The following is a 57,214-nucleotide window of genomic DNA, read 5'->3' on the forward strand; positions in this document are numbered from 1 at the left end:
TGGTTTGGTGTTCTTTGTTTGTTTTTTCAAACCTTCTTTTTTTTGTTGTTTTTGTTGTTTTTTTTTTTCGTCTCTCCCCCCCCCCCCCCCCCACGACTCAGTTCCAGCCGAAGTCTCGACGCAATCGAGCTGCGACGGAGTCGAATTGGGGTTTGCTCAGAATCGCGCCCTCGCGGCGGATGCCGTCCTCGGGCACGTCGAGAACGCGATCCAGACGAATCCAGCTCGGTCGGCCCTCGGCGTCCCAGGAACCGGATCCGATCGACTGCCAGTCGCGGTCGCCGTCGCGACTGCTCTGGCTCGACAGCATCAGACCGAGTAGATCGTTGCCCTCGCGCCCGATGACCAACACCGGGCGATCCTTGCCCTGACTGGCGTCTTCTTCGTAGGTCACCCAGGTCCAGACGATCTCACCCGGATCGGCCTTGCCGTCCAGATCGGGGGAGTACTCGATGGTGCGGGCGCGCTGGGCGGTCGGCCTCGTCTGTGACGCGACCGGGCGGCCGGGACGCGGAGCCGGAGCGGACGTGTTCGCTGTCGTGCCACTGATTGCGTCCTTGCCCTTCTGCAGGGCGCCGGACTTCTGCAGTTGACGCAGCAGTCGCGGGCCTTCACGCATCGCGATCTTGCCCAGTTCTTTGCCGAATCTGCTCCAATTGCCAGCCATGCGGCGAGTGTAGCCACCCTGACGTTGCTGCTCACAGCCCAGACTGTGGCGACGTCGAAGCCGGAGTCGGACAGCCGGGGGCGGCGCATCGTTCTCGGCGTGGGACGATGGACACACCCGTTCGCTCATTTCGAACACGCCAGCCGAAGGATACGAGTGCCCAGCTTCGCCGACACGACGTTCACCGATCCGTCCAGGATCAGGAACTTCTGCATCATTGCCCACATCGACCACGGTAAGTCGACGTTGGCGGACCGGATGTTGCAGCTCACGGGCGTCGTCGACGACCGGTCGATGCGCGCGCAGTACCTGGACCGGATGGATATCGAGCGCGAGCGCGGGATCACCATCAAGGCGCAGAACGTACGGCTGCCGTGGGTCGTCGACGGCGAAGAATTCGTGCTGCACCTCATCGACACTCCCGGCCACGTCGACTTCACCTACGAGGTCTCCCGTGCCCTCGAAGCCTGCGAAGGGGCAGTGCTGCTCGTCGACGCCGCTCAGGGCATCGAGGCGCAGACGCTGGCCAACCTGTATCTGGCTCTCGACAAAGAGCTCACCATCATTCCGGTGCTCAACAAGATAGACCTTCCCGCTGCCGACCCGGATCGCTACGCCGCCGAGATCGCACACATCATCGGGTGCGAGGCCGACGACGTACTGCGCGTATCCGGTAAGACCGGTGTGGGTGTGGAAGAACTGCTCAACGAGGTCGTCAAACTGGTCCCGGCTCCGGTCGGCAACCCGGACGGCCCGGCCCGCGCGATGATCTTCGACTCGGTCTACGACACCTACCGCGGCGTCGTCACCTACGTGCGAGTGGTCGACGGCGCGCTCAACCCGCGCGAGAAGGTCACGATGATGTCGACCGGCTCGACGCACGAGTTGCTCGAGGTCGGCATCGTCTCGCCCGATCCCAAGGCCACCAAGGGCTTGGGCGTCGGCGAGGTCGGTTACCTCATCACCGGAGTCAAGGACGTCCGTCAGTCGAAGGTGGGCGATACCGTCACCACCTTCCGGAAGGGCGCAACCGAGCCGCTGACCGGCTACCGCGAGCCTCGGCCGATGGTGTACTCCGGTCTCTACCCGCTCGACGGGTCGGACTACCCGGACCTGCGTGATGCTCTCGAGAAGCTGCAACTGAACGACGCGGCCCTGACCTACGAGCCGGAGACCTCCGTTGCTCTCGGCTTCGGCTTCCGCTGCGGATTCCTCGGGCTGCTGCACATGGAGATCACCCGCGAGCGGCTCGAGCGGGAGTTCAACCTGGACCTGATCTCGACCTCGCCCAACGTGGTCTACCGCGTCGAAATGGAAGACGGTGCCGAGCACATCGTCACCAATCCGTCGTACTGGCCCGAGGGCAAGGCACGGGAAGTGTTCGAGCCGATGGTCAAGTGCACCATAATCTCGCCCAGCGAATTCATCGGCTCCATCATGGAGCTGTGCCAGGGACGACGTGGCGAGCTCGGCGGCATGGACTACCTGTCCGAGACCCGCGTGGAGCTGCGCTACACGATTCCGATGGCCGAGATCATCTTCGACTTCTTCGACATCCTCAAGTCCCGTACCCGCGGATACGCGAGCCTCGATTACGAGGAGATCGGCGAGCAGGCCGGTGCGCTGGTCAAGGTCGACATCCTGCTGCAGGGGGAGGCCGTGGACGCGTTCTCGGCGATCGTGCACAAGGACAATGCCGCGGCCTACGGCAACAAGATGACGACCAAGCTCAAAGAACTGATTCCGCGTCAGCAGTTCGAGGTGCCGATCCAGGCCGCCATCGGATCGCGCATCATCGCGCGCGAGAACATCCGTGCGATCCGAAAGGACGTGCTGGCCAAGTGCTACGGCGGCGACATCAGCCGTAAGCGCAAGCTGCTCGAGAAGCAGAAAGAGGGCAAGAAGCGCATGAAGACGATCGGTCGCGTCGAGGTACCGCAGGAAGCCTTCGTCGCCGCACTGTCCTCGGAATCTTCGTCGGACAAGCCCAAGAAGTAGCGCAGGCACGCGCTCTGGCAACTTCGAGGTGCCTTCGCTCATATCGAAGTAGCTGTGAAACAACCTTTTCCAGCCCCGCACCGTGTTCTCGGTGCGGGGCTGGTCTCGTTGTCGGTGGTTATGTGATGTGGGGGCCGGCTCGGGCGTGGGATTGTCGGGGTTGTCGGTAGGGGTCGACGGTCGCCGGTGGTACGAACCAGGGGTGGTTGTCGGCGGCGATGAACACTTCCCAGTCACTGTGGTGGATCAGTCGGTGGTGGAATCCGCAGAGCAGGACGAGATTGTTCATGTCGGTGGGTCCGCCGTCGGTCCAGTGCCAGATGTGGTGGCCCTCTGTCCAGGCGGCGGGTTTGCCGCAGCCTGGGAAGGCGCACCCGTGGTCGCGGGCGGTGAGGGCGCGTTTCTGTTTCGCGTTCACGGTGCGGGCGGTGCGTGCGAGGTTGATCGGGGAACCGTTCTCATCCATGACGATGGCGGTGAGGAGGCAGTCGCAGGCCAGTTGCCCGGACGTATTGCGGGAGAGTGGCCCCATCCACGGCAGCCACCCGACGGTGGTGCCGTCGCCGAACAAGTCGCGATACGCGCCGCGATCGGCGGTGGCTGGCCGGCTGTCGTTGTCGGATTCGGTTGCGATGCTGCCATTCTCAGAGTCAGAGTCGCTGTCGGCGTTCATGGTGCTGCGGAGGTCGGTGAGATCGCGGAGGCTGATGTGTAGGTTGAGGTGCGGTTTTTCGCCGCCTTCGGTGGGTCGGTTGCTGGAGGCGAGGTAGCGGTCGAGGATGTGTCCGAAGGCGTCGGCGCGGCGTTTGGCGGGGCCGCGTTCGTCTTGAGTGCCGTCGGCGGCGGGCTGGGGTTCGGTGAGCTGTGAGAGTGCGGTGAGCAGTTTTTCTCCGGTGACAGCGTCGAAGTCGGCCTTGAGCACCAGCCGCCCGTTGAGGGTTGTGGAGGCGAAGAGTTCGTTGCGGTCGGTGGCCTCGGGGGGTGGTTTCTTGCTGCCGTAGGTGTCCTCGAGTTTGGTGATCGCTTCGCGGATGCGGCCGGTACGTGCGCCGGGTCCGCTCGCAGCCTTGATCATGGCGGCGCGGGCGATGTCCTGGCCTTCTTGCGGGAGGTTCTTCGGTGGTGTTTCGGCGAAGGCGAGGATCAGAGCGGCATGGTCGACGGACATGACGCCCGTGTTCACGGCGTCGGCGATGTCGGGGAAGTTCTTCAGTCCGCGGGCGAGGGCGACGATCTTGGTCGCTTTACTGGGGGTGAGCAGGGTGGTGGAGGTGAGCCAACCGGCGGGCCCGGGGAATCCGAGCTTCTCGCGGGAGACGCGAGTATCGATCTCGGCGACGAGGGCGATACGTCGGGCTTCGAGCAACTGGATTCGGTGGGAGACATCAGCAGAGTCGGCGAGGAGTTCTGCCTCGCTCAGTTGCCAGATCTCCGTTGTCATGGATCAAGTATATCGAACATGCGTTCGACTGACAATGATAGTCGAATCGAAAACTATTGCCCTGCAGAAGGATTCGATATCGCGATTCTGTCGGTGGCGTGTGGTAGCGGACGCATGTCGGGTGCGACAGACGAGGCCGTGGCCGGCGAGTACATTTCGAACCTGTGACTACGCCGATCTTGAAGCAGCTCCGTGTGCCCGTCGTCGGTGCGCCCATGGCGGGTGGCCCGAGTACTCCCGAACTCGCTCGCGCGGTCTCGGAGGCGGGTGGGCTCGGCATGATCGCGGGCGCATTACTGACACTTGAGGCCTTTGCAGCGCAGATCGATTCGGTTCGAGGACTGCCGTTCGGCGTCAACCTCTTTCTGCCGGAGGAACCGTCCGGTGCCGACGTGGCGTCCTATGCCGAACACCTGGCGTCCTGGTTCGAGCGGTTCGATGCCGAACCGGGGGAGCTGCTGCGACGAGACGACTTCTACGCCGAGAAGTTCGCATGGCTGCTCGAGCACCCGGTACCGCTGGTCTCGAGCACGTTCGCGACGTTCGACGCGGACGAGGTAGCCCAGCTGCACGCAGTCGGAACCGAGGTGTGGGCCACCGTCGCCACCGCGTCCGACGCGTCGGTGGCCACCGCCAACGGCGTCGACGCTCTCGTTGTGCAGGGACCCGAAGCCGGTGGGCATCGAGGTACGTTCGACGGGTCGGCCCCGGAGGAGCCGTTGGCCGAGCTGCTCGTTGCGGTCCGCGAGATCTCGGAACTCCCTCGCATCGCAGCGGGTGGTTTGATGGACGGCAACGACATTGCGCCACTGTTGGATTCGGGTGCAGCCCATGCCGCGCAGCTCGGGACTGCCTTCCTGAACACGCCTGAGGCCGGCACCAAACCAGTCCACCGCGAACAGCTGACACTGGCTCCGAACACCGCAGTGACGAGGGCCTTCTCCGGCCGTCCTGCGCGGGGTCTGGTGAACGAGTTCATGCACGCGAACTCGGACGCTGCACCGCTGGCGTATCCCGATCTGCATTACCTGACCGCGCCGATGCGCGCGAAGGCCGCAGCAGCGGGTGACCCGTCGGGACTGTCGATGTGGGCCGGGACCGGCCATCGCCGCGCTCAGGCCGAGCCCGCCGCCGAGCTGATCGCCGAATGGGCGAGACAACTCGGCCGCTGAAACCACACGCAGCGACTACCGAACTTCCCGGTCAGGGGTTGGCGTGGGCGGGCTGGAAGTGTCCGGACGCCTGGGCTTCTTCGGCCCGGATGACGTGCACCACTGCGTTGATGAGGGCAAGGTGGGTGAACGCCTGCGGGAAGTTGCCGAGGTGACGGCCGGTGCGGTGGTCGATCTCCTCGGCGTAGAGCTTGAGCGGGCTCGCGTAGCCGAGTAGACGTTCGCAGAGGTGCTTCGCTCGGGGCAGTTCGCCGATTTCCACCAGGGCAGAGACCAGCCAGAACGAGCAGATCGTGAACGTTCCTTCCTCGCCGGCCAAGCCGTCGTCGGTGGTGTCGGTTCGGTAGCGCAGAACCAATCCGTCCTCGGTCAACTCGTCGGCGATGGCGAGCACCGTGGCACGGATTCGCTCGTCGTCGGCCGGCAGGAATCGCAGCAGCGGTGCCAGCAGCAACGACGCGTCCAGCGACGGGTCGCCGTAGCGCTGCGTCAGCACTCCGCGTGAGTCGGTGCCGTTTTCGAGAATGTCGGCCTTGATCTCGTCCGCGATCTCGTTCCACTGGTCCGAGTAGTCCTGCTCGCCATGGATGTCGGCGAGCTTGGCACCGCGATCGAGCGCGACCCAACACATGAGCTTCGAGGACGTGAAGTGCTGCGGTTCGCCGCGCACCTCCCAGATGCCACGGTCCGGTTTGCGCCAGTTGGCGATCGCTTCCTCGACCTGACGTTTGAGTAGCGGCCACAGGAATTCCGGGACGTGCTCACGTGACTTCACGTGCAGGTACACCGAGTCGAGCATGGTGCCCCAGATGTCGTGCTGCTCTTGGTCGTAGGCCCCGTTGCCGATGCGTACCGGCCGCGCGCCGTCGTATCCGGACAGGTGCGGTAGCTCGCTCTCGTCGAGGGTCTTCTCGCCGCCGATGCCGTACATCACCTGCAGCGGATTGACCTCGCCGTTCGCCGTCGTCGCCACGTCCGACATGAACGCGAAGAAGTCGTTGGCTTCACGGTCCAGTCCGAGCGTGTAGAGGCCCCACAGTGCGAATGTCGAATCGCGGACCCAGGTGTAGCGGTAGTCCCAGTTGCGTTCTCCGCCCGGTGTTTCCGGGAGCGACGTGGTCGATGCCGCCAGCAGGGCACCGGTGGGCGCGTAGGTCAGGCCCTTGAGCGTCAACGCGCTGCGCTGCAGGTATCCCCGCCACGGGTGGTCGGGGAACCGGCCGATGGTGATCCACTGCCGCCAACACTCGGAGGTGCGCCACATCTTCTCCGCGGCTTCCTCGAAGGTTTGCGGCGAAGGAAGATCGGACCAGGACAGAGCGACGAACACATTGTCGCCCTCCGTCATTCGCGTTCGGGCCCGAGCCTCACGGCCCTCGATGCCGATCCGAAGATTGGTGGTCAACTTCAGCGTGGGCTGGTCACCGTCCGCGCTCGCCTCGCAGGTTGCGGTGGTCTCCTCGTACACCTTGCCGGTGTACTCCCAGTTCGCGGGTGCCCGGTGGTAGTCGAAGGCGGGCTCGCAGCTCATCTCCAATTCGACTGTGCCGCTCACGCATTTGATGGTGCGCAGCAGTATGTGTTCGGCATCCCAGTCGCTCGGTGCGCGCTTGTGGGTGCGAGAGCGTTGATCTGTGTTGTGCCACGGCCCCATGACGAGGGCGTCGCGCACGATCAACCAGCCGGTCTCGGTCTGCCACGTGGTTTCGACGATCAGACCGCCGGGCAGGTAGCGCCGCGCCGCGGGGACCGACTGGCCGTAGGGGCCGACGCGAAAGTGACCGGCGCTGCGATCGAGAATCGCTCCGAAGATGCTGGGGGAGTCCGGCCGGGGCACGCACATCCACTCGACGGATCCGTTCCGCGCGATCAGACAGGTGGTCTCGCAGTCCGAGAGGAACGCGTAGTCGTCGATCGGCGGAAAGGCGCTGCGGTAGGACGTCAGGGTGGACACCGGTGCGTCGGTACTGCCCAATGCTCCCTGAACTTCGATCCCGCCCAACTCTGGGTGCCCAGATCCCATCGCGGGCTCGTCGGCCACCGGAGGCACGGGCGAAACATCTTCGAATGCCGTCATGGCGTAATCATCGACGTAACGGTGGCAGTCGTCCACTGCTGGTCGTCGATCGGCGTGGCGTGGGCACCGGACGCGCTGGTTTAAGCTGCGAGGGTGGAACCGGTTGCGCGATGGTGGGACGGCGTCGAACTGTGGGTGACGGGCCTGCCGTTCGTACCGCAGGCGATCGTCGTGCTGCTGTTCATCGTGCCGACGGCGTTCCTGCTGGCACGGGTGTTCGATCGCCTCCTCGCGGTGGTCCTGCGCCTGCTCGGTCGCGACGCCCGCGCTGCTCGCGAGGCGGAGTCGACGGCTGCCGCCTCCACCACGACGAAGGATGGACAGTAATGCCACGGTCTCGGGTAACGCTGGCGCTGATCGCGCTGCTGGTGCTGGTTGTCATCGCCTGGCTGCTCACTCGGTAGGGCCTCGTCGCCACGGCTCGGCCGACGGCTGCGCCGTCGAGTCACCGGGCGCGTCCGCTGAATTAGAGTCCGTCCGAAACCTCTGCTAGATTTCTGACCGTGTCTTCTGCCGCCGAGTACCGCGTCCGCCATCAGTTGGCGTTGATTGCTGTCGGCATGTTGGCAGTCGCCGATATCGACTGTTGTTGATTCTTTCCTCAGTCGAATCGATTCCTCGGGTCGCCTAGGTCCTAGCGTGCTGTGCGCCTGCTCGGGGCCCAGCTCTCCCCGGCCCTGGGCTGGGGAGGATCTCTTGAATCTTCGTTGCGGGTTTCGGTCTCGCCTCGGTTCGACTGTCCTCCTGTCCGTTCTTCCCAGTCTCTTCTTCGTCACATCACGAAAGGCCACTCCACAATGAGGCATAGTTCTCGTAACCTCCTGACCACGTTCGCGGCTGTGGGAACTCTGCTACTGACCGCCTGCGGTGGCGGCTCGAGCGATGCTGTCGGTGGCGGATCGGACACCGCCAGCGGTCCTGCCTTGACTCTCGTGGGATACGCCGTCCCCAAGAACGGTTGGGACGCAATCGGTCCCGCTTTCGCAGCGACCGAGGACGGCGAAGGAACCGCCATCAACGCCGACTACGGCGCATCGGGAAACCAGTCTCGCAAGGTGGCCGACGGTGCACCCGCCGACATCGTCAACTTCTCGGTCGAACCCGATGTCACCCGACTCGTCAAGGCCGGCAAGGTCGATGAGGACTGGAACCAGAACGCTTACGGCGGAGTGCCGTTCGGCTCCGTGGTGACCATCGTCGTGCGCGAGGGCAACCCGAAGAACATTCGTACCTGGGACGACCTGATCAAGCCCGACGTACAGGTCATCAGTCCGAGTCCGCTCAGCTCCGGCTCGGCCAAGTGGAATCTCCTTGCTCCGTATGCGGCGAAGAGCAACGGCGGCCAGGACAAGCAGGCCGGTCTCGACTTCGTCCGTACCCTCGTCTCCGACCATTTCCCGGTTCAGCCCGAATCCGGCCGCGCGGCAACCGAAGCCTTTCTGCAGGGCCAGGGTGACGCACTGCTGAGCTACGAGAACGAGGCGCTGCTGATCGAGGAACAGGGACAGAAGGTGGAGCACGTCGACGTTCCCGTCACGTTCCGCATCGACAATCCCGTGGCAGTGATCAACAGCAGTGCCAACCTCGATCGAGCCAATGCTCTGAACGATTTCGTCTACACCGACGAGGGGCAGAAGATCTGGGCCGAGGCAGGCTTCCGGCCGACGAACCCGGACATCGCCTCGGAGTACTCCGACAAGTTCTTCACCCCCGAAAAGCTCTACACCATCGACGATCTCGGTGGCTGGACGCAGGTCGACGCCGACCTGTTCGGCGACAACGGCGCAATCACGACGATCTATCAGGAAAGTACTCGGTAGAGATCGATGCCATCTTCGACCACCGAAACCGCAACTGCGGGTTCGCCAGTCCCGCCCGGTACGAGACCTCGGTTTCGTGCCGGGCGGGAAGGCCGAAAGTTCAGGGGCCCTGGGTCGGTGGGGCCGCTCGGTCTCGGGGTCGCCGTGTTGTGGCTCAGCGTCATCGTGCTGCTTCCGTTGGCCGCGTTGACGGTTCAGTCGTTCGACGACGGTCTGGCCGGCTTCTGGGATGCGATAACCGTGCCGCGTGCCCTGGCCACATTCAAGGTCACCCTCTTGGTGTCCGTCGCGGCCGCAGTGATCAATCTGTTCCTGGGCACCCTCATCGCGTGGGTCCTCGTGCGGGACGAGTTTCCGGGTAAACGATTCGTCAACGCCTTGATCGATCTGCCGTTCGCATTGCCGACCATCGTCGCCAGTTTGGTGTTGCTGTCTCTTTACGGACCGGCGAGTCCGATCGGGCTGGTGTTCAACGCAACCAAGCCCGCGGTCATTGTCGCTCTGCTGTTCGTCACGTTGCCGTTCGTGGTGCGTGCGGTGCAACCGGTGCTGATCGAGTTGGACAAAGACGTCGAGGAGGCGGCCGCGTCGCTCGGAGCCAACAACTGGACCATCTTCCGACGCATCGTTCTGCCGGTGTTGTTGCCGGCAGTGCTGTCGGGCGGGGGCCTGGCGTTCGCCCGCGCGATCGGGGAGTTCGGCTCGGTGGTGCTCATCGGCGGCAACATCCCCAACGACACTCAGGTGGCGTCGCAGTACATTCGCGAGCTGATCGAGTACGACCGCCCGATCGACGCCGCAGCTATCTCGGTGGTGCTGTTGGCTATTGCGTTTGCAGTGCTTTTCGTGCTTCGCATCATCGGAAACCGGCTGGCCAGACGAGAGGAGCAGCTCTCGTGAAGATCAGCCTCCCGGTCAAACTGTCCCTGCGCACGATTGCGTTGATCTATCTCGCCGTACTCGTGCTCTTTCCGCTCGCCGCCATCCTGTATCGAACCTTCGAGGACGGCGTCGTGTCGTTCTTCGAGCAGATCACCACTCCTGCGGCGCAATCGGCCCTGCAACTGTCACTGCTGATCGTTGCCATCGTGGTACCGATCAACGTCGTCTTCGGTGTGGTCACCGCGTTGGCGTTGGTACGAGGGCGGTTCCGCGGTAAAGGCGTACTCGAGGCGATCGTCGATCTGCCTTTCGCGGTGTCGCCGATCATCACCGGTGTCGCGCTGATTCTGCTGTGGGGTGCCAACGGGTGGTTCGGAGGAGTGGAAAGTCTCGGCTTCAAGGTGATTTTCGCACTTCCCGGCATGGTGATAGCGACCATCTTCGTGACGCTGCCGTTCGTCGTGCGCGAAGTCGAACCGGTTCTGTACGAGATCGGCGAAGAGCAGGAAGAAGCAGCATCGACCTTGGGTGCAAGCTCCTGGCAGACGTTCTGGCGCATCACCCTTCCGGCGATCCGATGGGGCCTGACCTACGGTGTCGTACTCACAGTCGCTCGGTCGCTCGGCGAGTTCGGTGCCGTCATCATGGTCTCGACCAACCTCCCCGGCATTTCGCAAACACTGACGTTGCTGGTCAATTCACGCTACGAGGACTTCAATCAACAGGGCGCATACGCCGCGTCCACACTGCTGATGGCGATCGCCGTCATCGTGCTGTTGCTGATGACGGTTCTCGACAAGAAGAGGACGAAGTAATGACCGAGAAATCCTCCGAGATCGAGATCTCCGTTGTCGGTGCCAACAAGCACTACGGCGATTTCGCAGCTCTCGACAACGTCAGCATCGACATCCCCAAGGGATCGTTGACGGCGCTGCTCGGCCCCAGTGGCTCGGGCAAGTCCACTCTGCTGCGCTCGATCGCCGGCCTCGAACAACTCGACTCGGGTCGGGTGGTGCTCGCCGGCGAGGACGTGACGTGGGTCAGTCCGCAGCGACGCGAGATCGGCTTCGTCTTCCAGCACTATGCGGCGTTCAAACACCTCACGGTGCGAGACAACGTCGCGTTCGGTCTGCAGATCCGGAAACGGCCCAAGGCCGAGATCGCCAAGAAGGTCGACGAGCTGCTCGAGATCGTCGGGCTGGCCGGCTTCCAGACTCGCTACCCGGCGCAGCTCTCCGGTGGACAGCGCCAGCGCATGGCGCTGGCTCGCGCCCTCGCGGTCGACCCACAGGTGCTCCTGCTCGACGAGCCCTTCGGCGCGCTCGACGCCAAGGTCCGCGCCGATCTACGGACGTGGCTGCGCCGCCTGCACGACGAGGTGCACGTCACCACTGTTCTGGTGACTCACGACCAGGAGGAGGCCCTCGACGTCGCGGATCGGATCGCGGTGCTCAACAAGGGCCGGATAGAGCAGGTCGGCACCCCGGAGGATCTGTACGACCGTCCGGCCAACAACTTCGTGATGTCGTTCCTGGGCCAGGTCGCGAAGCTGAACGGACTTCTCGTGCGGCCGCACGATATTCGCGTCGGGCGTGATCCTTCGTTGGCGCAGGCCCAGGCCAGTGGTACCGCAGAATCGGCCGGTGTGACGCGTGCCGTCGTCAAGCGCGTGGTGCATCTCGGCTTCGAGGTGAAGGTCGAGCTCGAGAACGCGGCCACGGGTGAACTGTTCGCCGCGCAGATCACTCGCGGTGACAGTGAGGCCCTCGGTCTTCGTGAGGGCGAGACCGTCTACGTGCGAGCGACTCGGGTGCCGACGATCGCCGACGCCACCGATGCGGCGCGGGCAACTGCCGAGTCGTAGCGCCGCGATACCAGTTCGGCCAGACCCGGGTGAGCTCCGATCACGTCGGCGTGCATCACATCCGGTCGGTCAGACAGTGATGCTTCGATCCGATCGGTGAGCAGTCCCGGGGCCAGGAACCACGGTGCCACGACGATTCGAGTGGCACCCATCGTGTGCAGGTGCGCGACGGCGTCCTCGGGGGACGGCTCGACGGACGTGGCAAAACAGGTCACGGCACCGGCCCAGCCAGTCCCGGCGAGCAATTTCTGGGCGATCACTCGGGTGCGCTGATTCGCCGGTGAAGCAGAGGATCCGACCGCAGCCAGTGCGATGCCCACAGTCGGATCGTCCAGTACGACACCGGTATCGAGGATGCGGTCACGCACTGCTTCGATCAGCAGGCGGTCGTCGCCCAGCACGTCGGCCTGCACGATCGACACGTGCCGATGCCGGGTGCGTGCGTCGGCCAGCAGCTCCGGCAGGTCGACCTTGGCGTGAAAGGCCTTGCCCAGCAACAACGGGACGCTGACGATGCGGGTGTGTCCAGCGTCGACCACGGCGTCCACGACGTGCCCGACGCCGGGCTCGGTGAGGTCCAGGAACGCGACGCGTACGTCCAGATCCGGTCGCCGCCGACGTAGGACGTCGACGGCGCGATGGATCGCTGCGCCGGAGCGCGGGTCACGACTGCCGTGGGCAACCGCGATCAGTGCGGTCACGCCGGAACTGCCGACCCCAGCTCGACTGCAGCCAGAGCGTTGCCGACAAGCCCGGCGGCCAGTGTGTTGCCGCCTGCAGGATCGATGAGCAGGAAGCTGCCGGTGTGCCGATTGACGGCGTAGTCGTCCGCCACGATGGGTTCTGCGACCCGCACCGAGATGCGGCCGATCTCGTTGAGCTCCAACGATTCCGGGCTTTCCTGTGCGGTGAGCTGCTGTTCGTCGAACCGCTCGATCAAAGTGCCGACGATGGCCTGGGTGGTGCGAGTGCCGTGCTTGAGCAACAGGCGAGCGCCTGGGCGAAGGGGCTTCTCTGCCAGCCAACACACGGTGGCCTCGAAATCACCGATCGGCTCCGGTGCGTCCTGCGGGGAGGCGATGGTGTCGCCGCGCGAGACGTCGACGTCGTCGGCGAGGACGAGGGTGACACTGCGTCCAGCGTGAGCCGTGCGCAATTCGCCGTCCGCAGTATCGATGCGCTCGACCGTGGTTCTGGTACCGGAGGGCAGAATGACGACCTCGTCGCCGACGTCCACGGTGCCGGCCGCCACCTGCCCGGCGTACCCGCGATAGTCGGGGAAGTCGGCTGTGCGAGGCCGGATCACGTACTGCACTGGGAAACGAAGACCGACGCGGTGCGGTTCGGCGTCGACCGGAACCGACTCGAGGTGTTCGATGAGGGTGGGTCCGTCGTAGTACGGGGTCTTGTCGGACTTCACCGCGACGTTGTCGCCGTGCAGTGCGGACACCGGAATTTCGATGACGTCCTCGGTGGACCAGCCGAGTGAGGAGGTCAGCGAATTGAACTCGGCCGAGATCTCGGCGAAGACGGTCGCGGGGTCCTCGACCAGATCGATCTTGTTGACGGCCAGCACCAGGCGCGGAACGCCCAGGAGGGCCAGAACCGCTGCATGCCTGCGGGTCTGAGTGATCACGCCTTTGCGGGCGTCGACGAGCAGGATGACCAACTGCGCCGTCGACGCGCCCGAGACGGTGTTGCGGGTGTACTGCACGTGGCCCGGAGTATCGGCCAGTACGAAGGAGCGATTGGGCGTCGCGAAGTAGCGGTAGGCAACGTCGATCGTGATGCCCTGCTCTCTCTCGGCGCGCAGACCGTCGACGAGGAGAGACAGATCCGGCGTGGCGAGTCCTTTGTCCACCGAAGCCCGCGTGACGGCATCGATCTGGTCTGCCAGAACGGATTTCGTGTCGTACAACAGCCGTCCGACGAGGGTCGACTTACCGTCGTCGACGCTACCTGCGGTGGCGAGGCGAAGAAGCTGCGTTCCTGTGCTGCTCATCAGAAGTATCCTTCTCGTTTGCGATCTTCCATGGCAGCCTCGGAGACGCGGTCGTCGCCGCGAGTGGCTCCGCGTTCGGTCAGTCGAGATGCGGCGACCTCGGCGAGGATCGCTTGGTTGTCGGCGGCTTCGGACAGCACGGCACCGGTGGTGGATCCGTCGCCGACGGTGCGGTAGCGCACCGAGAGGGTCTGCAGCTCCTCGTTCTCGGCCGGCCCGCCCCATACACCGGGCGTCATCCACATGCCGTCGCGCTGGTACACGGGGCGCTGATGCGCGTAGTAGATGCTCGCCAGTTCCACGTCGTCACGCGCGATGTAGCGCCAGATGTCGAGCTCGGTGAAGTTGCTGAGCGGGAACACGCGCACCTGCTCGCCGGGGGAATGCCTGCCGTTGTACAGATTCCACAGTTCGGGGCGCTGCTTCTTCGGCTCCCACTGACCGAATGCGTTGCGCAGCGAGAAGATTCGCTCCTTGGCGCGGGCTCGTTCCTCGTCGCGTCGCGCACCGCCGAAGACTGCGTCGAATCTGTTCTCGGAGATCGCGTCGAGAAGAGGCACGGTCTGCAGCGGGTTGCGGATGCCGTCGGGACGCTCGGTGAGGCGGCCGTCGGCGAGGTACTCCTCGACGCTGGCCACGTGCAGGCGCAGATTGTACTTGGCGACCACGTGATCGCGGAAGTCCAGCACCTCCTGCAGGTTGTGCCCGGTGTCGACGTGCAGCAGCGCGAACGGCAGGGGAGCGGGCCAGAACGCCTTGATCGCCAGGTGCAGCAGGACGGTCGAGTCCTTGCCGCCGGAGAACAGGATGACGGGGCGCTCGAACTCGCCCGCCACCTCACGGAATATGTGGATGGCTTCGGATTCGAGTGCGTCGAGGGTGTCGAACCGATCTGCATCGAGATGGGTTCGGCCGACGGTGGCCGAGGTGAGGTCGAGTGTCATGAGGCGTGCAACCCGCATTCGGTCTTGGCCTTGCCGGCCCAACGACCGCTACGTGGGTCGGCGCCGGGGGCTGGTTTGACGGTGCACGGTGCGCACCCGATGGACGGATACCCCTCGTCGACGAGGGGATTGACCAGTATCGAATGTTCGTCGATGTAGGCCTGCATCTGCTCGTCCGACCACGGTGCGATCGGGTTGATCTTCACCAGGCCGAAGGCGTCGTCGAAAGAGATGAGTGGGGCGTTGGCCCGGGTGGGGGCCTCGACCCGACGGATGCCGGTGACCCACGCGCTGTAGTTCGCCAGCTCCTTCTTCAAGGGCGCGACCTTGCGCATAGCGCAGCAGCGATTGGGCTCGCGGGCGAACAGGTCCTTGCCCTCGATCGAATCCTGTTCTGCGACAGTCTTCTCGGCGCGGGCGTTGACGACGTGAACACCGTAGACGGCCTCGACGGCGTCGCGCGTTCCGATGGTCTCGGCGAAGTGGTAGCCGGTGTCGAGGAACAGCACGTCCACACCCGGGTGAACCTGTGCAGCGAGGTGAACGAGAACCCCGTCCTGCATGTTGGAGGCAACGATGAAGTCGTTACCGAAGTTGTCCTCGGTCCACTGCAGCAGCTCCAGTGGGCTGGCACCGTCGAGTTCACGGGCACCGCGCTCGGCGATGTCCTTCAGTTCCTCTACCGTCAAATTCAGCCTGGTACTCATCGCAAATCCGCCTCGTCTGCTCGCACGGCCCACTGAGCGAACCGTTCGCCGTCCTCGCGGTGCTTGTCGAAATTGCGCACCACTCTGTCGATGTAATCTCCCAGCTCGGAGCTGTTGACCTTGTGCTGGCGCAACTTCCGGCCGAACGCACTGTCCAGACCGAGGCTGCCTCCGAGATGAACCTGGAAACCCTCGATCTGATTCCCGGCTCCGTCGTCGACCAACTGACCCTTGAAGCCGATGTCTGCGATCTGAGACCGCGCGCACGAGTTGGGGCAGCCGTTGATGTTGATCGTGATCGGAACGTCGAGTCGACTGTTGATGTCGGACAAGCGCTCTTCGAGCTCGGGGACGAGAACCTGTGAGCGCTTGCGGGTTTCGGCGAACGAGAGCTTGCAGAATTCGATGCCGCTGCACGCCATCAGGTTCTTGCGCCAGTGCGAGGGCCGGGCAGGCAGGCCCAGCGCATCGAGGTCGGAGATGAGCTGCTCGAGCGTCTCGTCCGGAACATCGAGGACGATCAGCTTCTGGTACGGCGTGAACCGGACGCGATCCGACCCTGCCTTCTCCGCAGCGTCGGCGACGGCGGCGAGGATGGTGCCGGACACGCGGCCCGCGATGGGTGCAACACCGACGGCGTTGAGCCCGTTCTTGAGCTTCTGGATCCCGACGTGATCACGGGGCCGAGCGGGCTTCTCGGGCGCCGGGCCGTCGATGAGCTTGCGGTGCAGGTACTCGTCCTCGAGGACCTGGCGGAACTTCTCGATGCCCCAGTCCTTGATGAGGAACTTCAGGCGCGCCTTGGTGCGAAGCCGGCGGTAGCCGTAGTCACGGAAGATCGAGACGACGCCTTCCCAGACGTCGGGAACGTCCGCGAGCGGAACCCAGACGCCGACTCGCTGCGCGAGCATGGGGTTGGTGGACAGTCCGCCGCCGACCCACAGGTCGAGGCCTGGTCCGTGTTCGGGATGTACGACGCCGACGAATGCGCAGTCGTTGATCTCGTGCACCACGTCCTGCAATCCCGAGATCGCCGTCTTGAACTTGCGCGGCAGGTTCGAGTACTCGGGCTTGCCGATGTAGCGCTCGACGATCTCGTCGATGGCCGAGGTGGGGTCGAGGATCTCGTCGACGGCCTCACCCGCGAGCGGGGAACCGAGCACCACGCGTGGGCAATCGCCGCACGCCTCGGTGGTCTTCAACCCGACGGCTTCGATCCGACGCCAGATCTCGGGGACGTTCTCGACCTCGACCCAGTGGAATTGCACGTTCTCACGGTCGGACAGGTCGGCGGTGTCTCGACCGAACTCCTTCGAGATCTGCGCCAGAGTGCGCAGCTGCTCGAGATTCAGTGCGCCCGCGTCGCAGCGGATGCGCATCATGAAGTACTTGGCCTCGAGCAGGTCGATGTTGTCGTCACCGGTGAAGGTGCCGTCGTACCCCTGCTCACGCTGGGTGTATAGACCCCACCAGCGGAAGCGGCCGCGAAGGTCGCCCTTGTCGATGCTGTCGAAGCCTTGCTTGGAATAGATGTTCTCGATGCGGGCACGCACGTTGAGCGGGTTGTCGTCCTTCTTGGACTGCTCGTTGGCGTTCAGTGGCTCCCGGTAACCCAGTGCCCACTGGCCCTCGGCTCGACGCTTGGTCGGCCGCGGCGTGCGCTCCCGTGGTGTGGCGGAGGCAGCGTCGGTGGTCGCGTCGCTGGTCGACGACATGCATTGCTCCTGCATCTTCTGTGCTGGCCGGCTTCCGTGCTGGCATTCTTCGGGTCGTCGCGCGAGGCGCTCGCGACACGAGTGGGAAGCCGGTGGATCGAATGGACGTGCTCGAAGGAGGCTGGGTCAGCAGCCGGTCGTGTGTCGACACGACGCGCTGCAGACACGGCCGAGATCGACATGGCGGCGCGCCACGAGTCGAATTCCTGAGTCGGTCACGGGTGCCATTGTGCCACGTCATCGGGGCGACGGAAGACCGCGGCGGCTATTTACCCCGATTTCGGGGTAAATAGGCTGGCAGGGCTGCTGCGATTGCTCTCGGCGGCGGGTGGGGAGAAGGGCCTGCACTCTCTGGGAGACTGGAGACCGTGAATACCGTCGTACCCGTCCCGTCCACCTTCGAGTTGCCGATCGAGGCGTTCGACGGCGTGGGGGACCGGGCATTCGGGATCTACGTGCACGTTCCGTTCTGCGCCACGCGATGCGGCTACTGCGACTTCAATACCTACACGGCTGGGGAACTCGGTACGTCGGCGTCGCCGCAGTCGTGGTTGGAGGGTCTGCGCCGGGAACTCGACATCGCCGCGGGTCTCATCGAGGCGGGAACGGGTCGCGTTCCGACGGCCGACACCGTCTTTGTCGGCGGTGGCACACCGTCGCTGCTCGGGGGCGACGGGTTGGCCGACGTACTCGGCGCGGTCCGGTCGAGTTTCGGCGTCACCGACGGCGGCGAGGTGACCACCGAATCGAACCCGGAATCGACGTCTCCGGAGTTCTTCGACCGACTCCGCACCGCGGGCTTCACCCGGGTCTCGCTCGGAATGCAGTCCGCTGCACCGCATGTGCTCGCAGTTCTCGATCGCACCCACACGCCAGGTCGAGCGGTCGCTGCGGCGAAGGAGGCTCGCGCGGCCGGGTTCGAGCACGTCAACCTCGATCTCATCTACGGCACTCCGGGCGAGCGAGACAGCGACCTCGATCAATCTCTTGCCGCCGTGCTCGAGGCCGGCGTCGACCACGTCTCGGCGTACGCGCTGATCGTCGAGGACGGCACGGCCATGGCCCGCAAAGTGCGCCGCGGTGAGCTGCCCGCCCCGGACGACGACGTGCTGGCGAGCCGATACGAACGCATAGACAGGGCTCTGAACGCAGCAGGCCTTTCCTGGTACGAGGTGTCGAACTGGGCCACCGATGCCGACGCGCAGTGCCGCCACAACATCGGCTACTGGGACGGCGGCGACTGGTGGGGCGCGGGCCCGGGCGCACACAGCCACATCGGCGGCACCCGGTTCTGGAACGTCAAACACCCGGCGGCATACGCCGATCGCCTGGCCACCGGGGCGCTGCCGGTGCACGGCAGCGAATTACTCAGCGCCGAGGATCGACACCTGGAGGAGCTGATGTTGACCGTCCGACTCCGCACGGGAGTGCCGGTGAGCGTGCTCGGGCCGGCCGAGCGCACCGCTGCCGAACAGGCGGTCGTAGACGGGTTGATGTCGGCGCAGGGTGACCGTCTCGTGCTGACCGACCGAGGACGATTGCTCGCCGACGCGGTAGTGCGCAGCATCGCAGCGGCCTGAGCTGACAGGCACTCGGACTGTCAGACACCGGGACTATCAGGCACTGAGGGCGTCGTAATCGAACACTCTGGCGTGCAACACCGTTCGGTTCCGCAGTGCTGCACGCACGGCTCGGTGCAGACCGTCTTCGAGATAGATGACGCCGCGGAACTGCACGGCGTGGGGGAAGAGATCGCCGTAGAAGGTGGAGTCCTCGGACAGCAATCGGTCGAGTTCGAGCACCTTTGTCGTGGTGACGATCTCGTCCAATCGGAGCTGGCGTGGCGGGATTCTCGACCAGTCGCGGATGGACAGGCCGTGCTCGGGGTACGGCTTACCGTCACGAACACCCTTGAAGATCATCGCGAGCCCCGAGCCGTTGGACCGAATCGAAAGAACGTTTCCACCCGGACCACAGTAAGGCCTTGCACGAGCATGCGTACCTCGGCTACTAGACTCGAGCGACGATTGGAAACGAGAACGGAGGTGGGCACCGATGTCGAGCACCGACGACAGGCGGTTCGAGGTTCTACGAGCGATCGTGGCGGACTACGTGTCCACCCAGGAACCCGTCGGTTCACGGGCGTTGGTCGAGCGACACAACCTCGGCGTGTCGAGTGCCACCGTGCGCAACGACATGGCTGTTCTCGAGGCCGAGGGGTACATCGGTCAACCGCACACCAGCTCCGGTCGGGTACCGACCGACAAGGGGTATCGCCAGTTCGTCGATCGCATCGCCGACGTCAAGCCGCTGTCGGCGGCCGAACGCCGGGCCATTCTGGAATTCCTCGAGAACGGCGTCGACCTGGACGATGTACTGCGGCGCGGCGTCCGACTGCTGGCTCAGTTGACCCGGCAGGTTGCCGTGGTGCAGTACCCCACACTGTCGGCGTCATCGGTTCGGCACCTCGAGGTGGTGGCGCTCACCCCGGCTCGGTTGCTGTTGGTGCTCATCACCGACTCGGGGCGGGTCGATCAGCGCATCGTCGAGCTCGGTGACGTCCTCGACGACGAGAATCTGTCGCAGCTGCGTCGCCTGCTCGGCAGCGCGCTGGAAGGAAAGCGACTGGCAGCCGCGTCCGTCGCGGTGGCCGAACTCGCCGAGAACGCTCCGGCCGGGCTACGGGACGCCATGATCCGTTCGGCCACGGTGCTGGTGGAATCGCTGGTCGAGCACCCCGAAGAACGCCTGGTACTCGGCGGAACGGCGAACCTGACGCGCAACGCCGCGGACTTCGCCGGCGACGCGGGGTTTCCCGGATCGCTCCGAGCGGTACTCGAGGCGTTGGAAGAGCAAGTCGTGGTGCTCAAACTGCTCGCAGTGACGCAGGACACCCGCACCGTGACCGTGCGGATCGGCGAGGAAACGCAGGTCGAGGAGATGCGTGGAACGTCGGTGATTTCCACCGGCTACGGGTCGGCTGGCATGGTCCTCGGAGGAATGGGTGTTCTGGGGCCGACCCGGATGGACTACCCAGGAACAATTGCGTCGGTCGCCGCGGTTGCCAGGTACATCGGCGAGGTCCTGGCCGAACGCTGAGACGAGCGAGAACCGATCGAAGACCGGCAGCGGGGGCACGGGCCGCCGGCACGCAGCATCAACGAACGAGATTCATCTTCTAGGACGAAAGAGACGACGTGGTACGGGATTATTACGGGACTTTGGGCGTCGGCCAGCAGGCGACTGACCAGGAGATCAAGCGCGCCTACCGAAAGCTGGCGCGAGAACTGCACCCGGACGTCAACCCGGACGAGGCCGCACAGGCCCGGTTCAAGGACATCTCCACCGCCTACGAGGTGCTCTCCGATCCGGAGAAGCGTCGCATCGTCGACCTCGGCGGCGACCCGCTGCAGCAGGGCGGCGGAGGCGGCGGCGGTGGGTTCGGTGGAGCCGGATTCGGCGGTGGCCTGGGGGATGTGTTCGAGGCATTCTTCGGCGGCGGTGCCGGTGGGGCCCAGCGCGGGCCCAAGGGGCGTGTGCAGCCGGGAGCGGATTCGCTGCTGCGGACCAAGCTGACCCTCGACGAGTGCGCCACCGGTGTGACCAAGCACATTACCGTCGACACCGCGATCCTCTGCGACCTGTGCACCGGCTCGGGCACCAACGGCGACTCCAAGCCGGTTCGGTGCGAAACCTGCGGCGGTGCCGGTGAGGTGCAGTCGGTGCAGCGCTCGTTCCTCGGCCAGGTCATGACCAGCCGTCCGTGCCCCACCTGCCGCGGTGCAGGCGAGACCATTCCCGATCCTTGCCGCAAGTGTGGCGGCGACGGGCGGGTGCGCTCGCGTCGCGACATCTCGGTCAAGGTTCCCGTCGGCGTGAGCAACGGCATGCGGATCCGTCTTGCTTCGCAGGGTGAGGTCGGCCCGGGCGGTGGCCCCGCGGGAGATCTGTACGTGGAAATCGTCGAACAGCAGCACGAGGTGTTCGTCCGCGACGGCGACGATCTGCACTGCACCGTCCGCGTTCCGATGGTCGACGCCGCACTCGGCACCTCGGTGAACATCGATGCGATCATCGATGGGCCTACCGAGATTTCGATAGAACAAGGCACACAACCGAATTCGACGACCGTGTTGCGCGGGCACGGTATGCCCAAGCTACGTTCCGGTATTCGCGGTGACCTGCATGCCCACCTCGAGGTCATCGTGCCGACCAAGCTGGACAGCAAGCAGACCCAACTGCTCGAACAGCTCAAGTCGATGCGAGATCGCGACTCGGCCGAGGTCGTCACCACCGGTTCCGCACACAGCGGTGGACTGTTCTCGCGGTTGCGGGAAGCGTTCAGCGGTCGTTGATCCATGGCCCCCACGGTCTTCTATCTCTCGCCGCTGCCGAAGGTCGGCGACATCGCCGTCCTCGACGGTAAGGAGGGGCATCACGCCGCGACGGTGCGACGCATTCGCGTCGGAGAGCGAGTGCTGCTCGGTGACGGAGCGGGCGGCTTGGCCGATACGGTCGTCGCCGCAGCGGAGAAGAACCGACTGGAACTGACCGTGCAGTCGCGCAGCGAGATGCCGCGTCCCACTCCGGTGGTGACGCTCGTGCAGGCATTGCCGAAGGCGGACCGATCGGAACTGGCCGTCGAACTGGCCACCGAGGCAGGCGTCGACGCTGTTGTGCCCTGGCAGTCAGCGCGCTGCGTCGCACGGTGGGAGGGCCCGAAGGCGACGAAAGGCGTCGCAAAATGGCGGAGCACCGCAGCGGAGGCAGCCAAGCAGTCGCGTCGGGCATTCATCCCCGAGGTCGCCGACCTGCACGATTCGCGTGCCGTGTATGCCCTGGTCGGCTCGATCGTCGCCCGCGGCGGGGTTGTTGCTGTGCTGCACGAGGGTGCCACCTCGGCGTTTCGGGACCTGCCGTTCGATTCGGTTCCCGAGGTCGCGCTCGTGGTCGGCCCCGAAGGTGGCCTCGACGACCGGGAAGTTGCTGCTCTCACCGAAGCCGGGGCAACCCCGGTGGTGCTGGGACCCACGGTGCTGAGGACGTCGACGGCAGGAGCCGTGGCACTCGGCGCGCTGGGGGTGCTCACCTCTCGCTGGACGCAACTTCCCCCGGATTTTCGGAACGCATGAGCGCACGGATCAAGATTGCCTACGGCGATCATGCCGAGCAATTCGGCCATCTCTATCTGCCGCCCGAGCCGGTCGATGCGTCGACGCCGGTCGTCGTGGTGATACACGGCGGATTCTGGAGTGGGCAGTACGGATCGAACCTCGGCACCCAATTCGCGCGCGCTGTCGCGGGAGCCGGCGCGGTGGCGTGGAACATCGAGTACCGACGTGTCGGCGCGGGCGGGCACTGGCCGGAGATGCAGTCCGACGTCCTCGCAGCTCTCGACGTCGTCGCCGGTGCGGTGCAGCACCACGCTCCGGCCGGCATCGACGACGTTCGCGTCATCGGACACTCCGCAGGCGGGCACCTGGCAGTGTGGCTCGGCGGCGAAACGAGTACGACAGTGCGGCCGTCGCGCATCGTCTCGCAGGCCGGTGTCCTCGACCTGGAGCCGCGTGGTGCGTCGGGTCGAACGAATCCGGCGGTCGAGGCGTTGCTGCAGGCTCGATACGAGGACGACCCAGCGCTGTACCGATCGGCCTCGCCTGCTGCCCGCGCACCCATCGGGATCCCGACGATCTGCCTGCACGGGTCCGAGGACGTCCAGGTCCCGGCGGTGCAGAGCGAGCGGTACGTCGAGACGGCGAGGGCAGCCGGAGACGACGCGCGGCTGACGATGGTCCCGGGCGAGGACCACTTCGCGTTCCTGAACCCGGATTCGCGGTGTTGGGCACTCTCGCTCGACGCCGTGCTGGGCGGAAGCGGCGAGTAATAGGAATGCGCATCGATGCTGCGGCGTTAAACTTCATTCGAACACCGATCCATGTCTCCACAACCGAAACAAGAGAGCAGGCCATAGCCACCACGTGAGTGAACACAGCGAATTTCCCGCCGAGCGTGATGTTCGGTCCACCTTGGAGCTCGCCCCCGAAGCAGTGATGCCACTGCTGGGACAGTCCGACGAGAACCTGCGGGCGCTCGAGCAGATGCTGACGGCAGACATCCACGTACGAGGAAACGCCGTGACGCTCACCGGGAAAGTGGCCGACGTGGCGCTGGCCGAACGGGTGATCTCCGAGTTGGCCGCGCTCGCCAAGCGCGCCCAGCCGCTGACTCCCGACGCCGTCCGCCGCTCGATCGCCATGCTCACCGAGGGCGTGTCGGATTCGCCGGCCGAGGTCCTGAGCTTGGACATCCTCTCGCGTCGCGGCAAGACGATCCGGCCCAAAACGCTGAACCAGAAGCGGTACGTGGACGCGATCGACGCCAACACCATCGTGTTCGGCATCGGACCTGCCGGTACCGGCAAGACGTACCTCGCGATGGCCAAGGCCGTTCAGGCATTGCAGACCAAGCAGGTCAGCCGCATCATCCTGACGCGTCCGGCAGTGGAAGCGGGCGAGCGCCTCGGCTTTCTGCCCGGTACCTTGCACGAGAAGATCGACCCGTACCTGCGCCCACTGCACGACGCGTTGCACGACATGATGGACGACGAAGCGATCCCCAAGCTGATGCAAGCAGGAGTCATCGAGGTCGCCCCGCTCGCGTACATGCGCGGTCGTACGCTCAACGACGCGTTCATCATTCTCGACGAGGCACAGAACACCACGGCCGAGCAGATGAAGATGTTTCTGACGCGTCTGGGGTTCGGTTCGAAGATCGTGGTCACCGGCGACGTCACCCAGGTCGACCTTCCGGGTGGCGCAAAATCGGGATTGCGTGCCGCATCCGAGATTCTCACCGACCTCGACGACATCCACTTCGCGCAGCTCACCAGCAGCGACGTGGTGCGGCATCGACTGGTGTCGGAAATCGTCGACGCATACGAGCGCTTCGAGTCGGCATCGGAAGGTGTGATTCCCAACCGCGAGCAACGCCGCAGCGGTGGACCGCGTTCGGCGAGAAGATGATTCAGGTGTACGAAACGACAGGCAACGAGAGCGTGGGTAGTGGCTAGATGAGTATCGAAGTGTCCAACGAGTCGGGGATGGACATCTCCGAACCCGAGCTGGTCTCGGTCGCACGGTTCGCGATCGCCGGCATGGACGTGCATCCCGCCGCGGAACTGTCGATGGTGCTGGTGGATTCGGCCACGATGGCGGACCTGCACATGCGGTGGATGGATCTGCCCGGCCCCACCGACGTGATGTCGTTTCCGATGGACGAGCTCGAGCCGGGCGGTCGTCCCGATGCGCCCGAACCCGGACCGGCGATGCTCGGCGACATCGTGCTGTGCCCGTCGTTCGCTGCGGATCAGGCTGCCGCTGCGGGCCATTCGCTCGAGCACGAGCTCGCATTGCTGACGGTGCACGGAGTGTTGCATCTGCTCGGCTACGACCACGCCGAGCCGGACGAAGAAAAAGAAATGTTCGAGCTGCAGAACCGTCTGCTCGCCGAATGGTACGAGGATGCCAGGCGGGCCGAGCAGGCCGCAGAACAGGCTGCCCGCGATGCACGGTTGCTCGGCAAAGCCGGTTTCGTCGACGGTGTCGATCGGTGATGTGTGTGGTCGGACCGCCGGTCGAAGTGCGAGGTTCTAGCGCGTGAGCAGTGCTGTTGCACTCATCGTTTTCGCTGTCCTTCTGGTGCCTCTCGGTGGGCTGTTCGCCGCCGTCGATTCCGCGCTGAACACGGTGTCGCGTGCGCGGATCGACGACATGGTCAAGGACGAGCGACCGGGTGCCACCGGCCTCGTCGTCGTGGTCGCCGACCGCCCGCGCTACGTCAACTTGATGGTGCTGCTGCGCATCCTGTGCGAAATCGGCGGCACCGTTCTGCTCGCGGGTGGACTGACCCAACTGATCGATTCCACGACGGCCCTGGTCATCACCGCAGTGGTCATGGTGCTGGTCAGCTACGTCGTGATCGGTGTCGGACCGCGAACCCTCGGCCGGCAGAACGCGTACTCGATCGCTCTTGCGGCAGCGTTTCCGCTGCGCGCGCTCGGGTGGCTCCTCGGACCGATCAGCAGGCTGCTCATTCTCATCGGTAACGCGATCACCCCGGGCAAGGGATTTCGCAACGGCCCGTTCGCATCCGAGATCGAACTGCGCGAGTTGGTGGACATGGCCCGCGAGCGCGGCGTCGTGGCCGACGACGAGCGGCGGATGATTCAATCCGTGTTCGAGTTGGGGGACACCTCCGCCCGTGAGGTCATGGTCCCGCGGCCCGAGATGGTGTGGATCGAGTCGGACAAGTCGGCCGGCCAGGCAACGTCGTTGGCCGTCCGCAGTGGACACTCGCGCATCCCGGTGATCGGCGAGAACGTGGACGACGTGGTCGGCGTCGTCTACCTCAAAGACCTTGTGCAGCAAACGTATTACTCCACCGATGGTGGCCGCGGGGTGCAGGTGTCCGAGCTGATGCGTCCGGCCGTGTTCGTTCCCGACTCCAAGGCACTCGACAGTCTGCTCGCCGAGATGCAGCGCGATCGAAACCACATGGCCCTGCTGGTCGACGAATACGGAGGCATCGCAGGCCTGGTGACCATCGAGGACGTCATCGAGGAAATCGTCGGTGAGATCGCCGACGAATACGACTCCGACGAGGTTGCGCCCATCGAGGAGCTCGACGACGGACGTTATCGGGTGTCCTCCAGAGTGCCGCTCGAAGACCTCGGCGAGATCTTCGGGATCGAGATCGAATCCGAGGAGGTCGACACCGTCGGCGGACTGCTCGGACACGAGCTGGGCCGCGTACCGCTGCCCGGTGCTCAGGTGATGACCCACGGACTGCTGCTGCGCGGCGAAGGTGGGGCCGATCCCAAGGGGCGCGTCCGCATCACCACCGTGCTGGTCGAAAAGATCGAACCCGACGAAGAATCCACCGAGGACGACGACTCGTCGGACGTCACTCACCAACACTGAAATCTGGAGGTGCTCTTTTGTCCGAGCAGAACAACGGTGAGTTCCAATCCGGATTCGTCTGTTTCGTAGGCCGACCCAACACCGGCAAGTCCACCCTGACCAATGCGTTGGTGGGGTCGAAGATCGCCATCACGTCCTCGCGTCCGCAGACGACGCGGCACACCATCCGCGGCATCGTGCACCGCGAGCACGCGCAGTTGATCCTTGTCGACACCCCTGGATTGCACCGCCCCAGAACGCTTCTGGGGCAACGACTCAACGATCTGGTGCAGGACACGTACTCCGAGGTCGACGTCATCGGCCTGTGCATCCCGGCCGACGAGAAGATCGGACCGGGGGACCGATGGATCCTCGAGCAGGTTCGCCACATAGCCCCGAAGACCACCTTGATCGGCATCGTCACCAAGATCGACAAGGTCAAGAAGGAACGTGTCGTGCAGCAGTTGATGGCGCTGTCGAAGCTCCTCGGCGACTCCAGCCACGTGATTCCGGTATCGGCCGAATCCGGTGAGCAGGTGGAGAAGCTGGTCGATCTGCTGGCGTCGGAACTGCCACCGGGACCGGCGTTCTACCCCGACGGTGAGCTGACCGACGAGCCGGAGGAAATCCTCATGGCCGAGCTCATTCGGGAGGCCGCGCTCGAAGGCGTCCGCGATGAGCTACCCCACTCGTTGGCCGTCGTCATCGAAGAAGTCGTGCCCCGCGAGGGTCATGACAACATGCTCGACGTGCACGCGATTCTCTACGTCGAGCGGTCGAGTCAGAAGGCCATCATCATCGGCAAGGGCGGCTCGCGACTGAAAGAGGTCGGCACGGCGTCGCGATTGCAGATCGAGAAGTTGCTCGGTACGAGGATCTATCTGGACCTGCACGTGAAAATCGCCAAGGATTGGCAAACCGACCCCAAGCAGATGGGCAAGCTCGGCTTCTGACCTTCCCAGGTGAGCAGACTACGAAGTTTCACTCACCTGGGTCCACCACGGTTCGGGGCGCTTGCGGTGCCACTGCAGCACGTTCTCGAGTTGAGCCGCAACCGACACCAACAGTGGCTCCGATGATTCGTGTCCCATCAACTGCAGTCCGATGGGAAGGCCGCTCTTCGTCAGACCCGCAGGGACGTTCACGCTCGGCCAGCCCAGGACGTTCCACGGCCACGTGTAGGGGCAGTGCTCGGTGATGACCCGATCGGTGTCGGCGTTGGAGATGCCGTCGATGGCGTCGACCCGCGGCGGGGGAGTTGCCGTGGTCGGGGCGAGCACGATGTCGTAGTCGTCGAAGAACCGGCCGATGCGGCGTCCGATGCGAGGTTCGGCCGCGCGGGCTGCGCGCAACGGGGCTCCGGCGAGGGCCCGGCCGCTCTTGGCGTTGGCTCGGGTGCGCGGGTCGGCGAGGGTCGGATCGGGAAGGCGATCGAGCCACGTGGCAACGCCTGCCAGTGATCGCGGTAAGAAGTTGAGCCCCAGCAACATTCCGTATGCGGGATCGTCGACGACCACCTGGTGTCCGAGCAATCGCAGCACCGCGGCCATCTCGTACGCCGCAGCCGCAATCTCCGGATCCAGCGGGGCAGGAGTCGGGATGAACGGCTTGCGCAGGCTCAGCGCTATCCGAAGCGAGCCGGGGTTTCGTCCCACAGCGTCCGAGACGGTCAACGGAGCCGGGCGGTGCAGATCGCCGTCGTGGCCACCGGAGACCACGTCGAGGAGAAGTGCGGCGTCGGCCACCGTGCGTGCGAGCGGGCCGATGACGGTGATGCCGTTGAAGGCCTCGGCGTCCGGCCACGTCGATATCCGTCCCCGTTGCGGCTTGATGCCCACGAGATTGGTCCACGATGCCGGGATCCGGACCGAGCCGGCACCGTCGGAACCCAGTGCAGCCGAGACCAATTCGGCAGCCACCGCTGCAGAACTGCCACCGGAGGATCCACCGGGGGTGCGCTCGCGGTCCCACGGATTGCGGGTGTGTCCGAAGGTGCCGCCGGTGAACGGCCATTGGCCCAGCTCGGGGCTGTTGGTCTTGCCCACGATCACAGCTCCGGCCGCGCGCAGCCTGCGCACCACCTCCGAGTCTGCGGTGGCAGGCGGAAAGTGCCCGGCGCAGCCGAAGGCGGTGGGCTCGCCGGTGACATCCACATCGTCCTTGACGGCGATCGGAACGCCGAGCAGGGGCGCGGTTCCACCGGCGGCGCGCAGTCGATCCGCCTCGGCGGCCTCGGTGAGTGCGGCGTCGCGACGCACGATTCGGAAGGCGTTGAGAGTGGGTTGGCTCTTCTCGATCCGGTCGAGTGATTCGGTGACCGCCTGTACCGAGGTGATGCGACCCGACGCGAGTGCAGCGGCCTGGGCAACGAGAGTCGACCGATGAAAATCCACGTTGGCACAGTATCGACTTCTCTCCAGCGCGGGAAGCGGCCACCGATGCGGCACCCGTGGGAGACTGGAAGCCGTGAGGCCATACCGTGACAACGCAGTCGTCCTGCGCCAGCACAAGCTGGGTGAGGCCGACCGCATCGTCACGTTGTTGACCAGGGAGAACGGTATCGTTCGGGCCGTCGCCAAAGGGGTGCGTCGTACCAAGTCCAAGTTCGGCGCACGGCTGGAACCGTTCGCGCACATCGACGTACTGCTCTATCCGGGACGCAACCTCGACATCGTCACCCAAGTGCACACCGTCGACGCGTTCGGCAGAGACATCGTCGCCGATTACGGCCGCTACACCACCGGTTGTGCCGTTCTCGAGACCGCCGAACGGCTGGCGGGCGAGGAGCATGCACCGGCGCAGCGACTGCATCAGCTGACCGTCGGTGCGCTTCGAGCACTTGCCCAGCACGTCCGCCCTCCCGAGCTGGTGCTCGACGCTTATCTGCTGCGCGCCATGGGCTTCGCCGGATGGGCGCCCGCACTGACCGATTGTGCGCGCTGCGCCGCAGTCGGGCCACATCGCGCATTTCATGTCGCCGCCGGTGGAGCGGTGTGTGTGCACTGCCGCCCGCCGGGATCGGCGACGCCGTCGACCGGGGTCCTGGATCTGATGGTCGCGCTCGAACGAGGCGAGTGGGACTACACCGTCACCACCTCCGATGCGGTTCGCAAGCAGGCCAGTGGACTGGTGGCGGCGCATCTGCAATGGCATCTGGAACGGCAATTGCGCACACTTCCACTCATCGAACGCTCGCACCCGCATCAGGTGCCGCTGGCGCAACCTGACTCCGTGTTCGCCGATACCGTCGGGCAGGATGGGGACCGTGATTCGACGACGAGAGCCGCAACCCCGGCCTGACGGACAGTCGGCAGTGCGCCCTCCCGATCCGCACCCGTCGGGCGCTCGGCCGCCGATTCTGCAGCCGGAACTGATACCTCGCCACGTCGCATTGGTGATGGACGGCAACGGTCGGTGGGCGCAGGATCGCGGTCTACCGCGCACCGCGGGGCACGAGCAGGGCGAAGCGGTGCTCATGGACACCGTCTGCGGATGTATCGAGATCGGTGTGCAGTGGTTGTCCGCGTACGCCTTCTCGACGGAGAACTGGAAGCGCAGTCCCGACGAGGTCAAGTTTCTGATGGGCTTCAACCGTGACGTCATTCGTCGTCGACGCGACGAGATGAACGAGATGGGCGTCCGGGTCCGCTGGGCCGGTCGGCGACCCAGGTTGTGGGGCAGCGTCATCAAGGAACTCGAAGTGGCCGAGGAGCTGACGAAGCACAACACCGTGATGACGTTGACGATGTGCGTCAATTACGGTGGGCGTGCCGAGATTGCCGATGCGACAAGGGAAATTGCCCGACAGGTCGCCGCAGGCAAGCTGAACCCCGAGAAGATCACCGAGGCAACCGTCGCGAAGTACCTCGACGAAGCGGATATGCCGGACGTGGACTTGTTCCTGCGACCGTCGGGGGAGCAGCGAACGTCGAACTTCCTGCTGTGGCAATCCGCATATGCGGAGTTCGTGTTCCAGAAGAAGCTCTTCCCGGATTTCGACCGCCGGGACCTGTGGGAGGCGTGTATCGAATTCGCTTCGCGTGATCGACGATTCGGCGGAGTGAAATATGAGTGACGAAGTACGGGGTATCGACAGCTCCGATGAGTTGACGTTGCAGACGCGGGCTCGGCTGGCGCTGTCGCAGTTCGCCACGGTGACCGTCGGCGAGGAGGGGTCGCTCGGTTTCGACTATGCCGGTGCCCTGTGCTCGTTGCGAGCCGTACAGCTGTCACCCGAACTCGAGGTGCTCTCGCTCACCGCGGTGTTGGCGTGGGACAGGCCGCTCAAGGCGGCTCTGCACAAGAAGGTCTCGGACCGCAATGCGGATTCGCAATTCGGCGCGATCTCCGTCAATACTCACGACAAGCTCGCAGATGTGTTGCTGCGCTACACCTTTCCGGCGAACGGGCTGGACGACGAGGCCATGCTGACGATGCTCATCCTGGTGCTTGCCGGAGTCGAGAAAGCGCGCGAAGGCCTGCTGCCCTGATCCGTCAGTTAAGGTATGCCTGTACTTACTTCGAGTAGAGGCGGATGCAATGACAATGCGGTCGACCCGAATGCTGACGGCAGTGGTGGCGGTGATCGTCCTCGGTGTGTCCCTGACGGCCTGCTCGACCGCAGATACCGGCGAATCGGGTACCCCGTCGGCCGACGGTGTCTTCCCGGTCGTCATCGACCACATTTACGGCAGCACGACTGTTCCCGAGAAGCCCACTCGCATCGTCACACTCGGAGTGTCCGACGCCGACGCCGTCATTGCCCTCGGCACTGTGCCGGTCGGGAACACGGGGTACACCTTCTACGAGACCGGACTCGGTCCGTGGACCGACGAGTTGGTGGGCGACGCACCACTGACACTGCTGGGCTCGGAGTCCGAACCGAACTTCGAGCTGATCGCCTCTCTGGCACCGGATTTGATCACCGGGCTGAACGCCGGCTTCGACGAGGCCACCTACACAAAACTCAGTGACATCGCCCCGACGATCGCTCGACCGGCGGGATCGGCGGCCTACGCCGTCGATCGAGAGGTGGCCACCGACACCATCGCGCGCGCGATGGGCGAATCCGAGCGTGGCGAGGAGCTCAATGCGCAGACGACCGCGTTGCTTGAGCAGGTACGCACGGAACACCCCGAGTTCGCGGGCAGGACTGCCGCCGTGGTGCTTCCCTACGACGGGCAGTTCGGTGCGTTCCTACCTGGCGATGCCCGCGGTACGTTCGTCACCTCGTTGGGATTGACGGTTCCGGAGCCCATTCTCGCTCAGGACGACGGTACGAACTTCTTCGTACCGGTCTCGTTGGAGAACATCTCGATGCTCGACGCCGATGTGGTGCTGTACCTCGGCACGGGTGAACCCATCGACGTCGTGGCGGAAAATCCGATCTTCGGGACATTGAAGGCAGCGCGCAACGATGCGATCCTTCCGCTGTCCACCGATCAGCGCGGCGCGATCACGTACAACTCGGTTCTGTCGATACCGTTCGCCATCGACGCGGTGGTGCCTCGCGTGTCCGACGCCCTGACGTGAGCGAGGTTCAACGACCCGCCGCGCTGCACTGACTGCAGGTGCCGAATATTTCGATGGTGTGGCTCACGTCGGTGAAGCCATTGGACTCGGCGACAGTCTGGGACCACTTCTCGACGGTGGGCCCCTCGACCTCGACGGTGAATCCGCATGCTCGGCACACCAGGTGGTGATGATGGCCCGAGGAGCAACGCCGGTAGACCGACTCGCCGTTGTCGGTGCGAAGCACGTCCACCGTGCCGGCGTCGGCCAGCGTCTGGAGCGTGCGATAGACGGTTGTCAGGCCGATTCCCTCACCGCGCTTACGTAATTCGTCGTGCAGGTCTTGTGCAGATTTGAATTCCTCGATGGTGTCGAGCAAGTCCGAGATCGCACTGCGTTGCTTCGTGGCTCGTACTCCGACTACGACGGGTCGTCTCGGCGTAGCGGTATCGGTGGACTTCTCGGTCACAGGTTCCGGCCTTCCTCGGCGTGGGCCACGGCGTCGACGACGATGTGGGAGAGGTGATCGTCGACGAGTCGGTACAGGACTTCGCGGCCGTTGCGTTCTCCACGCACCACACCTACGGCCTTGAGTACCCGGAGGTGCTGGCTGATCAACGGCTGCGTGACACCGAGGGCGACCACGAGTTCGTGGACGCATCGCTCGGACTCGCGCAGCTGCAGCACGATCGCGATCCGCACCGGGGCCGCAAGCGCGCGCAGAATGTCGCCGGCCGCGGCCAGGGTCTCCTTCGGCGGAATGTGGGCCGGGGGAGCGGCGGCGAACGGGTCGTTCTCGTGCATCGGATGCTCGGGGTCCTGCCGATCTGGCGAATTAGTGTGAACGGCCTGCTCGGTGGACACGGTTGCGGCTCCTTCGGTTGCCGACTCGTTCTCGGCGAACTCTCTCTGCACAATCGATGTCATGGCATCAGGTTAGTGCAGTTATCGCTATTGCAAATCGTATTCATTGTGATATGCACAAGTACGCATGTCAATTCCGAACTCGACCGGTGTTCGGATTCGCCCGCCGAGCCAGATAGTCTGATCAGGGCGAAAACCGCCCGCGTCACCCCCTCGTGCGATGTAACCGACAATCACGATGAACCCGAGCACGATGTAACCGAAGATGGAGAGCTCCGCCAGTGGCACCCAAGTCCAAAGTCGAAACCGTCGCCAACCTCGCCAAGCGCAGAGGCCTCGTCTACCCGTGCGGCGAGATCTACGGCGGTACCAAGTCGGCCTGGGATTACGGCCCGTTGGGCGTCGAGCTCAAGGAAAACATCAAGAAGCAGTGGTGGCGCAACATGATCACCAGCCGGGACGACACCGTCGGGCTCGACTCGTCGGTGATCCTGCCCCGTCAGGTGTGGGAGGCGTCCGGTCACGTCGAGACGTTCTCGGACCCGCTGGTGGAGTCGCTGCACACACACAAGCGGTACCGCGCCGATCACCTCATCGAGGCCTACGAAGAGAAGCACGGCCATCCGCCGGAGAACGGCCTGGCCGATATCCGCGACCCCGAGACCGGCGAGCCCGGTTCGTGGACCGAGCCGCGTGCGTTCTCGGGCCTGCTCAAGACCTTCCTCGGCCCGGTCGACAACGAAGAGGGTCTGCATTACCTGCGTCCAGAAACTGCGCAGGGCATCTTCGTCAACTTCGCCAACGTGTTGACCACCTCGCGCAAGAAGCCGCCGTTCGGTATCGGCCAGATCGGCAAGAGCTTCCGTAACGAGATCACTCCCGGAAACTTCATCTTCCGCACCCGCGAGTTCGAGCAGATGGAGATGGAATTCTTCGTCAAGCCCGGCGAGGACGACGAGTGGCATCAGTACTGGATCGACTACCGCATGAAGTGGTACACCGATCTCGGTATCGATCCGGAGAACCTGCGGCTCTACGAGCACGCCAAGGAGAAGCTGTCGCACTACTCCAAGCGCACCGTGGACATCGAGTACAAGTTCGGTTTCCAGGGCAGTGCGTGGGGTGAGCTCGAGGGTGTCGCGAACCGTACCGATTACGACCTCTCGGTGCACTCGAAGGCGTCGGGTCAGGACCTGAGCTACTACGAGCAGGCCACCGACACCCGGTACACCCCGTATGTCATCGAGCCGGCGGCAGGCCTGACGCGTTCGCTGATGGCGTTCCTCGTCGACGCGTACACCGAGGACGAGGCTCCCAACGCCAAGGGCGGCGTAGACAAGCGTGTCGTGCTCAAGCTCGATCGCCGTCTTGCCCCGGTGAAGGTTGCGGTGCTCCCGCTCTCGCGTAACGCCGATCTGACGCCGAAGGCGAAAGATCTTGCGCAGCAATTGCGTCAGTACTGGAACGTCGAATTCGACGACGCCGGAGCCATCGGTCGTCGCTACCGTCGTCAGGACGAGATCGGTACCCCGTTCTGCATCACCGTCGACTTCGACACTCTCGACGATCATGCCGTCACCATCCGCGAACGAGACACGATGGCGCAGGAGCGGGTGGCTCTCGATCAGGTCGAGGGCTACATCGCGTCCCGACTGATCGGCGCATAGAGCTCACCACACGACAGGGCCCGATCTCCTCGAGAGATCGGGCCCTGTGGCATATCAGGGTCGAATCAGAAGCGGCCGCCGCCACCGCCGAAGCCGCCGCCTCCACCACCACCGCCGCCGAAGCCCCCGCCACCACCGAAGCCGCCGCCGAATCCTCCGCCACCGCCGCGCAGAACGCTGTTGATCAGGATTCCGCCGAGCACAGCGCCTGCTACGTTGCCGCCGCTACCGCCGCCGCGTGGACCGTGACGGTTTTCCCAGTTCTGCACGTCGGACTGGGCGATCTGCGACGCGCGCGAGGCCAACTGGCTGGCGGCATGCGCGTGCTTGAGGGCCTCGTCGGGATTCTCCGGCTCGAGCTGACGAGCCGCACCGAGGTGCCGTTCGGCTTCGGACAACCGCGTTCGAGCATCGGCACCCACGCCGCCGCGCCGCGTCGAGATGTAGTCCGCAGCAGCGGTGATCTGCGCCTGAGCAGCCGCGATATCGCGTTCCAGACGCGCCCGCAACTGATCCTCGGCCGCCTTCTCCGCCGACGCCTCGTCGACGATCTTCTCGAGTTCGGAATCTGCTGCGGCAAGGGCTGTGTAACTACCGAGCGGATCGCTCGACTGCGCCGTCTCCGCATTCTTCAACGCCGTCTGTGCCGCGGCCATCGCCGCCTGCAGTTCGGCACCGCCGTGTTCGGCCAGTCCGCGAGCCTGCTCGATGTCGCGTCGGACGTCGGCGATGGCGTCGGGCAGGGTGGCTATGGCGTGCCCGATGTCGTCGCGCGCGTGGTCGACTCCGTCGAGCAGGGACTTCGCCTGATCGAGGGCTCGTTCTGCGGTCCGAATCGCGGTGACGGCCGGACCCTGCTTTCCCGGCGGCAGTGCTGCGGCCTTGCGGCCGGCTTCGATGTTCTCCTCGGCCAGCGCAACTCGATCCTTGGCCATCGTGACGTTGTCGGCGATCGATTTCAGTGCGGTCTCGGAGAATTCCGAATGCAGCTGAGCGAGTACGGTTTCGGACTGCGGAATGCGCACCGTCAAGCCGATGATGGCCTGGGTGAGCTCGTCGAGATGCGAGCCGGCATTCATCACGAGATCGCGGAATCCGTCGAACTCCTCGACCCGAGAGTCGAGCTCGCGATCTGCCTGACCGCACGAGGAGATGATCTCGACGAGCATCGCCCGCCGCTGATCGGGGGTCTCTGGAATGGCGTCGTCGAGGCGCTGACGGATCTCGAAGGCGGAGGCCAGAGCCTTCTTGGCGTTGTCGTACGCGGTGATGAACGGTGCGGCTGCCGAATCGCCGAATTCGCCTCGGGCGAGGGTCAATTCCTCTTCGCTCGCCCGCACGGCGTTGTCGGTCTCGATCAGAATTTCCTTGGCGCGGGTGTCGAGAACGTCGATCGGGAACCGAGCCAGTGCGGCCGGATCACTCGGGTCGATCTTCGCCACGGCGTCCACCTCGGCGGCCACCCTGGCCTTCTTGCGCCGTGAGGAGTAGACGACAGCGCCGCCGCCTGCAACCGCCAACACACCGACACCGATCAGCAGCGGTGCCGACGAACCACCGTCGCCGCTCGACGCATAGGCCTCGCCGAGAGCGCCTGCGGCCGCTATGGCAGCTCCCGACCAATCCTCTTCGCCCAGTGCGGGTTCGACGTCGTTGACGCGAATGTCGTCCTGCTCGGCCGTGGTGATCTGCGAGAGTCCGGTGTTGACGGCGAGGTAGTACGAGCGATCGACGGTCGCGACTGCGAGCAGGACGTCACGCTGACCGAGGTCGCTTCGTTCATATGTCTGCTGGGCCCAGTTCGTTGCCGACATGTTGTCGAAATCTGCCACGTAGGTGACCCACAGCCTGAGCTGGCTGCTGCTGTAGAGGTCGTCGATGGAGGTCTGCACCTCGGCCAGCGAATCGGGGTCGAGAGCCTGGACGTTGTCGGTGATCTGGGTGGCCAGCCGCGAGGGAGCCTCGGCGGAGGCAACCCCCGGTGCGAGCAGGACCGCGGCGAACAGGGTCAGAGCACCCGTAGCGGCGAGACGACGAAACCGATGGACCGACCTACGGACTGTGGCGCTGGAGTGCCGCCGGTGCTGGACTGCCATGCGATGAAATCTACCGGCTGGGTCGTGTCCGAATCGAGCAGGTCGATCCATGACAGTTGTCATCGTGCAATCGTGACGCTCGGTCGAGGTGGATGGGCTCGGGCCGCAGCAGAGTAACTGTCATGACCACAACGAAGGCAGTCGAACTGCGAGGCGTCACCAAGACATACGGATCTGTCCGTGCGGTGGACGGGCTGAGCCTGTCGATCGAACCGGGCGAGGTCGTCGCATTCCTCGGACCCAACGGAGCGGGAAAGACGACGACCATCGACATGATGCTCGGGCTGGCAACACCCACCACCGGGTCGGTGTCGGTGTTCGGAGGAACGCCCGCCGACGCCATCGCCCAGGGGCGAATCTCGGCCGTCATGCAGACCGGTGGGTTGCTCCGCGACCTGACCGTCCGCGAAACCGTCGAGCTGACATCGGCACTGTTCGCCCACACCCGTTCGGTGAAAGAGGTGCTGACCCGGGCAGGCATCGCCGACATCGGCGACCGTCGAGTGGCGAAATGCTCCGGCGGCCAGCAACAGCGACTGCGATTTGCACTCGCTCTGTTGCCCGACCCGGATCTGTTGGTGTTGGACGAGCCGACCACGGGCATGGACGTCGAGGGTCGTCGCGATTTCTGGAACGCCATTCGCCAGGACGCGAGTACCGGCCGAACGGTGCTGTTCGCGACGCACTATCTCGACGAGGCCGATGCCTACGCCGACCGGATCGTGCTGGTGCGGCACGGCAAGATCGTCGCCGACGGTAGCGCCGCCGAGGTGAAGAACCTGGCTGCTGGACGCACCGTCACCGCGACCTTGCCCGGCGTCGATCGGTCGATGTTGCTCGCTCTGCCCGGGGTCGACCGCGTGGAGACTCGCGGCGACCGGGTGATCGTGCACGGCCGAGACTCCGACTCCGTGGCCCGGTACCTACTGAACGACGCGCATGCGACCGATCTGGAGATCGTCTCGCGGAACCTCGAGGACGCATTCCTCGCCCTGACCACCGATTCTGAAAACGACCCAGCCGAAAACAACCTCGCCGGGAGCATCCGATGACCACGACCACGCCGTCCGCAACCGCCCGCACATCCGCCAGAGCCGTTGCCTGGGGCGGATTCTCGCCCACCTTCCTCGGACTCGAAATTCGCAGACTGTTTCGAAACAAACGGACGCTGATCTTCACGTTGGTGATGCCGCCGGTGTTCTTCGTCATCTTCGGTACGCAGTCGGACTTCAAGACCGACTACTCTTTCGCGCACGGCAACGTCACGGGCTACATCGCTATCAGCATGGCCGTGTACGGAGCGATGCTCGCCACGACCAGCGGGGGAGCGATGGTGTCGGTCGAGCGGGCGCAGGGGTGGAGCAGGCAGCTGCGGTTGACCCCGCTCAAGCCCGTGGCCTACATCATCACCAAGGTCCTTGTGGCCATGACGATGGGTGCTGCAGCGATCGTCGTGGTATTCGTCGTCGCCAAGTTCTTCGGAGCCGATATGCCGATCTGGGTGTGGCTCGCCTGCGGTGTGATCGCGTGGCTCGGATCTGCGGTATTCGCCGCATTCGGGTTGTTCATGGGCTACCTGCTGCCGTCGGAGAACGTCATGCAGATCCTCGGACCGGTGCTGGCCTTCCTCGCCCTGGCCGGCGGATTGTTCGTCCCGCTCGGCGACAGCGGCTGGTTCCCGATGCTGGCCAAGTTCACCCCGCTCTACGGCCTGGCCACGGTGGCCAGAGCGCCGTTCACGTCAGCCGACGCGGGCACTCTGGCGATCGCCGTGGTGAACCTGGTGGTCTGGGCCGCGGTCTTCGTAGCCGGAGCGGCCCTGCTGTTCCGAAAAGACACCAAGCGTGCCTGACGCCGAAACTGCTGATCGTGTCGCCCACGGGGATACCGTGGGCGACATGACCACGTTCACCGCCGACCTGCCGGAGGGGAGGGTCTGGCGATACGGCTGGATGTTCGGATCCATCTGGCTGATCTTTCTGATCTACCCGTTGAACGAGATTCTCGCTCTGCCGTCGATCGCGGCCCGGGCTGCCGGGATCGTTGCGATCGTCGGTTTCGGTGCGGTGTTCACGACCACCTTCTGGCGGTTCCGCAACGGCCACCGCCGAGGACATCCACTGCCCACGTCGCAGGCATGGATCGCGCTCGGGGTGATGGTGGCCCTGACTTTCGCGATGAGTGCCTTGGTCGGTACCACCGGCTTCGGCGCGACCGTCTACATCGCGGTGCTGGCGATGATGACCCTGCCGGTCCGGCAGGCGTGGACATTGGTCGCGGTGATGGTGGTGATCGTCGAACTGACGCCGCGCGTGGTCTCGTCCTGGGAGCCCGACAACTTCTTCGCGTTCCAGCTGCTGATCAGCTCGGCTGCTGCGTGGGGCATCACCCAGGTGTTCCAACGCAACCACGAACTCGCGGTAGCGCGGCAACAACTGGCCGATCTGGCCATCGTCGCCGAACGCGAGCGGATGAGCCGGGACGTACACGACATTCTCGGGCACTCGTTGACCGTGATCACCGTCAAGAGCGAACTCGCCGGACGGCTGCTCGAGATCGATGCTGCGCGAGCGGCAGTCGAGATCGCCGAGGTGGAAACCCTTGCCCGGCAAGCACTCGCCGACGTTCGCAGCACCGTCGGCGGCATGCGCCAGATCGACATCGGCACCGAATTGGCCAGTGCGCGAACAGCTCTGGTCGCCACAGCCATCGATGTCGACCTGCCCGCTGATGCCGATATGGTGCCACTGCGACACCGAGAACTCTTCGGCTGGGTCCTGCGTGAAGCAGTGACCAACGTGGTTCGACACTCGCACGCGCAACACTGCCGAGTGACGCTGACGCCGTCGAGCATTTCCATCGTCGACGACGGACGCGGACCTGCCGAGGACACCTGCGGGGGAAACGGGCTTCGCGGGTTGGGTGAACGCGTGAGCGCCGCTGGTGGTTCACTGACGGTCGCCCGGGTTCCGACCGGAGGATTCAAGGTGGAGGTCGCGGCACCATGAGTATCAAGCTGTTGCTCGCCGACGATCAGGCATTGGTGCGAGGCGCGCTCGCAGCACTGCTCGGGCTCGAGCACGATCTCGACGTCGTGGCGGAGGTGGGGCGAGGGGACGAGGTGGTCTCTGCCGTGCTGGAACATCGACCCGACGTCGTACTGCTCGACGTCGAGATGCCGGGCAAGAACGGAATCGACGTAGCCGCCGAGCTGACCCTGGTGGCACCCGAGTCGAGAGTGCTGATCGTCACCACGTTCGGCCGCCCCGGATACCTCCGCCGCGCCATAGATGCGGGTGCGTCGGGTTTCGTGGTCAAGGACACCCCCGCCAAGCAGCTGGCCGACGCGGTTCGACGGGTGCACATGGGGCTTCGCGTCGTCGATCCGGCGCTGGCGACCGAGACGTTGACCGACGGCGTCTCGCCTCTGACCGCCCGTGAGCAGGAGGTTCTCCGCGCAGCAGCGCAGGGTGGGACGGCCGGCTCCATCGCTGCCGCGGTGCACCTGTCGGAGGGAACGGTGCGCAACCACCTGTCGTCCGCGATAGGCAAGACCGGTACCACTACTCGTGCGGAAGCGGTCCGAGTGGCCGAGGACCGCGGGTGGCTGTAGCTCCTACGAGGCGCGCCGTGACCGAGCCGATGCGCGGGCCTGGCAAACTCGAGGGGTGAATTCAACTCTCGACCGAGACCCGTACGGCGACCCGTACGACGATCGGTATGCCTCGGACCCCGGTCCCGAGCGCCTCGGCTTCTTCGGAACGCTGGGACGCTGGACCGGTCGGCTGGTCGCGGGAGTGGTCCTGATGGCGGTGGTGCTGGTCGCAGGGACTGCGGTCCGGGTGTGGCAGGTTGCTCGCATCGACGACTACTCCAAGGCCGACGCCATCGTCGTACTGGGTGCGGCGCAGTACAGCGGGACACCCTCGACGGTGTTCGAGGCCCGACTGTCCCAGGCCGCAGCGCTGTACGAGCGGGGTATCGCCCCCGAGATCGTCACCGTCGGCGGCAAGCAGGAAGGCGACCTGTTCACCGAGGCCGCGTCGGGTCGCAACTATCTGATCGAGCAAGGAGTGCCGGCGGACGCCATCGTGGCCGTCGAGACCGGCTCGGACACGCTCGAAAGCATCGAGGCAGTGAGCGACACACTCCGCGACGAGGGCAAGTCGTCGGTGGTGCTGGTCAGTGATCCGTGGCATTCGCTGCGTACTCGAACCATGGCGCGTGACGCTGGGCTGGATGCATGGACCTCACCGACGCGTACCGGCCCGGCCGTCTACACCCGAGAGTCCCAGGCGCACGGAATTGCCAGGGAGACAGGCGCACTGCTGTGGTACCAGCTGACTCACTTCACGGCAGACTTCACCTACACGGCAGGCCAGTGACATGACCGGCACCTACTCGGCGCACGACGTCGAACGATTCGTCACCGAACCCCCGAAGACCGCCGGCCTGAAACCGGGAACGAACAACGCCTCGCATCGAAGTGCTTTCGCGCGCGACCGGGCACGGGTGCTGCACTGCGCCGCACTGCGCCGTCTCGCTGACAAGACACAGGTGACCGGGCCTCGGGACGGCGACACTCCGCGAACTCGGCTCACGCACTCGCTCGAAGTCGCGCAGATCGGCCGCAGCATCGCCGAAGGCCTCGGCAGCGACCCCGACCTGGTCGATCTCGCAGGCTTGGCCCACGACATCGGCCATCCGCCCTACGGCCACAACGGTGAACGGGCCCTCGACGAAGTGGCCACGGACTGTGGTGGGTTCGAGGGCAACGCGCAGAACCTCCGCATTCTCACCGGACTCGAGCCGAAGATCCTCGACGCCGACGGGCGCAGCGCGGGATTGAACCTGACCAGAGCATCTCTCGATGCCGCGACCAAGTATCCCTGGATCCGGCCGGCACCAGGCGCGAAATTCGGTGCCTACGACGACGACTCCGCAATTCTGGGCTGGGTACGTGACACAGCACCGGACAAGCACAAGTGCCTCGAAGCGCAGACCATGGATTGGTCCGACGACGTTGCCTACTCGGTACACGATGTCGAGGACGGCGTCATCGACGCCCGCATCGACCTACGCGCGCTGTCCGACCCGATCGAGCAGCGCGCACTCGCCGAACTCGGTGTCTCGGAATTTCGCGGACTCGATGTCGACGAGTTGATCGAAGCTGCGAGCCGGTTGTCGAGGATGCCCGTGGTGATCGCCGTCGGACGCTACGACGGCACCCTCGAAGCATCCGTCGCACTCAAGCACATGACGAGCGAGCTGGTCGGGCGCTTCGCGACTGCCGCCATCGAGGGCACCCACGAGAGATACGGCACCGCGCCGTTGAGCCGGTACGACGCCGACCTGGTGGTGCCGTCGATCGTCGGCTCGGAAGTTGCATTGCTCAAAACCATGGCGCTGAGGTACGTGATGTCCGACGCCGGACACAAGATCCGCCAGGAGCGCCAACGTGATCGAATCCACCGCGTCGCCGAGTGGCTGCTGCGCTCGGCTCCAGGGGAGCTGGACCCCATCCTGGTCCCCGCCTGGCAGCGCGCAGAAAGCGACGGCGAACGAACCCGAGTTGTCGTCGATCAGATCGCCTCGTACACCGAGAGTCGACTCGAACTGATCGACAAGCGCTCACTGGGAGCTCAGGCCAGCTGGGGTTGATCGGCGGGTGTCGGGTGTCTGGTTCGACGCTAGACTGCACACGTGGCCGGCCGAATTCCTGAACGCGACATCGCCGCCATTCGCGAACGCACACGGATCGAAGACATCGTCGGCGACTACGTCTCTCTCAAGCGCGCGGGCGGCGACTCCATGAAGGGGTTGTGCCCCTTCCACGACGAAAAATCGCCGTCGTTCCATGTTCGACCCAATCACGGTCATTACCACTGCTTCGGTTGCGGCGAGGGAGGTGATGCCTACTCCTTCCTCCAGAAGATCGAACACATTTCCTTCGTCGAGGCCGTCGAGCAACTCGCCGACCGGCTGAACTATTCGATCTCCTACGAGGGCGGAGGGCCATCGGTTCAACGTGACCGCGGCACCCGAGCGCGCCTGATCGCTGCCAACGCGGCAGCGCAGGAGTTCTATGCGGGCAGGCTCAGCGGCCCCGACGCCCAGACCGCACGTGACTACCTCACCGAACGTAACTTCGACGGCCACGCTGCATTGGCTTACGGCTGCGGATACGCACCCGACGGTTGGGACACTCTCACCAAACACCTGCTGGGCAAGGGCTTCGAGGCCAAGGAGATCGTGGACGCGGGCCTGGCGACACCCGGAAAGCGCGGCACGCCCATCGACCGTTTTCGGCGTCGATTGGTGTGGCCCATTCGCAGCCAGAGCGGCGACGTCATCGGTTTCGGTGCCCGCAAACTGTTCGACGACGACACGATGCCGGGTAAGTACATCAACACCCCGGAAACCATGCTGTACAAGAAGTCTCAGGTGTTGTTCGGTCTCGACCTGGCGCGCAAGGAGATCGCGAAGTCGCATCAGGCCGTCATCGTCGAGGGCTACACCGACGTGATGGCGATGCATCTGGCCGGCGTCAAGACGGCAGTGGCGTCGTGCGGCACCGCATTCGGCGAGGACCACCTGGCCATGCTGCGCCGATTGATGATGGACGACAGCTACTTTCGCGGCGAAGTGATCTACACCTTCGACGGAGACGATGCCGGGCAGGCCGCCGCCATGAAGGCATTCGAGGGTGATCAGAAGATTGCCGGACAGACCTTCGTCGCCGTTGCGCCCGACGGCATGGACCCGTGCGACCTGCGTTTGAAGTCCGGCGACAACGCTGTTCGCGATCTGGTCGCCAGGCGTACACCGATGTTTGCCTTCGTGGTCAAATCGCTACTGCGAGAACATGATCTGGATACCCCCGAGGGGCGCGTCGAAGCCTTGAAGAGGACCGTGCCCGTGGTCGCGCGCATCAAGGACGCCTCTCTGCGGGACGAGTACGCACGGCAGTTGGCCGGCTGGACCGGCTGGGACGACACCGCGATGGTGCTCGCCCGCGTGCGCGACGAGGCGAAGAAGGGCGCTCGGGGCGACACCAGCGGTAAGCGTGTGCCGTTCGAGAAGCGTCAGACGACCCCGACCGAGGCTCCGGCCGGGCCGCCACGTCCGAACCCCACCGATCCGTCTCTGTGGCCGCAGCGGGAGGCCCTCAAGGCGGTACTGCAGATGCCTGCGATGGCGGGCACGGTGTTCGACTCGCTCCCGCCGGAGAGCTTTCATCACCCGGCATACGCGGCCGTGCGCGACGCGGTGGCTGCTGCCGGAGGTACAGCCGCGGGACTGGGCGGAGGGGAGTGGGTCGACGCCGTGGCCAAGCAGGCCAAGGACGCCGTAGTGGTGTCGTTGGTGACCGAGCTGGCCGTCGACCCGATGCGTGTAGCCGACGACGCACTCACGCGCTACATCTCGGGTGTACTCGCGAGGCTGCAGGAAGTGTGGGTCGGCCAGCAGGTGGCAGAACTCAAGTCGAAGCTGCAGCGCATGTCACCGGTCGAGAAGCCCGACGACTACAACGCGCTGTTCGGCGATCTCATCGCCCTCGAGCAGTACCGCCGCAGTCTGCTCGAGCTCGCCGTCGGAAGTGTCGCCGAGGTCGGTTAGCGACGTAGCTGATCGCGGGGAACGTAGACCTGGGTCTCGTCGTCGATCGGCTGCATCGGCTCGAGCCGGGGCTGGGTGTTGAGGGAATCGGAGAGCTTCTGACGGCCGACCTCGATGGCCTTCTTGGTCGCCGGAGACGACGCAACGGCGCTTGCCGTCTTGCGAATCTGCTCGTACCGGCCCCTGCCGGCCTTGGCACCGAGCACATATGCAGCTCCAGCCGCCAGTACCAAACGAATCATCAGTGGGTCCTTCCGTAGAGCGTGCGGCTGTAGGTCCATCTTGCCCGACTGCACTCCGGGGAAGCAGGGCGGCTCCGGCGACGCTCGAGCAGGGCGATTTGGTACTCACCAGGGTGTGTGCGCTATTGTTTCCAACGGCTCGCACGAGAGTGTGAGGCCGCGAGGTAATCCCCCATAGCTCAATTGGCAGAGCATTCGACTGTTAATCGAAGGGTTCCTGGTTCGAGTCCAGGTGGGGGAGCGCAAGAAGAGCCCCTCACCTGCCAGATCAGGTGAGGGGCTCTTTCTGTTTCAGGCCGAAGGTTGCCGAACTCAACACTTACCCAACACTTTGCCGCTCTGACGGTGCGAAAGTGTTGAGCGCTTCGGTCATGTCCGGTGCCGAGTTCATCCGCTGGATGTAGTGCGCTTCCGTCACTGCGGTGTTGGCGTGACCGAGCTGAGCCTGTGCCGCCTCCACTCCGTACTGAGCCTTCACGAGTGTCGCCACGGTCCGGCGGAAGCTGTGGGGTGTCACCCATTCGAAGTCCTTGCCGAGTGCACCCCGCCAGCACCGTCGGACGTTGGCGGGGGAAACCCAGTTGCCGGTCGAGGTGACGAAGACGGCACCGTTCGGGTTTTTGAACGTGAGGGCCTCTCGGCGTCGACGGAGGATATCCACAGCGAACTTCGGGATCACGATCGTCAGCGGGGGTGCGTCACCCTTGCGGTGGGGCTGACGGATCAACTTCTCTCCAGCGGATCGGGGTTGCACCAGGGTCGCGTTCACGGCGATCGTCGGAACATCGGCGTCTAGATGTACGTCCTCCCACAGCAGGGCGAGCAGCTCCGATATGCGCACTCCGGTAGCCATCAACAGATCCATCTGATCCTGAAGGTCAGCACCAGGCTTCGGGCCGTACTTACTCCGCACCATGCCTTCGGCATTCACCGTCTCATGTCGGCAATACAATTCCACGGCGGTGCGGATGTCGGTTAGCTCCTCAAGAGTGACAGGACGGACTGGCTTACGCTTGGGCCTCGGCACCCTGGTCTCTCGCACCAAGTTGTGGTCAATCAGGTCCAGTCGGGTTGCCGTGCCGAACATCCCGCTGAGAACGATGCGCGCCAGACGTGCACGGCTCGGCGCACGGACGGCGACGGAGCGCAGGAAGGCGTCTACGGCTCCTGCTGTCAGCTCGGTGATGCGCAGGTCTCCCAGGGCCTCTTTGCAGACGCCCTGCCACGCAGAGCGATACAGCGACAGAGTGGAGTTACCTACCGAAGTGCTTGTCTGCTTCTCCGCCAACCAGTACTCGGCCAACTCGGACACGGTGGACCGCTTGGAGAGCTGTCCATCCTTCTCGCCCTCAGGAGTGACCCGTTCGACCAGCTTGGACTGAAGTCTTCTCCGAGCTTCGTCAGCCGAGGCTCCTGTGGCTTCGACCAGTCTGAGCTTGCCGTCGCGATCACGGATGCGTGCCTTGGCCACGTGGGACTTGTCGCGCTTCGTGGTGGCGATGACACCCCACTCACCGGGCTTCAAGCGTTCTCTAGCCATTCGAATCGTCCTTGAGGGGGTAGTCGACCGGCCAACCCGAGCTTCTGATGGTCTGAACCAGATTGACCAGAATGGACTCGATGTCCTCGAGCGCCTTGCGTCCGATCTCTCGCTCACCTTCGTGCGAGGCAAAGGACTGCCGACGTGCACGATCGGCCATCTCCTTGAAGTGGACGTACTCCCTGGAGTTCTCGAGCCGGTAGGCCCCTCTGGCGCTATCGCTGAGGCTTTCTCGGGGGATTCGCTTCTCGCCGGAGACCCATTGCACTGCGTCGATCGAGGGCATCGTCTCTCCTGGGAGAAGCTCTACTGGCCCATCGGGGACGTTGGGGTATAGCAAGGCCATCGGGGATGTTTCGAGCGCCGCTGCAATCACGATCACCTCTGCGACGGACAACACGCTGCCCCGATGACCGGAGTCCAGGCGAGCGATCACGGTGGACGGGATGTGGTGTCCCAGTTCGGCTGTGCGCTCCGACAGCCACTTGGCCGAACGCTTCCCTCGCCACTCTTTAGCGGTCAGTCCGAACCGTCTCACCAGCTCTTCTGACCACTCTCGAGGCTCGCTTGCATCGTCATCGATTTGCGTCATGCGCAGAATGCTACGTCATATCTTGCGCAGCGACGATCTCCGACGTACTGTTGCGTGCAGCAAAGAAAACGGCACTCTAAATTGCGCACGAGGAAGAGGATGGCATGAACACGTTGGAGAAAGACCTGATGACGGTCGATGACCTGATTGAGCAGACGGGTCTGGGACGAACAAAAATCAACGACTTGCTCAAGCGGGGTGAACTGGCCTCGCTGAAAGTTGGCGCTCGAAGGCTGGTACGCACATCCGTCTACGTCGAATGGCTGGACTCGCTTGAGTCCAAGAACAACTGACGCACGAAACCGGGTCAGCTTGAGTCATTCGGTTGCATCCGAGAAGAAAGCAGACCGTCCGATACTCGGAATGAAGTGCTATGGATCACTCTAGTTCACTCGTGACCGTCCCGGTGTCGCGTACATCGGGCGTTGCCGCAGCCAAGGTGTACGGCACGTTGTTCGCAGCTCTCGAGCCCCTGTGCGAGACGATCGATTACTTTTGATTACCAACAAGGAACCAGATGAAAAATGCATTGCCAGAGCGCACCTTGCCGCCTGTTCGCAGCGATCTTTTGCAAGAAGAAATTTTCTGCATCCTTCGTGACGAAGGTCCTCTCAAGATTGCCGTTGAGCAGTACCCAGCTTGGCTGGTTGAGGGGATCCTCTGCGACCGCTGTCTACTCCAGCATGTTGACACCGCGAAGCCATTCACCGGGGCGATGATCACAAGAGCAATGCCCGTGTCGGTTCGGACGGGGGAAGTGGGCCGGTCCATTGCATACTTCGCCAGGAAGGGTGTCATCCATCGCGTTGACGCAGTCTTCCGTGATCACCCGAGGAAGACCGGACAACCCGTGGTCTTGTGGCAGGCAAGCGAAACTGCGCAGGCCCCTGGAGTCACATCAGTTACGGGACCTAATCGCAGAGCCCGCTTGCTTAAGCGACAGAATCGTCGACGACCGCGCTGGCTTTCACACCCCGCAGGATGTCCGCGATGACCTCGACGTCGTGGTCAGGGAAAAGAGAGTACGCACCTTCTTTTGCATAGTCGGTGAAGGGTGACTCGAACAATCGTGCAGGGTCCATGACTCCGTTCGCGGTGAGTTCGTCAACGATCAGGGTCACGAAACGGACCTGGTTGACGTCGAACCGCGTGCCATCGAGGTAGCTCTCGAAGGCGTCGAGCACCGATTGGCGATCAAGCCCGATCAGGGACCGAATGAACAAACCCAGCCCCGCGCCTTCCTGCTTAGCCCGCTCGACATCAACGGCACTGGCCCCGCTAGCGGCAAGCATCCCTTCGAGGGCTTCGAGGTCGTCGGTAGTGAGCTGCCTGTTGCGCCGCAGACGCTGCAGGGCAACGTGATCCTCGTGCTGTTTTAGGTAAGCGGCCGTCTTGGCTCGGAATCGTTCCCAGTTGGTTCCGGGTGTGACGCCGGGCAAGGCCACCACGGTCTGTTCACCGAAAGTATCCTCGAAGTCTGTGTAGACCTTCGCCTTCTTGACTTTCTCCAGGAAACGCAGCAGGCCCCGTAGCCTCAACCGGGCGAGTTCGAGTATTGGCAGAGTGACATCGACCCACCACTCATCGCTGGCGATCTCGTCAAGGAGGGCCTCTTGGGCTTTGACCGTGGGGATCGAGAGCTGACTTAGTAGACCCGTAGCGATGCTCTGGACCTGTTCACGGATGCGTTCGGCGGCAACTGCGTCGCCTTCGAGCTGAGCGAGCTGGCGGCGCAGGATCAGGAGGTCGAACCGTTTGGCGTCCTCGTCATCGTCCCTGGCCGTCGAGGGTAGCCCGGCGAGGTGCTCCGCCACCTCGGTCGCCGCCTCGGGAGTTAGAGCTGTCCAAGAATCCCACTTGGCGTACTGCTCGACCCATTTACGGTGCGGTCGCACGAGGAAGTTTTTGAGGGTCATGGCGGCAACGATGGTGTGCAACGTCTTCGCGGTCGAGACGCGCAGGTCGGGCTCGCTGTTGTCGAGCGCAGTGATCAGTCCCAAACGGTTCTCGAAGAGTCTCTGGTTGAGCGACTTTTGGGTCGAGCCTTCGGAGCCGGGTAGGTTCTGGCTGAAGAATTCGAGGTTCCCGCAAAAGTCGAAGACGAAAAAGTCTGCCTTGTCCTGACCGGCCCCGAACAGATCTGGGCGTAGTCGGGTTCCACGCCCGATCATCTGCCAGAACTTTGACTTCGACCGCACCATTTTGAAGAAGACGAGGTTGACGACGTCGGGGACGTCGATGCCGGTGTCGAGCATGTCCACCGAAATCGCGATGTGAGGGACTTTGTCAGTCACGGAAAAGTCGTCGATCAGGGACTGCGCGTAGCTGATGCCGTGGGTGATGACACGCGCAAACTGCCCCCCATACCCAGGATATTGAACATCGAAGCGCTTCTGGATGAACTCCGCGTGGTCTCTGTTCTTTGCGAAAATGATTGTTTTGCCGAGTCTGTCACCGGAAGCAACCTTGTGACCTTGATCCATCAGGATGGCGAGGACCTTGTCGACGGTGTCTTCGTTGAAAAGAAACCGGTTGACCTCCTCGGAGGTGACTTCGTCCGGTCGGTCGTCCTCGCCCCAGTCGAGGGTGTCCCACTGATCCTTCTCGTCATCGGTCAAATCGGTGTATTTGATGCCCTGCCGCAGGAACGTCGTCCCGACCGAGACTCCGACCGGTGGCACGAGGTACCCCTCACCTACAGCTTCGTCGAGGCTGTAGGCATCGGTCGGGACACCGTCTTCAAGGTGGAACAGCCTGTACGTGTTGTGGTCGACTTCGTCTTTGGGGGTGGCGGTCAGTCCAACGAGAAGCGAGTCGAACCACTCGAAGATCGCGCCGTACTTCTGGTAAACGGACCGGTGCGCTTCATCGATGACGATCAGGTCGAAGTATCCGGGCCCAAACTTGCGCAGATCTGCCTCGACGCCGTTGATGAGGTTCAACATCGTCGGATAGGTGCACACGTATACCCGGCCGTCCGCGGACTTCTCCGTGACCAGGTTGACCGTCGTCGCGGAAGGCAAGCTCGCCTTGAACGCGTTGGTAGCTTGGTTAACCAGTGCGGTCCTGTCCGCCAGGAACAGGACCCGCTTGACCCAGTTGGCCTTCATCAGCTGATCGGCCAACGCAATCACCGTCCGAGTTTTTCCCGACCCGGTCGCCATGACGAGCAACGCTTGGCGCTGTTTGCGGTCCAAAGCTTCGCCGACAGCTTTGATTGCCCGGACCTGGTAGGGGCGTCCAGCTATAGCCGTGTTGACCTCGGCTGTGCCCAGGAAAAGTCGGGTAGTACGGCGCTGGATCAGCAGTTCCAGTTCATCGCGGGTGTAGAAGCCTTGGACTTCGCGGGGCGGATACCCTGCGGCGTCGTCCCAGATCCAATGCTCATAACCGCTGGTGTAGAAGATGACGGGACGGCGACCGAACTGCTTCTGTAGGCAGTCGGCGTAGAGCATGGCCTGCTGCTGACCTACCTGGGCACTCTTGGTTGTGCGTTTCGCTTCGACTACCGCTAGTGGCAAGCCGTCAGCACCCCACAAGACGTAGTCGACGAAACCCTTTCCGTCCTTGTTGGGCATACCGTCCACTCCATATTCACGGTCGCGGGGATCGGTGAGCGGCCAACCGGCTTCGGCCAGCAAGACGTCGATGAAGAGGTCACGGGTCTGCGCCTCGGAGTAGTCATGATCGTCATGTGTGGCGTTCGTCGCCTGAGCGGCGGCGATCTGTAAACGGAGCGTCGCGATCTCCGCATCGTGCGTGGCAAGCAGGTCCTCCTTGTCTGCCAGTGCCTTTGCGTGTGCTTCGTCTTGTTCTTTGAACTTCTGCGCCAGCTTCGCCAGCTCGTCACGGCTCAGCGGTGCCGCGCTCCGAGCGAGCGCAGGGTCGAACGTCGCCTTCGTCGGCACAACCTGCGGGTTCGGCGAGTAGCGATACGCAGCCCACACCATCACGTGAAACAACTCACGTAGCACTGCCTGCGAGACGTCGAGTCTGATCGGCTTGTTCTCATGGACGGCGGTATTGGCGACCTTACGGATGAGGTTCAGCTTCTGTCCGATCCCGACACCCGTCAGCGCAGCAAAAGCTGAGTCGTTGATCTTCGCCGCCAGATCGTCCCGATAAGGGACCGACAGATTCAAGACGTCGTACAGGTGATTGACCAAACCCTCCGCCGCACGGCGGCTGTAGAAGCAGGCGGAACGCGGATCGCTCTCCAGGTACGACTCAGCTCGGGCGCAATCGGAGAACGCACCGGGGAGCGTGGTCCTGAGAAAGTCGAAGTTGCCCATCAGAGCTCCCCCCGGAAAGCGCGGGATTGGAGTGAGGCGAAAAGGTGGTCCATGAGCTTCAACGCGTGTTGGGCCTGACCATGCTGGGTGCTGATGGCCTCAACGTTGGTTGCGAACTGCCTTTGGAGGTCAAGGGGTGGGATGCGGATGGGAAGTGTGCGCAGTTTCTCACCAGTCAAGTGGGCGATTGTTGCAGAAGTAACGTAGTCCTTCAGTCCACCGGTATCGACGGTTCTCTTCATCGCTCTCACGAAATATTGAGGAAGCAGCTGCTCTCCAAGGCGGATCCGATGTATTGCCTTCTGGAAGTAGCAGTCAGTCAGCTGGTCCTCCCAAATCGCGCAGCGACCAGGCTGACCACCCTCACACATCAGAACGTCTCCGCGGCGAAGTGCGAAGGTCACGCGCTCACGCTCATCGAAGTCCATGCTAAATACGTCTTCCAGATCGAAGTGGAACCATTGGACGTTGGCGTTTCGCAGATATGAGCGCGGATGGTCCCCAGTCCGTCGCTTAGCATCGAGCATTTTCCCGAGCCGCGTTTCTGCGACATCGCCAAGTGGCCGAGTGTCCCAATTGTGGGACTCAACAGCTGCCCCAAACAACGAATCGAAATAGGTTTCGGCCAGTGTGTCGAGGTGGGTGAGGACTTGGCGACGTTTGGCGCGGAGTGCGTCGGCCTGGTCGAGGATCGCGGCGATGCGACGCTGCTCATCCAGAGGCGGCAATCGAAGTGAAACTGATCGAAGGCTCTCCCGCGTTATTTGCGGCTGGGCGCTACCAGTAATTGCCTTCCGAAGGATCTCCGGTGTCAATGCGCGGACTAGAAAGCGAGTGTCTACACGGCGCGTGTCGAGGTCATCCAGAGCCATCGCATTTCCATTGACGTAGCTTTTTGGGGGGCACACGTTGATCGTTCCGCAAGTGGCACCTCGGCAGGTAATAAGTACCGTCTCCCGGTCGTGGTTGTAGTCGTCATACCATCCAATTTGACCGTTCGCCCCAAATACGGGGTATCCAGCCAGTGTCATCTGCGTTTGGGAGATAGTAGGCCATTGCTTAGGTCGGCAAATCTCGTCAAGGGGCACTAATGGCCATTTCACGACAGCATCGCTTTCAGTTCTGCAAGTCCCGAGGCGATGTTGGCCTCAATTGCCTCGATTTCGGCGATGATGTCGAATGGCGCTCGGTGCTCGACCTCGTCGTGAACAACCTCTTTGTAGCGGTTCAGCGACAGGTCGTATCCCTGCGCGGCGATCTCAGACTTCGGTACGCAAAACGACTTCTCTGTCCGAGACCGCTCCAATTCCGATGTGTCATGCGCTGCCCAGCGTGCGAGCACGTCGGGGAGGTCATTAGCCTCGACCGGATTCCTTTTGTCGTCGAGGGAGTAGCCGTCGGCCTGGATGCCGTAGAACCACACGTGGTCGGTGCCGCCGGAGTTGGTTTTGGTGAAAAATAGGATCGCGGTCGAGACGCCCGCGTAGGGGCGAAACACCCCTGAGGGGAGCTTGACTACCGCGTCGAGCTTCTGGTCATCGACGAGGATTCTGCGCAGTTCCTTGTGCGCTTTCGACGACCCGAACAGGATGCCGTCGGGAACAACTACTGCTGCCCGGCCACCGGGTTTGAGTAGCTTCAAGAACAGGGCCAAGAAAAGTAGCTCGGTCTTCTTGGTCTTGACGACCCGCTGGAGATCCTTGCTGGTGGCCTCGTAGTCAAGCGACCCGGCGAACGGTGGGTTGGCCAGGATCAGCGTGTACTTCTCGGTGTCTTCGCTTGCACCCTCAGAGAGTGAGTCGCGGTAGCGGATATCGGGGGATTCTATTCCGTGCAGCAGCATGTTCATGCTGCCGATGCGCAGCATTACGCTGTCGAAGTCATAGCCGTGGAACATCGACCTATGAAAGTGGTTGCGTTGGGTCGCGTCGGTCAGGGCTGACGGGTGCTTCTCCCGGACATGCTCCGAGGCGGAAACCAGGAACCCGGCGGTCCCGCAGGCTGGATCGCAGATTTCGTCAGTCGGAGTCGGGGCGGTCATCGCCACCATCAGGTTGATGATGTGGCGCGGTGTGCGGAACTGGCCGTTGACGCCTGCGCTGGCGATCTTCGACAGCAAGTACTCGTAGAGGTCGCCGTTGGTGTCGCGCTCAACCATCGGGATGTCGTCAAGCATGTCGACGACCTTCGACAACAGCGCAGGTGTCGGGATGGTGAACCGGGCGTCTTTCATATGCTCGGAGTACGTGGAGCCGTCACCGCCCAGTGCGCGCAAGAACGGGAAGACCTGTTCCCCGACGATTTTGAACATCACTTCCGCGTCAGCGTTCTTGAAACGGCTCCAACGCAGGTTTTCCTGACCGGGCAGGAAAATCGGCTCCTCGATCTTGCCGGTAATGCGAGCTTTCTTCTCGGCCAGGATCTGCAGGTCGTCCAGTCGGCGGATGAAAAGCAGCGAGGTCACCTGTTCAATGATTTCTAGCGGGTTGCTGATTCCGCCCGACCAGAACGAGTCCCAGACACGGTCAATCTTGCTCTTGAGGTCACCAGTGATCACAGAGTGACAGTAGCGAAGTGGATCGACTGAACTCGCAGGAACGAGTGGCGGCTCAGCGAATGAGGTCGATGCTGGGCGGGTGGAGTCCGGTTGGGATCGCGCACTTGTCGCCCGGCGGTCGTCTCGGGTCGGTGGCGGAGGATCTCGACCGTTCTGCCCGACCTTCAAAACTTGCTACGAATTTCGTGATAGACGTTGGCGCGGCTTACTCCCCCCAGCATTTCGCGATCTCGTCTGCGGTCAGACTCTTTGCGAGCAGATCACGCGCACGTTCCGCAGTAGCCGCGGCCACTGTGGCAGGCACTTGAGGCTGAAGTGTGACGGGTGACCAGGGATAGGCCGAGCGGTCCGCTATTCCTCCGGGTAACCGAACAACACAGGCGGTGTCGTCTCGTCACCAAGCTCCCGGTTGCTCCCAGGCAGATCAAAGTCCCCGTCCCACCCCAAGGCGTTGGAGAAGAACCTCCGCCTGAGACCCGGGTCTCGGTTTGAGAAGAGATGGCAGAAGCGTTGAGCCCCCCTGATGCGGCTCAGCGCAAGGTCAGAAGTGGACAGCTCAAGTTCATCCGAAGTGCACATGCCCAGGTTGATGTGGTTTGCCAGGGCGCTCGCCTCAATGACCCAGCTCCAGTGAGCGACCCATGGCTGCATCTTGATGTGGAGGTGTGCGCGTTCGACTTGGCGCGATACGGGGATGTTGCCCCGGGAACTGCTCCCGCTTAAACAACTGGTGCATTGCCCCGTCGCGTCGGGGTCCGTGTTGCACCGTCGATTCCACGGGTTCTTGCGCGGTTTGGCGGTTAGGAAGTAATACACCGGTCGTGGTCCGTCAACGTAATCGCTCAGCTGGCCAATTCGGATTGGCGAATACCACGGTTTCGTAGGGTCGGCCATCGCATCGCTGGTTGTTGCTTTGCACTCAAAGATGAGAACTTGACCGCCCCCGTTCGCGAAGTAGTGGTCGACCGCTCCTTTCCTAGCGTTCGTGGGCGACCAGATCGTGCCTCCGGGCATCGCAGCCAGAAGTTGGGCTGCCAAGAGGGAATCGACGGTTCGCTCGGGAATCAGTCGGCGTTTCGGCATATTGCTCCCGATGATTGCGTGTTGCCTGCCGGATCGATCCGTGTAGTCCGCGTTCAACCCTCTGACCGTAGCTGGTCGGTGGTGAATCCAAGAGTCGCGCTGCCACCTAGTACCTGGCTCCACGCCATGGCGAGCTAGCGATGCGTATATGCGACGGCTAACGGTCTTCTCTGATGTGGCGATAGACAGTTGCTCGGCTGACACCCAGCATTTTGGCAATCTCGTTCGGAGTAATTCCCTTCGCCACCAGGTCCCGCGCCCGAACAGCGTCCTTCGAGGCCACCTTCAGCGGCCGACCTCCCTTGCGGCCGTTCTTTGCTGCTGCGGCCAGTCCAGCACGGGTTCTCTCCAGCATTGTGTCGCGCTCCAGCTGAGCGAAGGCAGCCATGATGGTCAGCATCGCCTTGCCCATTGGTCCTTCAGTGTGTAGCCCTTCGGTCAAGCTTCTGAAGGTAATTTCTCGGTTGGTCAGTTCGGCGATCACGTCGAGGACCTGCCGAGTATCCCGGCCAAGCCGGTCGAGCTTCCAGACGGTGAGAGTGTCGCCGGCTCTGAGGTGGTCAAGACATGCCGCCAGCTGAAGTCGGTCCGTTGTGGATCCGCTGACTCCGTGGTCGGTGAACGTCCGAACTGCGCCTGCGGTCTTCAAAGCATCGAGTTGCAGCTGGGGGTCTTGGTCGACCGTGCTCACCCGTGCGTAACCGATCATCGCCATGTCGGCTCCTGTCTCATAATCCCGTAGAATTCTAGGTTTTGAGACTAACAGTTTTGAGACAGGGTTTTGAGACAACCGATTGATGGGCGCGTGCTGTTCGCGACGAACCTCGTGAGAGCCCGGAGTTGTCTCACAAACCCATCGTTTATGAGACACCTCAAGGCCGTGGTTGACCCACCGTCTGACTGGCGATCGGATTTCAAGGGGTGGCCGTGAGTGTCGGCAACGTTCCGTCAGTAGGGCCCCGTTTAGAGCTCGGTCATACGATCGTGCAATGACTCTCCTGATGTACGGCGTAAGCCGAGCCGGTTCGATCTACGCTTTAGCAGACGGACGGACTACGAAGGGCAGTGAGATTGCCTCAGACCAGACGGTGAAGCTGCATCCTTTCCCGGGTACCGATGGAACAAAATCGGGGGACTTCGCTGCAGTAGTACTGATTTCGGGGAGATCGGACTTTGCTTTGCCTGGAAGCGGTGTGACCGGTCAACAGCCGGTTGTAGATGCCATGTCCGCAGTCACGGAGTATTTAGCGTTGCGCCGCGACTTCACATCTGTTGGGCAGCTCGGTGACGCGATTTGGTCGGACGTTATTCATCCTCTCTGGTGGCACTGTCGTGACTGCTGTGATCAGAAGCTCGTGGACGCCGCATTTTGGGGTCAGGATTTTGACGGTGAATCTTGTTGTGATACTCACGTTCCATTCAGTCTCACGGTCGTCGGTTTCGACGGTGGAACAGACGATTCGCCTAGGCTTTACATGCGAACCTTTGCGGAGGGGCCTGCAGTCGAGGAAGTGATGGCACCCGGGAGCGTGTATTTTTCTGACGGTGATAGACCCCCGACAATCGGTCTGGACGAGCTCGACGATCGCCGGGTGCGAGCAGAGTTTCAGACGAGAGCCAGACTAATCAACGCGTCGGCACGGGAGGTTTTCAGACAGATAGATGATCAGGAGCGTCAAGACGCCGACCGAGAAGCGCTTTTGAGAACTGATGCCGTGCATCGATCCGTGGGCTCGCAAGCTGCGGATAGCGCGGCTGAGCTTGAATCCATCCGTCGGACGCACCAGGCCAAGCTGCAGGATATTGAGTCGCGCACCGTCGCAGGAACGGTTGGCGGCCGAGTTCTCTCATGCGTGGTTGACAGTCAGCGCGGAATCAAGTTTCTGCCCGACTGGGTGTTGAGTGCGGACTGATGATCGTGCGGGCGAACATCAGCCGTCGTCAGTGGGGAGTCTCAGCCAACGTTGAGCGATTACCTTCCGGCCGCACCTCAGCTGTCAGTCCATTTATGCTCCGGTGGCTCCCCAATGCGATGCACTGGCCCCTCCGTGCTGTCCAGGTCTACCGAGGGATGTCGAGGAAGGGGAGTCCCGCCCTCGAACACCTCGAGGTAGGTCGCATAGATATGTCGAGCAGTTGCGACAAACATCAGAACCAGAAAGACAGTGACGACTGTGGCAAGAACCGACAGGGCATGATGCCAGAAGTTGAGCCGGTAGCCGACAGGCATCATAGAGGCCAAGGCCCCCAAGATCAGTGCGTCGAGAAGAGCCGCAACCGCTGACACAAGCAACCCGCTCATGGTTTCGCGCACCATGCCCGTTACACGTTTTCCGGCATTGAGAGTAAGCGAATCGGCGAGTCTCGCCCGAAGTGTGATTGTCTGACCGGCTGCGGCGAGCAGGACGCCAGCAAGCAGAGCAACTGCAGGAATGAACGCCGTGGGGGCGACAACCACTACTCCCGAACACGCGACAATCACGCCTGCAACGATTGGGAGGCCAAATATGACGCCGAGCGCAAACCAATCTCGTTGACCTCGATCAGAACTACGCATAGACCGGACGAAGTCAAGGCTGAGTGTGCGCAGGCTCAAGCGATCAGGCACGAACATTACGAGCTCCTCATCCCTTCAAGATTAGTCCAGTGTCAATCCCTGGACTAGGGGCAGGAGCTCACGCGCAGTCTTCTCGGCTTCATAGTTGAACTTCGCCGTAGGGACGTAGCCGTTTCCTAACCAGTAGGTGTACCTCTTGAAGACCGAGGCCGGAGTCACGGTTCGCACCTCAGTGCCCCGGACGAACTCCACCCCAACACCGTTGAACTCGATAGACACATCCTCGGCTGGTCCTAGGTAAATCGCTTGGCGAACTCGGCGTGCGGCTTGAGCTGCGTACTCTCGAC

Annotated in this window: 53 protein-coding genes and 1 tRNA gene (1 of these 54 only partly in view); 32 read left to right on the forward strand and 22 right to left on the reverse strand. The window is 63.5% G+C overall.

Going from position 1 to position 57,214, the window contains the following annotated elements; translation table 11 throughout:
• Window positions 1-97: 97 nt before the first annotated feature.
• Window positions 98-667 carry a type II toxin-antitoxin system PemK/MazF family toxin gene (locus ACQR3T_RS19345; protein ID WP_165712695.1) on the reverse strand — a complete coding sequence of 190 codons (570 nt, stop codon included), beginning with the start codon at window positions 665-667 and terminating at the stop codon, window positions 98-100.
• Between the two features lie 150 nt (window positions 668-817).
• Here ACQR3T_RS19345 and lepA point away from each other — a divergent pair, with 150 nt between their 5' ends.
• Window positions 818-2,665, forward strand: coding sequence for a translation elongation factor 4 (gene lepA / locus ACQR3T_RS19350; RefSeq protein WP_371829190.1), 1,848 nt, complete (start codon window positions 818-820; stop codon window positions 2,663-2,665).
• Window positions 2,666-2,783: 118 nt separating this feature from the next.
• Here the strand turns inward: lepA and ACQR3T_RS19355 are convergent, their stop codons facing one another.
• Window positions 2,784-4,106 (reverse strand): DUF222 domain-containing protein, encoded by a 1,323-nt coding sequence (locus ACQR3T_RS19355; RefSeq protein ID WP_428694534.1) that lies wholly within the window; start codon window positions 4,104-4,106, stop codon window positions 2,784-2,786.
• 164 nt (window positions 4,107-4,270) lie between these two features.
• Between ACQR3T_RS19355 and ACQR3T_RS19360 the strand changes: the two genes are divergently transcribed.
• On the forward strand, window positions 4,271-5,278 hold the full coding sequence (locus ACQR3T_RS19360; protein WP_428694535.1) for a nitronate monooxygenase: 1,008 nt from the start codon (window positions 4,271-4,273) through the stop codon (window positions 5,276-5,278).
• Between the two features lie 31 nt (window positions 5,279-5,309).
• Here ACQR3T_RS19360 and ACQR3T_RS19365 read toward each other — a convergent pair whose 3' ends face one another.
• Entirely contained in the window at window positions 5,310-7,355 is a 2,046-nt protein-coding gene (locus ACQR3T_RS19365) for a glycoside hydrolase family 15 protein (RefSeq protein WP_428694536.1), read from the reverse strand.
• A gap of 93 nt (window positions 7,356-7,448) precedes the next feature.
• Here ACQR3T_RS19365 and ACQR3T_RS19370 point away from each other — a divergent pair, with 93 nt between their 5' ends.
• The 6 genes from ACQR3T_RS19370 (at window position 7,449) to ACQR3T_RS19395 (ending at window position 11,921) form a co-directional block, all read left to right on the forward strand.
• A complete protein-coding gene (locus tag ACQR3T_RS19370) occupies window positions 7,449-7,682 on the forward strand; it encodes a hypothetical protein (RefSeq protein WP_428694537.1) in 234 nt (77 codons plus the stop codon).
• A gap of 176 nt (window positions 7,683-7,858) precedes the next feature.
• Window positions 7,859-7,948, forward strand: coding sequence for an Ms4533A family Cys-rich leader peptide (locus tag ACQR3T_RS19375; protein ID WP_310180897.1), 90 nt, complete (start codon window positions 7,859-7,861; stop codon window positions 7,946-7,948).
• Window positions 7,949-8,152: 204 nt separating this feature from the next.
• Window positions 8,153-9,175, forward strand: a complete 1,023-nt coding sequence (locus ACQR3T_RS19380) for a sulfate ABC transporter substrate-binding protein (RefSeq protein ID WP_428694538.1) — start codon at window positions 8,153-8,155, stop codon at window positions 9,173-9,175.
• A 6-nt stretch (window positions 9,176-9,181) separates the two neighbouring features.
• Entirely contained in the window at window positions 9,182-10,075 is an 894-nt protein-coding gene (cysT, locus tag ACQR3T_RS19385) for a sulfate ABC transporter permease subunit CysT (protein ID WP_080730630.1), read from the forward strand.
• Window positions 10,072-10,872 carry a sulfate ABC transporter permease subunit CysW gene (cysW, locus tag ACQR3T_RS19390; RefSeq protein ID WP_032379180.1) on the forward strand — a complete coding sequence of 267 codons (801 nt, stop codon included), beginning with the start codon at window positions 10,072-10,074 and terminating at the stop codon, window positions 10,870-10,872. The genes cysT and cysW overlap by 4 nt, the downstream gene beginning before the upstream one ends.
• Window positions 10,872-11,921 carry a sulfate/molybdate ABC transporter ATP-binding protein gene (locus ACQR3T_RS19395; RefSeq protein WP_032379179.1) on the forward strand — a complete coding sequence of 350 codons (1,050 nt, stop codon included), beginning with the start codon at window positions 10,872-10,874 and terminating at the stop codon, window positions 11,919-11,921. The genes cysW and ACQR3T_RS19395 overlap by 1 nt, the downstream gene beginning before the upstream one ends.
• Here ACQR3T_RS19395 and ACQR3T_RS19400 read toward each other — a convergent pair.
• The 5 genes from ACQR3T_RS19400 to ACQR3T_RS19420 are packed head-to-tail and all read right to left on the reverse strand — an operon-like array spanning window position 11,849 to window position 17,289.
• Window positions 11,849-12,622, reverse strand: coding sequence for a sirohydrochlorin chelatase (locus ACQR3T_RS19400; protein WP_428694539.1), 774 nt, complete (start codon window positions 12,620-12,622; stop codon window positions 11,849-11,851). The genes ACQR3T_RS19395 and ACQR3T_RS19400 overlap by 73 nt on opposite strands.
• Window positions 12,619-13,923, reverse strand: a complete 1,305-nt coding sequence (locus tag ACQR3T_RS19405) for a sulfate adenylyltransferase subunit 1 (RefSeq protein WP_032379177.1) — start codon at window positions 13,921-13,923, stop codon at window positions 12,619-12,621. The genes ACQR3T_RS19400 and ACQR3T_RS19405 overlap by 4 nt, the downstream gene beginning before the upstream one ends.
• Window positions 13,923-14,867, reverse strand: a complete 945-nt coding sequence (gene cysD, locus ACQR3T_RS19410) for a sulfate adenylyltransferase subunit CysD (RefSeq protein WP_032379176.1) — start codon at window positions 14,865-14,867, stop codon at window positions 13,923-13,925. Before cysD ends, ACQR3T_RS19405 begins: the two co-directional genes overlap by 1 nt.
• Window positions 14,864-15,574, reverse strand: coding sequence for a phosphoadenylyl-sulfate reductase (locus ACQR3T_RS19415; RefSeq protein ID WP_032379572.1), 711 nt, complete (start codon window positions 15,572-15,574; stop codon window positions 14,864-14,866). Before ACQR3T_RS19415 ends, cysD begins: the two co-directional genes overlap by 4 nt.
• Window positions 15,571-17,289 carry a nitrite/sulfite reductase gene (locus tag ACQR3T_RS19420; protein ID WP_428694540.1) on the reverse strand — a complete coding sequence of 573 codons (1,719 nt, stop codon included), beginning with the start codon at window positions 17,287-17,289 and terminating at the stop codon, window positions 15,571-15,573. The genes ACQR3T_RS19415 and ACQR3T_RS19420 overlap by 4 nt, the downstream gene beginning before the upstream one ends.
• A gap of 368 nt (window positions 17,290-17,657) precedes the next feature.
• Between ACQR3T_RS19420 and hemW the strand changes: the two genes are divergently transcribed.
• Complete coding sequence (gene hemW / locus ACQR3T_RS19425) at window positions 17,658-18,869, forward strand: radical SAM family heme chaperone HemW (protein WP_428694541.1); 1,212 nt, start codon at window positions 17,658-17,660, stop codon at window positions 18,867-18,869.
• A 36-nt stretch (window positions 18,870-18,905) separates the two neighbouring features.
• On the opposite strand, the gene ACQR3T_RS19430 is transcribed toward hemW, so the two are convergent.
• The gene (locus ACQR3T_RS19430; RefSeq protein WP_032379172.1) at window positions 18,906-19,211 is read right to left on the reverse strand and encodes a type II toxin-antitoxin system VapB family antitoxin; all 306 of its coding nucleotides are present in this window, start codon (window positions 19,209-19,211) and stop codon (window positions 18,906-18,908) included.
• A 133-nt stretch (window positions 19,212-19,344) separates the two neighbouring features.
• On the opposite strand from ACQR3T_RS19430, the gene hrcA reads away from it, so the two are divergent.
• The 8 genes from hrcA to era all read left to right on the forward strand — a co-directional run bounded on the left by hrcA (window position 19,345) and on the right by era (window position 27,199).
• Window positions 19,345-20,388 carry a heat-inducible transcriptional repressor HrcA gene (hrcA, locus tag ACQR3T_RS19435; RefSeq protein WP_428694542.1) on the forward strand — a complete coding sequence of 348 codons (1,044 nt, stop codon included), beginning with the start codon at window positions 19,345-19,347 and terminating at the stop codon, window positions 20,386-20,388.
• A 98-nt stretch (window positions 20,389-20,486) separates the two neighbouring features.
• The gene (dnaJ, locus tag ACQR3T_RS19440; protein WP_428694543.1) at window positions 20,487-21,644 is read left to right on the forward strand and encodes a molecular chaperone DnaJ; all 1,158 of its coding nucleotides are present in this window, start codon (window positions 20,487-20,489) and stop codon (window positions 21,642-21,644) included.
• Between the two features lie 3 nt (window positions 21,645-21,647).
• Window positions 21,648-22,421: a 16S rRNA (uracil(1498)-N(3))-methyltransferase gene (locus tag ACQR3T_RS19445; protein ID WP_032379169.1), complete on the forward strand. Its 774-nt coding sequence runs from the start codon at window positions 21,648-21,650 to the stop codon at window positions 22,419-22,421.
• A complete protein-coding gene (locus tag ACQR3T_RS19450) occupies window positions 22,418-23,173 on the forward strand; it encodes an alpha/beta hydrolase family protein (RefSeq protein WP_032379168.1) in 756 nt (251 codons plus the stop codon). Before ACQR3T_RS19445 ends, ACQR3T_RS19450 begins: the two co-directional genes overlap by 4 nt.
• Window positions 23,174-23,267: 94 nt before the next feature.
• Window positions 23,268-24,311 (forward strand): PhoH family protein, encoded by a 1,044-nt coding sequence (locus ACQR3T_RS19455; RefSeq protein WP_032379167.1) that lies wholly within the window; start codon window positions 23,268-23,270, stop codon window positions 24,309-24,311.
• A gap of 47 nt (window positions 24,312-24,358) precedes the next feature.
• Window positions 24,359-24,901, forward strand: a complete 543-nt coding sequence (ybeY, locus tag ACQR3T_RS19460; protein ID WP_032379166.1) for an rRNA maturation RNase YbeY — start codon at window positions 24,359-24,361, stop codon at window positions 24,899-24,901.
• Between the two features lie 43 nt (window positions 24,902-24,944).
• Window positions 24,945-26,267 carry a hemolysin family protein gene (locus tag ACQR3T_RS19465; RefSeq protein ID WP_032379165.1) on the forward strand — a complete coding sequence of 441 codons (1,323 nt, stop codon included), beginning with the start codon at window positions 24,945-24,947 and terminating at the stop codon, window positions 26,265-26,267.
• A 17-nt stretch (window positions 26,268-26,284) separates the two neighbouring features.
• On the forward strand, window positions 26,285-27,199 hold the full coding sequence (gene era, locus ACQR3T_RS19470; RefSeq protein ID WP_428694544.1) for a GTPase Era: 915 nt from the start codon (window positions 26,285-26,287) through the stop codon (window positions 27,197-27,199).
• 18 nt (window positions 27,200-27,217) lie between these two features.
• On the opposite strand, the gene ACQR3T_RS19475 is transcribed toward era, so the two are convergent.
• The gene (locus ACQR3T_RS19475; RefSeq protein WP_428694545.1) at window positions 27,218-28,639 is read right to left on the reverse strand and encodes an amidase; all 1,422 of its coding nucleotides are present in this window, start codon (window positions 28,637-28,639) and stop codon (window positions 27,218-27,220) included.
• A gap of 73 nt (window positions 28,640-28,712) precedes the next feature.
• Between ACQR3T_RS19475 and recO the strand changes: the two genes are divergently transcribed.
• Genes recO through ACQR3T_RS19495 form a run of 4 tightly spaced genes read left to right on the forward strand, consistent with a single transcriptional unit; the run spans window position 28,713 to window position 31,778 of the window.
• Window positions 28,713-29,546 carry a DNA repair protein RecO gene (gene recO, locus ACQR3T_RS19480; RefSeq protein ID WP_428694546.1) on the forward strand — a complete coding sequence of 278 codons (834 nt, stop codon included), beginning with the start codon at window positions 28,713-28,715 and terminating at the stop codon, window positions 29,544-29,546.
• Complete coding sequence (locus ACQR3T_RS19485) at window positions 29,503-30,321, forward strand: isoprenyl transferase (protein WP_052058432.1); 819 nt, start codon at window positions 29,503-29,505, stop codon at window positions 30,319-30,321. Before recO ends, ACQR3T_RS19485 begins: the two co-directional genes overlap by 44 nt.
• A complete protein-coding gene (locus ACQR3T_RS19490) occupies window positions 30,314-30,736 on the forward strand; it encodes a hypothetical protein (protein ID WP_032379162.1) in 423 nt (140 codons plus the stop codon). The genes ACQR3T_RS19485 and ACQR3T_RS19490 overlap by 8 nt, the downstream gene beginning before the upstream one ends.
• 49 nt (window positions 30,737-30,785) lie before the next feature.
• Complete coding sequence (locus tag ACQR3T_RS19495) at window positions 30,786-31,778, forward strand: ABC transporter substrate-binding protein (RefSeq protein WP_428694547.1); 993 nt, start codon at window positions 30,786-30,788, stop codon at window positions 31,776-31,778.
• A gap of 7 nt (window positions 31,779-31,785) precedes the next feature.
• On the opposite strand, the gene ACQR3T_RS19500 is transcribed toward ACQR3T_RS19495, so the two are convergent.
• Window positions 31,786-32,226 (reverse strand): Fur family transcriptional regulator, encoded by a 441-nt coding sequence (locus tag ACQR3T_RS19500; RefSeq protein ID WP_032402421.1) that lies wholly within the window; start codon window positions 32,224-32,226, stop codon window positions 31,786-31,788.
• Complete coding sequence (locus ACQR3T_RS19505; RefSeq protein ID WP_428694718.1) at window positions 32,223-32,561, reverse strand: ArsR/SmtB family transcription factor; 339 nt, start codon at window positions 32,559-32,561, stop codon at window positions 32,223-32,225. The genes ACQR3T_RS19500 and ACQR3T_RS19505 overlap by 4 nt, the downstream gene beginning before the upstream one ends.
• 341 nt (window positions 32,562-32,902) lie before the next feature.
• Between ACQR3T_RS19505 and ACQR3T_RS19510 the strand changes: the two genes are divergently transcribed.
• Complete coding sequence (locus tag ACQR3T_RS19510; protein WP_032379159.1) at window positions 32,903-34,288, forward strand: glycine--tRNA ligase; 1,386 nt, start codon at window positions 32,903-32,905, stop codon at window positions 34,286-34,288.
• A gap of 65 nt (window positions 34,289-34,353) precedes the next feature.
• Here the strand turns inward: ACQR3T_RS19510 and ACQR3T_RS19515 are convergent, their stop codons facing one another.
• Entirely contained in the window at window positions 34,354-36,384 is a 2,031-nt protein-coding gene (locus ACQR3T_RS19515) for a TPM domain-containing protein (protein ID WP_428694548.1), read from the reverse strand.
• A gap of 122 nt (window positions 36,385-36,506) precedes the next feature.
• On the opposite strand from ACQR3T_RS19515, the gene ACQR3T_RS19520 reads away from it, so the two are divergent.
• From ACQR3T_RS19520 to dnaG, 7 genes are read left to right on the forward strand one after another with little or no spacing between them, the layout of a single operon-like run.
• A complete protein-coding gene (locus tag ACQR3T_RS19520) occupies window positions 36,507-37,436 on the forward strand; it encodes an ABC transporter ATP-binding protein (protein WP_094619868.1) in 930 nt (309 codons plus the stop codon).
• A complete protein-coding gene (locus ACQR3T_RS19525; protein WP_094704614.1) occupies window positions 37,433-38,236 on the forward strand; it encodes an ABC transporter permease in 804 nt (267 codons plus the stop codon). The genes ACQR3T_RS19520 and ACQR3T_RS19525 overlap by 4 nt, the downstream gene beginning before the upstream one ends.
• Window positions 38,237-38,282: 46 nt before the next feature.
• Entirely contained in the window at window positions 38,283-39,392 is a 1,110-nt protein-coding gene (locus tag ACQR3T_RS19530) for a sensor histidine kinase (RefSeq protein ID WP_428694549.1), read from the forward strand.
• Complete coding sequence (locus ACQR3T_RS19535; protein WP_032379156.1) at window positions 39,389-39,997, forward strand: response regulator transcription factor; 609 nt, start codon at window positions 39,389-39,391, stop codon at window positions 39,995-39,997. Before ACQR3T_RS19530 ends, ACQR3T_RS19535 begins: the two co-directional genes overlap by 4 nt.
• Before the next feature lie 55 nt (window positions 39,998-40,052).
• Window positions 40,053-40,769: a YdcF family protein gene (locus ACQR3T_RS19540; protein WP_428694550.1), complete on the forward strand. Its 717-nt coding sequence runs from the start codon at window positions 40,053-40,055 to the stop codon at window positions 40,767-40,769.
• A gap of 1 nt (window position 40,770) precedes the next feature.
• Window positions 40,771-42,045, forward strand: a complete 1,275-nt coding sequence (locus ACQR3T_RS19545) for a deoxyguanosinetriphosphate triphosphohydrolase (protein ID WP_037177291.1) — start codon at window positions 40,771-40,773, stop codon at window positions 42,043-42,045.
• A 42-nt stretch (window positions 42,046-42,087) separates the two neighbouring features.
• Window positions 42,088-44,004 carry a DNA primase gene (dnaG, locus tag ACQR3T_RS19550; protein WP_032379153.1) on the forward strand — a complete coding sequence of 639 codons (1,917 nt, stop codon included), beginning with the start codon at window positions 42,088-42,090 and terminating at the stop codon, window positions 44,002-44,004.
• Here the strand turns inward: dnaG and ACQR3T_RS19555 are convergent.
• Window positions 44,001-44,246, reverse strand: coding sequence for a hypothetical protein (locus ACQR3T_RS19555; RefSeq protein WP_032379567.1), 246 nt, complete (start codon window positions 44,244-44,246; stop codon window positions 44,001-44,003). The two genes, dnaG and ACQR3T_RS19555, sit on opposite strands and share 4 nt — an antisense overlap.
• A 168-nt stretch (window positions 44,247-44,414) precedes the next feature.
• Here ACQR3T_RS19555 and ACQR3T_RS19560 point away from each other — a divergent pair.
• Window positions 44,415-44,487, forward strand: a tRNA-Asn gene (locus tag ACQR3T_RS19560).
• A 78-nt stretch (window positions 44,488-44,565) separates the two neighbouring features.
• On the opposite strand, the gene ACQR3T_RS19565 is transcribed toward ACQR3T_RS19560, so the two are convergent.
• Window positions 44,566-45,786, reverse strand: a complete 1,221-nt coding sequence (locus tag ACQR3T_RS19565; protein ID WP_428694551.1) for a tyrosine-type recombinase/integrase — start codon at window positions 45,784-45,786, stop codon at window positions 44,566-44,568.
• Window positions 45,779-46,378 (reverse strand): hypothetical protein, encoded by a 600-nt coding sequence (locus tag ACQR3T_RS19570; RefSeq protein WP_428694552.1) that lies wholly within the window; start codon window positions 46,376-46,378, stop codon window positions 45,779-45,781. Before ACQR3T_RS19570 ends, ACQR3T_RS19565 begins: the two co-directional genes overlap by 8 nt.
• Before the next feature lie 104 nt (window positions 46,379-46,482).
• Here ACQR3T_RS19570 and ACQR3T_RS19575 point away from each other — a divergent pair, with 104 nt between their 5' ends.
• A complete protein-coding gene (locus ACQR3T_RS19575; protein ID WP_428694553.1) occupies window positions 46,483-46,671 on the forward strand; it encodes a helix-turn-helix transcriptional regulator in 189 nt (62 codons plus the stop codon).
• Window positions 46,672-47,310: 639 nt separating this feature from the next.
• Here the strand turns inward: ACQR3T_RS19575 and ACQR3T_RS19580 are convergent.
• The 4 genes from ACQR3T_RS19580 to ACQR3T_RS19595 all read right to left on the reverse strand — a co-directional run bounded on the left by ACQR3T_RS19580 (window position 47,311) and on the right by ACQR3T_RS19595 (window position 55,025).
• Window positions 47,311-50,670 carry a DEAD/DEAH box helicase family protein gene (locus ACQR3T_RS19580; protein ID WP_428694554.1) on the reverse strand — a complete coding sequence of 1,120 codons (3,360 nt, stop codon included), beginning with the start codon at window positions 50,668-50,670 and terminating at the stop codon, window positions 47,311-47,313.
• Window positions 50,670-51,773, reverse strand: a complete 1,104-nt coding sequence (locus tag ACQR3T_RS19585) for a restriction endonuclease subunit S (protein WP_428694555.1) — start codon at window positions 51,771-51,773, stop codon at window positions 50,670-50,672. Before ACQR3T_RS19585 ends, ACQR3T_RS19580 begins: the two co-directional genes overlap by 1 nt.
• Window positions 51,770-53,227 carry a type I restriction-modification system subunit M gene (locus tag ACQR3T_RS19590; RefSeq protein WP_428694556.1) on the reverse strand — a complete coding sequence of 486 codons (1,458 nt, stop codon included), beginning with the start codon at window positions 53,225-53,227 and terminating at the stop codon, window positions 51,770-51,772. Before ACQR3T_RS19590 ends, ACQR3T_RS19585 begins: the two co-directional genes overlap by 4 nt.
• Window positions 53,228-54,467: 1,240 nt before the next feature.
• The gene (locus tag ACQR3T_RS19595) at window positions 54,468-55,025 is read right to left on the reverse strand and encodes a recombinase family protein (protein ID WP_428694557.1); all 558 of its coding nucleotides are present in this window, start codon (window positions 55,023-55,025) and stop codon (window positions 54,468-54,470) included.
• A 274-nt stretch (window positions 55,026-55,299) separates the two neighbouring features.
• On the opposite strand from ACQR3T_RS19595, the gene ACQR3T_RS19600 reads away from it, so the two are divergent.
• The gene (locus tag ACQR3T_RS19600; protein ID WP_428694558.1) at window positions 55,300-56,223 is read left to right on the forward strand and encodes a hypothetical protein; all 924 of its coding nucleotides are present in this window, start codon (window positions 55,300-55,302) and stop codon (window positions 56,221-56,223) included.
• 77 nt (window positions 56,224-56,300) lie between these two features.
• Here ACQR3T_RS19600 and ACQR3T_RS19605 read toward each other — a convergent pair whose 3' ends face one another.
• Together ACQR3T_RS19605 and ACQR3T_RS19610 are read right to left on the reverse strand one after the other, a co-directional pair.
• The gene (locus ACQR3T_RS19605; RefSeq protein ID WP_428694559.1) at window positions 56,301-56,924 is read right to left on the reverse strand and encodes a hypothetical protein; all 624 of its coding nucleotides are present in this window, start codon (window positions 56,922-56,924) and stop codon (window positions 56,301-56,303) included.
• Window positions 56,925-56,948: 24 nt separating this feature from the next.
• A protein-coding gene (locus tag ACQR3T_RS19610) for a hypothetical protein (protein WP_428694560.1) crosses the window boundary here: on the reverse strand, window positions 56,949-57,214 show its 3' end. It continues 874 nt past the right edge of the window; only the last 266 of its 1,140 coding nucleotides appear in the window; the start codon falls outside the window, past its right edge; the stop codon is at window positions 56,949-56,951.

This window comes from Rhodococcus sp. IEGM1428, from assembly GCF_050321865.1.
Taxonomy (GTDB): domain Bacteria; phylum Actinomycetota; class Actinomycetes; order Mycobacteriales; family Mycobacteriaceae; genus Rhodococcoides.

Bases quoted from the DNA above. Each gene is read 5' to 3' on its own strand.
- ACQR3T_RS19495 (WP_428694547.1), top strand. From the start codon at position 30,786: ATGACAATGCGGTCGACCCGAATGCTGACGGCAGTGGTGGCGGTGATC.
- ACQR3T_RS19555 (WP_032379567.1), bottom strand. From the start codon at position 44,246: ATGATTCGTTTGGTACTGGCGGCTGGAGCTGCATATGTGCTCGGTGCC.
- ACQR3T_RS19600 (WP_428694558.1), top strand. From the start codon at position 55,300: ATGACTCTCCTGATGTACGGCGTAAGCCGAGCCGGTTCGATCTACGCT.
- ACQR3T_RS19570 (WP_428694552.1), bottom strand. From the start codon at position 46,378: ATGACGCAAATCGATGACGATGCAAGCGAGCCTCGAGAGTGGTCAGAA.
- ACQR3T_RS19450 (WP_032379168.1), top strand. From the start codon at position 22,418: ATGAGCGCACGGATCAAGATTGCCTACGGCGATCATGCCGAGCAATTC.
- ACQR3T_RS19595 (WP_428694557.1), bottom strand. From the start codon at position 55,025: ATGGCGATGATCGGTTACGCACGGGTGAGCACGGTCGACCAAGACCCC.
- ACQR3T_RS19355 (WP_428694534.1), bottom strand. From the start codon at position 4,106: ATGACAACGGAGATCTGGCAACTGAGCGAGGCAGAACTCCTCGCCGAC.
- ACQR3T_RS19575 (WP_428694553.1), top strand. From the start codon at position 46,483: ATGAACACGTTGGAGAAAGACCTGATGACGGTCGATGACCTGATTGAG.
- ACQR3T_RS19530 (WP_428694549.1), top strand. From the start codon at position 38,283: ATGACCACGTTCACCGCCGACCTGCCGGAGGGGAGGGTCTGGCGATAC.
- hrcA (WP_428694542.1), top strand. From the start codon at position 19,345: ATGTCGAGCACCGACGACAGGCGGTTCGAGGTTCTACGAGCGATCGTG.
- ACQR3T_RS19505 (WP_428694718.1), bottom strand. From the start codon at position 32,561: ATGCACGAGAACGACCCGTTCGCCGCCGCTCCCCCGGCCCACATTCCG.
- ACQR3T_RS19380 (WP_428694538.1), top strand. From the start codon at position 8,153: ATGAGGCATAGTTCTCGTAACCTCCTGACCACGTTCGCGGCTGTGGGA.
- ACQR3T_RS19580 (WP_428694554.1), bottom strand. From the start codon at position 50,670: ATGGGCAACTTCGACTTTCTCAGGACCACGCTCCCCGGTGCGTTCTCC.
- ACQR3T_RS19415 (WP_032379572.1), bottom strand. From the start codon at position 15,574: ATGAGTACCAGGCTGAATTTGACGGTAGAGGAACTGAAGGACATCGCC.
- ACQR3T_RS19520 (WP_094619868.1), top strand. From the start codon at position 36,507: ATGACCACAACGAAGGCAGTCGAACTGCGAGGCGTCACCAAGACATAC.
- ybeY (WP_032379166.1), top strand. From the start codon at position 24,359: ATGAGTATCGAAGTGTCCAACGAGTCGGGGATGGACATCTCCGAACCC.
- ACQR3T_RS19545 (WP_037177291.1), top strand. From the start codon at position 40,771: ATGACCGGCACCTACTCGGCGCACGACGTCGAACGATTCGTCACCGAA.
- ACQR3T_RS19490 (WP_032379162.1), top strand. From the start codon at position 30,314: ATGAGTGACGAAGTACGGGGTATCGACAGCTCCGATGAGTTGACGTTG.
- ACQR3T_RS19605 (WP_428694559.1), bottom strand. From the start codon at position 56,924: ATGTTCGTGCCTGATCGCTTGAGCCTGCGCACACTCAGCCTTGACTTC.
- ACQR3T_RS19535 (WP_032379156.1), top strand. From the start codon at position 39,389: ATGAGTATCAAGCTGTTGCTCGCCGACGATCAGGCATTGGTGCGAGGC.
- ACQR3T_RS19420 (WP_428694540.1), bottom strand. From the start codon at position 17,289: ATGTCGTCGACCAGCGACGCGACCACCGACGCTGCCTCCGCCACACCA.
- ACQR3T_RS19525 (WP_094704614.1), top strand. From the start codon at position 37,433: ATGACCACGACCACGCCGTCCGCAACCGCCCGCACATCCGCCAGAGCC.
- ACQR3T_RS19345 (WP_165712695.1), bottom strand. From the start codon at position 667: ATGGCTGGCAATTGGAGCAGATTCGGCAAAGAACTGGGCAAGATCGCG.
- cysD (WP_032379176.1), bottom strand. From the start codon at position 14,867: ATGACACTCGACCTCACCTCGGCCACCGTCGGCCGAACCCATCTCGAT.
- cysT (WP_080730630.1), top strand. From the start codon at position 9,182: ATGCCATCTTCGACCACCGAAACCGCAACTGCGGGTTCGCCAGTCCCG.
- ACQR3T_RS19395 (WP_032379179.1), top strand. From the start codon at position 10,872: ATGACCGAGAAATCCTCCGAGATCGAGATCTCCGTTGTCGGTGCCAAC.
- ACQR3T_RS19430 (WP_032379172.1), bottom strand. From the start codon at position 19,211: ATGATCTTCAAGGGTGTTCGTGACGGTAAGCCGTACCCCGAGCACGGC.
- ACQR3T_RS19485 (WP_052058432.1), top strand. From the start codon at position 29,503: ATGGGGACCGTGATTCGACGACGAGAGCCGCAACCCCGGCCTGACGGA.
- ACQR3T_RS19405 (WP_032379177.1), bottom strand. From the start codon at position 13,923: ATGAGCAGCACAGGAACGCAGCTTCTTCGCCTCGCCACCGCAGGTAGC.
- ACQR3T_RS19565 (WP_428694551.1), bottom strand. From the start codon at position 45,786: ATGGCTAGAGAACGCTTGAAGCCCGGTGAGTGGGGTGTCATCGCCACC.
- ACQR3T_RS19365 (WP_428694536.1), bottom strand. From the start codon at position 7,355: ATGACGGCATTCGAAGATGTTTCGCCCGTGCCTCCGGTGGCCGACGAG.
- ACQR3T_RS19445 (WP_032379169.1), top strand. From the start codon at position 21,648: ATGGCCCCCACGGTCTTCTATCTCTCGCCGCTGCCGAAGGTCGGCGAC.
- ACQR3T_RS19515 (WP_428694548.1), bottom strand. From the start codon at position 36,384: ATGGCAGTCCAGCACCGGCGGCACTCCAGCGCCACAGTCCGTAGGTCG.